Raw genomic sequence first — 53720 nt, 5'->3', positions numbered from 1 at the left:
CGAAGGAAACGAAAATGTCGCGCAGAGCCAAGGATCGGCTGCATCACATCCATGCCCGCGCCGGGATCCGGCAGGACGCGCTCGGCCGTGCGCTCGGCCCCGAACTGCGTGCCATCTGGGGTATCGCCGACGACGCCGAACCGGGCCGGGTGCGGGAGATCGTCCTCTTGCGACTGAACCGCGTCCTCGGCCAGTTCGCCGACCCGCTCATGCCCGAGATCGTCTGGACCGCCTACAACCTCGGCGTGGATCCGGAGGACGCCGACGCGGGTATGGTCGGCAGGCTCAAGGCCATGGTCCGCCGCGGCCGGGTCAAGGTTTCCGAACGCACCTGCACCCGCCGGTTCTACGAATTCCTCGCGGGAGTCAAAAACAGTCTCGACGGTTTTCAAGAGGACTTCACCGGGAAGGACTTCGAACTCGCCTCGAAGTGGCTGGCCGGGAATGTCCGGCCGGGACCCGACGAGCCCGCTCCCGACGCGATTCCCGACGGGTTGTCCACCGCCATCCGAGGGCTGCGCGATCCCGTGCCCTCGGTCATGCGGATGTTCCTGGACGGCCGGGTCCACGGCCCCTCGGACGGCTCCGGCGGCCCGCTCGTGGCCGGTCTCGGCGCCCACGGCGACTGGTTCTGCGTCTTCACCGACGAACGGCTGCTGGTGGCCTACCGCCAGGCCACCAGGGCGGGCTGGGCGAGAAGTGGCCGCTGGTCCGGGCGTGAGGTCGTGCGCGCCGCCGCGGGCCGGATCAGGCCGACCGGGGTCCTGGTCAATCCGAGTCCGGTGCGCGGTTCGGGGATCGACGCGGCCCTGCCGCTCCCGCCGGCGGAGATCGCGCGGCTCGCCCTCGACCGACGGCCGCCGCACGAGGACGCCGGACATGGCTGACTTCGAAGCCGTCCCCGCGCGGCTGACGCGGGCAGGACACCAGGTCAAGGACCTCGTGGAGATCTTCACGAGACAGCCCGCGCTGGGGTTCAGGGCCACGGCGAGCGAAGCCGGGGATCCCGTGCTCACAAAGGCGCTGGGGAGCTTCCAGCAGGCTTCGGCGCACAGCATCGCCGTGCTCGCCGAAGACGCGCGGAGACTCGGTGACCGGCTGGACGAGGCCGCGCGCCGCTACCTGCTGATCGAGGAAGAGGCGCTCGACAACGTCGGGATGATCGAACCCGCGGAAAGTAACGTTCCCCCGGCGGTCGCCGTCTTCGACACCAACGTCATCAAGGCCGTTCTCGGCTGACCGGACAGGACAGGTGATGGAGCCGGAACAGCCGGACGGCGCGAGTCCGCCGTGGACGGCGGGGACGATCAGCGTCCTCAGAAGCGAGGCGGAACGCGTGCGCGCGCTCTCCCGCTCCCTGGAGGACTTCGCGGTCGACCTGCGCCAGGTCGACCCCGGGGCTTGGTCCGGCCGGGCGCACGACGCGTTCGCCGGACGGCGTACCAAGCTGGCGGCCCGGTGCCGCGAGGTCGCGGAGACCCACGCGAGCGCGGCGCGGGCGTTGGACGACTACGTCGCCGTCCTGGAGCAGCTGACCAGGAGCGCGCAGTACGCGACGGACTCTTCGCTGGTGCAACGGCTGGCGAGCCAGCGAGGTGAAGCGGCCGCGCGGGCGTCGCTCGCCTTGACCGAGGCGAGCGACGAACTGTCCACCTTGCGCGAGACGCTCGACGACCTCGACCAGGCCCGTGCTCCGCGGCTCGCCCCGGCATCGCCGTCGCCGACCCCGAAGCCTGAGCCGGCCTTCGCTCCGCCGGAGTCCGGTCTGGTCCTGGGGCAGGTCCTGACGAACCGTGTCGAGTTCGACCGAGGACTCCAGCAACTCAGCGACGCGATGTTGCTTCACTGGTGTCGCGACTGACGTCTCACGGGACGGCGGGGGTTCCGCCCTCCCGGATCGGGAGGCCCGCCGAACGCCACGCCCGGAACCCGCCTTCGAGGTCGGTCGCGCCGGGCAGCCCGAGACGTTGCAGGTCGGCGGCGGCCAGACTCGACGAGTACCCCTCGTTGCACACCACGATCACCGTCGAGTCCGGTTTCACCTCCGGCAGCCGCCACTCGCTGTCCGGCGCGAGCCGCCATTCGAGGTGGATCCGCTCGACGACCACCGAGCCCGGGATCTCGCCCTCTTCCCACCGGTTGACATGCGGCCGGATGTCCACGATCAAGGCGCCGTCGCGTTGTAGCCGCTGGGCCCGCGCGGGCTCCGCCCGGTCCAGTCCGGACCGGGCGGCGGCCAGCAGTTCGTCGATGGCGGTCATGCGCCCAGTATCGGGGCCAGCGAGGGGATCTCGGCGGGAACGTCGGCGAGCGTGACGTATTCACGGGTCGCGACCAGCGGCGGCGAGTAGGCGTGGACGCTGGCGGCGGGTTCGGTGCCGATCCCGGTCACCTGGTGCGCGCGCCCCGCGCCGAAGCCGATGCCTTCGCCCGCGACGTGCGTGCGGCGCCGGACCGGGCCGCCGGGGTAGCGGTACTCCTCGCCGAGTTCGCCCTGCAGCACGGTGAACGAACCGGACGCGCCGCCGTGGTCGTGCGGTTTGGTCTGCTGGCCGGGCAGCCACGACAGCAGCCACAGCTCGACGCCGTCGGTCAGCGCGAGCCGCGCCCACCACCGGCGGTCCTCGTCGAACCGCAGCAGGCCGCGCAGGCCGGAGGTCAGCTCGGTGGTGACGGTGGAGGTCAGATCGGCCAGTTCCCGGGGTGTCCAGAGCAGCCGCTCGGGATGCAGCAGTTCAGGGAGCAGCGGGTCGATCAGCTGCGGGTGGATCTCGATGTCCTGGTGAGGCGAGAGGGACGTGGTCACCGTAAGGCTCCTCGTGAAAGGTTCGCGGGCTCGGAAGCAGGGGCCGAACACGGCGCGACACGGGGCCACGGCACACGAGAGAGGTGCCGGTGAAAGGGAAGACTCAGCCGTGTCGCGCGGTGGTACACCCGGACGAGGCGACGAGGAGCAGGTCGATCGTCCGACGGCGCCAGAAAGAGCCCCCGATGACGGGGAAGGCGGCGGACACGGACCTGATCACGCCTTCGATCGTGCCACAGCCGTGACCCGCGTGGTTATTCCAGGGAGCTCTGTCCCACTCCCTGGACCAGCCGCTTTCCGAAGACCGGCGGCCCGGTGCACACGCGCGCGCGTGTGCGGACACAATGGGCGCGTGAGCGAGCCGATCCAGCCCAGCGAACTTGACGACCTCGTGGTGAGGATGACCGGTGTCGGGGTCCGCCGAACAGGCAACGACCTCCTCGCCGACCTCGACTGGACCGTGGAACTGGACGAGCGCTGGGTGGTGCTCGGCCCGAACGGCGCGGGCAAGACCACCCTGCTCCGGCTGGCCGCGGCCGAACTCCACCCGACCTCGGGAACGGTCGACCTGCTCGGCGACCGGATCGGCAAGGTCAACATCTTCGAGCTGCGCCCGCGGATCGGGTTCACCTCGGCCGCGATCGCCCAGCGCGTGCCCGGCGAGGAACGCGTCCTCGACGTCGTGGTGAGCGCCGGATACGCCGTCGTCGGCCGCTGGCGTGAGGAATACGACAGCCTCGACACCGACCGCGCCCGGGAACTGCTGACCGCGCTCGGCATCCCGCATCTGGCGGACCGCACGTTCGGCACGTTGTCGGAGGGCGAGCGCAAGCGGACCCTGATCGCGCGGTCGCTGATGACCGACCCGGAGATGCTGCTGCTCGACGAACCCGCCGCCGGTCTCGACCTCGGCGGCCGTGAGGACCTGGTCGCGCGCCTGTCCGAACTGGCCCTCGACCCGGAGGCCCCGGCCATGGTGCTCGTCACCCACCACGTGGAAGAAATCCCGCCGGGGTTCACCCACGCGCTGCTCCTGCGCGACGGCCGCGCGGTCGCTTCCGGCCTCGTCGACGACGTCGTGACCAGCGACAACCTGTCCAAGACGTTCGACCAGGACCTTCTGCTCGAACGGTCCGGTGATCGCTTCTTCGCCCGTCGCCGCTGACCTGTCGTACTGACCGGTAGCCTGCACTCTGTCTTGGACGGTTAAGGAGGACGGCGTGGGAGAGTTCGTAAGCCTGGAGGTCGAAGGCGGGGTCGGCACGATCCGGCTGGACCGCCCGCCGGTCAACGCGCTGAACAACCAGGTGCAGGCCGAACTGGCCGAGGCGGCGCGTGAGGCGTCCGAGCGCGACGACGTGCGCGCCGTGATCCTCTACGGCGGCGAGAAGACCTTCGCGGGCGGCGCGGACATCAAGGAGATGGCCGAGCGCACCTACCCGGAGATCGCGAAGTTCGGCGCGGCGCTCACGGCGTCGCTGGCCACCATCGCGAACATCCCGAAGCCGGTCGTCGCGGCCATCACCGGCTACGCGCTGGGCGGCGGCCTCGAACTCGCGCTGACCGCCGACCGCCGGATCGCCGGCGACAACGTCAAGGTCGGCCAGCCGGAGATCCAGCTCGGCGTCATCCCCGGAGCGGGCGGCACGCAGCGCCTTGCGCGGCTCATCGGCCCGAGCAAGACCAAGGACCTCGTGTTCACCGGCCGGTTCGTCAAGGCCGAAGAGGCGCTGGCGCTGGGCATCCTCGACGAGGTCGTCGCGCCCGACGACGTCTACGCCGCCGCGCACAAGTGGGCCGCCCAGTTCGCCAACGGCCCGGCCGTGGCGCTGCGCGCCGCGAAGGCCGCGATCGACGGCGGTCTCGACACCGACCTCGCGAACGGACTCAAGCTCGAATCCCACCTGTTCGCCGCCCTGTGGGCGACCGAAGACCAGCGCAACGGCATGAAGTCGTTCATCGAGAACGGCCCTGGCAAGGCCACCTTCGAGGGGAAGTAGCGAAGTGACCCAGGTGAACGACCCCGCGCCGAACCCGCACGCCACCGCCGAAGAGGTCAAGGCCGCCTTCGGGGACCCCAAGCTCGCCAACGTGCTCTACCACGACTGGGAAGCCGGGACCTACGACGAGAAGTGGTCCATCTCGTACGACGAGCGCTGCATCTCCTACGCGACCGACGTGTTCAACGCCGTCGCCGGTGACGACGACGGCCAGCCGTACCCGACCGCGATGGAACTGGGCAGCGGCACCGGTTTCTTCCTGCTGAACCTGATGCAGGGCGGCGTGATCAAGAAGGGGTCGGTCACCGACCTCTCGCCCGGCATGGTCCAGGTCGCGCTGCGCAACGCCGAGAACCTCGGCCTCGACGTCGACGGCCGGGTCGCCGACGCCGAGCGCATCCCCTACGAGGACAACAGTTTCGATCTCGTCGTCGGACACGCCGTGCTGCACCACATCCCGGACGTCCGCGCGGCGTTCGCCGAGGTGCTGCGCGTGCTGAAGCCGGGCGGCCGGTTCGTGTTCGCGGGCGAGCCGACCAAGGTCGGTGACCTCTACGCCCGCAAGCTCGGCCAGTTCACCTGGTTCCTCACCACGAACCTGACCAAGCTGCCGGTGCTCAACGGCTGGCGTCGTCCGCAGGAGGAACTCGACGAGTCCTCGCGGGCGGCCGCGCTCGAAGCCGTGGTCGACATCCACACGTTCGACCCGTCCGACCTCGAGTCGATGGCACGGGGCGCCGGGGCGCAGGACGTCCGCGCGGTCACCGAAGAGTTCGCCGCCGCGCTGGCGGGCTGGCCGATCCGGACCTTCGAAGCCGCTGTGCCGCAGGAGAAACTGACTCTGCGCTGGCGTCTGTTCGCATACCGGCTCTGGCTGCGTCTGTCCGCTTTGGACAAGAAGCTGCTCGCCAAGGTGCTGCCGCGTGAGCTGTTCTACAACGTGATGATCACCGGTACCAAGCGATCCTAGGTTGCCGTATCAGTTCACCCTCGACGACGTCGCCTTCCTGCGCTCCGGCGCGGGAAGCGCGGCGATCGCCGAATGCTCGTCCCTGCCGCTGACCGACAAGACCCGTATCGCCGACGTCGCCGCCGTCCGCCGGATCGCTCCGGACCACGCGGCCGCGGTGCTGGAAACGGTGGTACTACGGCGGAAGTCGTCGTCCAAACTGGACTCGGCGGGTTCGTGGCTGTTCACCGGAGATGCCCTTCAGCAGGCGAGCGCCACCGCCGTCGCCCGGCACCGGGCCTCGCGGCTGGCAGGTCGCGACGTCCACGACGTGACGTGTTCCGTCGGCGCGGACCTCGTCGAGATCGCCCGCGTCGCCGCCCGGACGATAGGTTCGGATCTGGACGAGGTCCGGCTGGCGATGGCGCGGCACAACTGCGCCGAGGCCGGTGTTTCGCCGGTACTGATACGGGCGGACGCGGTGAAACCGGTCAGCCGGTCCTCCGTCGTCGTCGCCGATCCGGCTCGGCGTGACTCGGCAGGCCGGCGGGCCTGGAAGCCCGCTGATTTCCTGCCTCCGCTCGACGGCCTGGTCGAGGCCTACGCGGGGCGCGAACTCTCGGTCAAATGCGCGCCGGGCCTCGATTTCTCCATCGCGCCCTGGGCGGACGAGGTCGAACTGGTCTCTTTGGACGGTCAGGTCCGTGAGGCCTGCCTGTGGCGCGGCGTCGGATCCACCGTGTCGCGGCGCGCGACCGTGCTGCGTTCGGACGGTGCACAATGGTCGATCACCGACGCCGATTCCGACGATATCCCCGGTCGTGAGCCCGGTGAATGGATCATCGACCCCGACGGCGCCGTCGTCCGGGCGGGACTCGTGCGGCATTACGCCGCGCGGCACGGTTTGTGGCAGCTCGACGAGCGGATCGCGTACCTGACCGGAGACGTTCCGCCGCCCGGAATTCGGGCGTTCCGGGTGTTCGAGTACGGACCGTACAGTGAGAAGAATCTTCGCGTACTACTGAAAAAACACGATGTCGGGCGATTGGAGATCCTCGTCCGTGGTCTGGATATCGATCCGGATGCCTTGCGGCGCAAGCTAAAGCCGCGCGGCGGTGAAGAAGCGACTTTGGTACTGACCAGAATCGGCCGTTCTGGAGTAGCGTTCCTGTGCCGCGCACAGATCACGTGAGGAGTACTTCATGAGCAGGTTCACCGGGCTGCTGAAACTGGCCGCCGCCGCGGCCGCCGGAGCCGTCCTCGCCGGCGGCGCGTCCGCCGTCGCGAACCAGGACGACGCGGCCTGGCGCCGCGGCCATGAACCGGCCAACATCGGCCAGGTCAAACTCGACGTCAAGGCCTACTACGGCGACGTTGTCGGCCCCGACGGCAAGCACCAGTACTCCGAGAACAGCCGCTTCGTGTCCGACACCAAGCGCCAGGTCTCCGATGCGAAGCGCTACCTCCAGCGCAGGCTCGACCACGGCGTGAAGAACCCCGCTGTCGTGTTCGACGTCGACGACACCGCCGAGGTCACCTACGGCTGGGAGGCCGACAACGACTTCGGCTTCGACCCGGTGAAGCAGCAGGAGGCGATCGACAAGGGCACGTTCGTCGCGAACAAGCCGGTGCTGGAACTCGCGAACTGGGCGGCGCAGCGCGGCGTCAAGATCTACTTCCTGACCGGGCGCAACGAGTTCCAGGGCCCGCAGTCGCTGAAGAACCTCGCGAACGAGGGCTACCCGGCGCCCGCGGGCGCGTTCTTCAAGCCGAAGACCACCGCGCCCGACTACCTGCCGTGCGGCCTGACCTGCACCACCGTGCAGTACAAGGCGGGCACCCGGAAGCACATCGCCTCGACCGGCGCGACCATCCTCGCCAACTTCGGCGATCAGTTCAGTGACCTCGAAGGCGGTTACGCGGAGTCGCCGGTGAAGCTGCCGAACCCGATGTACTACCTCCCCTGACGGAATATCCGCGCGGGCGACGTTGCTGTCCCCGGTATCGGAAACCCTCTAGGGAGCTGATCCATGCCTGAGAAGAAGGTGCTGAAGCCCAGCGCGAACCACCCGATCACGGTGGCGCCGAACAAGGCGCGGGTGGTCGTCACGGTCGGCGGGAAGGTCGTGGCGGACAGCGCGAACGCGCTGACGCTGCAGGAGTCGAACTACCCGCCGGCGCAGTACATCCCACGCGCCGACGTCGACTTCGGTGTGCTGGAGCGGACGGAACATTCGACGTACTGCCCGTTCAAGGGCGACGCGTCGTACTACAGCATCCGTACCGGTGACGGCGTCGCCGAGAACGCCGTGTGGACCTACGAGGCGCCGCACGACGCGGTCGCCGAGATCAAGGACCACGTCGCCTTCTACCCGGCGAAGGTCGACGCGATCGAAGAGCGCTGACCGGCCCCCGCGTAGTGCTATGAACGACCCGTTACTGGCAAAATTTGCCAGTAACGGGTCGTTCATAGCACGCTGGGGTGAGGCGGAGGGGTTCTCCTGGATTGCGGGTAGCCGTTACGGAACGTGGTTGACCCGGTCGGCGTCGGCGGCGAGCGAGGTGTCGGGTTCGATCCGCCACGCCTCCAGGCCGGGTGTCTTGAGCAGCGCGTCGACCAGGGCCTCCTCGCCCGCGACGAGCGTCGAGTCGAAGTCGACCTCGGTCGCCACGCACCACGCGCGGTCGTCCGGCCAGAACAGGTTGGGGGACTGCGCCTCGAACCAGGCCGGTCGCGGCCGCCAGCCGAGTTCGGTCGCCGAGGTCAGCGGACCGGCGAACAGCAGGTAGTCACGGCCGGGATGCCGCAGGCGCGGCGCGTCGAGGTGTTCTCGCGAAAGCGTGGCCTCGTCCACCCAGGCGTAGCCCTCCCAGAGGCAGAACCAGGTGTCCGAAGTGGACGTATGGTCGGCGAGGACGGGCAGCAGGGCGGTGAGCGTATGCGACGGCAGATTGCCCCGGTCCGGCGGAGAGCCTCGCCAGAGTGATCCCGTGAGGTTCACCGGATCCGGGGAGCCCACGAGCGCGTGCCACTGCATGGCGCCGTGCGGACGCCGTCCCGTTTCGGCCGCGGCCTCGTGCCAGCCAGCCCAGCCTCCGCGGTCGCGTTCGGCCGGATGGCAGATGCGGGCGTAAGCGGGGTAGCCCCGCGGGACCGCGCGGGAGGCCGCGCCGAAAGCCCCGCCGAGTCGGGGAGAGATCCACTCGGCGGGGGACGGGTCGAGGGACGGCCGCATCACGGTGGGCAGTCTTCAGCAAGATCAAGTGGCGCGCATCTTGTCGGGGGTCCGGGGCATACTGCGAAGCGTGGGTGTTCCGCTGCGTCGTCGTTCGGGCCGTTCGGTGTACCGCGAAAGCAAACCGGGTCCAGGCGTCGGCGCCGTGGTCGAAAGCTCCTGGACGGGGCGCGTGGGCTGCGGCCGGTCTCTGCGGGTGTTCCCGGACGGCTGCGCGGATCTCGTCTGGGACGGGCGAGGCCTCGCCGTGGTCACGACGGTGAGCGGAGTGCTGCGGCACGACCTGCCCGCGTCGGAATGGACGGTGGGGCTGCGGCTGCGCTGCGGCGTCGGCGGTGCGGTGCTGGGGTTGCCGATGACGGAGCTGGAGACGGGAGCGACGCCGTTGCGCGAGCTGTGGGGCGCGAGCGCAGGCCGTGCGGAAGCCGAGCTGGCCGAGTCCCCGACGCCGGCCGAGGCACGGCGGGTGCTGGAGTCGTTGATCTTCGAGCGGTTGCGGCGAGGGGTGGAACTGGACGGGCTGTCGGTCGCGGCCGTCCGCGCACTGCGTTCGCCGGCAGCGGGCGCCGCCCAGGTCGCGGCGGACCTCGGTGTGAGCGAACGTGGGCTGCGGCGCCACGTACGGCACGAGGTCGGCGTCGGGCCGAAGGAGTTGCAGCGGGTACTTCGGTTCACCGGCTTCCTGAAGCGCGTCGGAGATGTGGCGCGTGCGCAGTCGTCCCTCGCCGACGTCGCGGCCGAGTCCGGATACGCGGATCAGTCCCACCTAGGGCGTGAGAGCCGACGGCTGGCCGGAGCCTCGCCCGGCGCGCTGGTGAAGTCCTGGGCCCGGCAGGTTGGCCGAAACGTTCCAGACTGAGCGGCCGGTCGCGGTGAAGATCGGGGAGTGCTTGAACCCTTTCGCGTCACCATCGACATCCGGACCGACGATCTCGACGTCAACGGCCACGTGCGAGGGCCCGCCTACCTCGCCTACGCCGACCATGCGCGCTGGGAATGCGTAGCGGCGGCCGGGGTGGATCCGCTGGTGCTCAAGGCCGAGAACCTCGGACCCGTCAACCTCGAAACGACGATTCGCTTCCGTCGCGAGCTTCGAGCCCGCGCCCGGATCGACGTCTTGACGCGGTTCGCCTGGGAGCCGGGCAAGGTGTCACGGGTCGTCCAGGAATTCCTGACCCCGGACGGTGCCGTGGTGGCGGAGGTCGAGAGTCTTTCCGGATTGCTGGACCTCGACCGGCGGCGGTTGGTCGCGGATCCCGCGCACTACTGGCGCAAATACGCGTCGCGGCCGGAAAATCTCGGTTTGACAAGGACTTCGTGATCTTTCGCCGCTTTCGGCCGAGAGCATACTGGCGACCATGGAGCCCTCATTCCTCGCCGAGCCGGCGCGAACCGCCGCCTACGACGACGACCTCGAATCGGATGGCTACGTCTACAACCTGACCAGGCTCTGGTCGTGGCGACCGGATGTGCTGACCTCGTTCCAGGAGTTGCGCGCCGGCCTGCTCGCCGACTCGACGCTCACCGCCCGAGAAGTCGCGACCGTCGTCGCCGCGACCGCCGCCGCACGCGGTGACTCCTACTGCGCCTTGGCCTGGGGGACCAAACTGGCCGGCCTGACCGACGACCACACCGCCGCGAAAGTGATCCAAGGCCAGGAGGCGGATCTTTCCGCACGCGAGGCCGCCCTCGCCCAGTGGAGCCGCGTGGTCGTCGGCGACCCCAACGCCACCTCGAAGTCCAATGTGGATGGTTTACGTACGGCAGGCTTCAGTGATCGCGAGATCTTCGAGGCGACCACCTTGATCGCGTTCCGTCTGGCCTTCTCCACGGTGAACGACGCGCTCGGCGTCCGGCCCGACCGGGAACTCGTCGCGAAGACGCCGCCCTTGGTCCGGGACGCGGTCAACTTCGGCCGTCCTGCTTAGCCTTCTTCTGGTAGAGGCTGGTGGGCCATTTCGCCGCGGGCGGATCGGCCACATGCTCGAACCCCGCGCGTTCGTAGAAGCCACGCAACGTCGGATTGTCGCTTGCCGTCGCCAGACGGATGAAGGATTTACCCGCTTCCGCTGCCCTCTCACCGACCCAGTCGACGATCAGCCGCCCGATCCCCGCGGCTTCGCGTGCCACCGCGAGACGGCCGAGGTAGTAGGCCGATTCCGGATTGATGCCCCAGAACACCGGATCCGCTTCGGCGACCACGCAGGTCGCGATCGGCTTGTCGTTCCTGGTGATCAGTAGCGCTTCGCCTGCTTCTATCGGGCGCCGAACGGATTCCGTGGGGAAACGCCGCGGCCACTGCTGGATTCCGCGTCCGGCCAGCCACGCGGCGGCCTCGGCGAGGAGGTCCAGCATCGTGTCCTCTTCGCCGGGCTCGGCCGGGCGGATGACGGTGTCCGAGGTGAGCGGCTCGGGACCGGTGATGATCGGCATGGCTCGATGATGCCGGAGAGCGGGTCGGCGGGTGGGTCGTGAGTGATAAGTGTCGTTCTAACCCCCTTTATCACTCACGACCCCGCCTGGAGCTGAGTCGGTACAGGGGTAGGGCGGCTGACGTTGCCGGGCAACGGCGTGCGGGCATGAGAGCTGGGGCGTGCCACGACCAGTCCTAGTAGGTGGTGAAGTCAGGTTGTCGGCCTATACCCGGAGGTGCATGGTGTTGCGTCTCGGTGTGCCGGTGGGGTCGAGGTAGGTGGGTGCGATGAATTCCGGGAGTCCGTCTTGGGCGAGCTGGACTTTCCATTCGCTTTTGTGGATCAGCCGGTGGTGTTTGGTGCAGAGCAGCACCAGGTTGTCGATCTTCGTCTCGCCGCGATGGCGCCAGAAAACGATGTGGTGTGCGGTGCAGCGTTGCACGGGCATGTCGCAGCCGGGGAACGCGCACCCACCGTCGCGGATCTTCAACGCGTGTTTCTGCGGTGTGGTGGTCGACCGGCTGGAGCGGCCCACATCAAGCGGTTGCCCGGCACCGGAGAGCACGACGGGCCGGATCCGGGCATCACACGCGAGGATTCGCACATCGGTGGCGGAGATGGGGCCGACCAAATCCAGGAGGCCGTCGCCGACTTCGTTCATGAGGTCGTCGTAGGCCATGGTGACCAGGATCTGGGTCGACTCCCCGGCTTGGCTGGGGATGTCGGGGCTGGCGGTCTTCATCCGCACATAGTCGGAGAACGCATCCCCATAGCGTTCACCCTGGGTACGAGGGTCCCGGACGCCGTCCACGGCCTTGTGCGGCTTCGCCAAAGGATCGAGGTCGGACTTCAACCGTGCGTAGATCTCCAGGTCGAGGGTTCCGGCGAACCCGAGGGTGCCGTCCCGGTGCTTGATGAACCGCAACTCAGGCCGAGCGTCCTTCGGATCCTCGTTACGAGGCTCTTTACCGTCGGGGTCCATCGTGTCCAGCATCCGACGCCCAGCCTTGACGATCTCCTTCGGCCCAGCACGACGAGCCAGATCGACCAGGATCTTCTCCCCCGCCCGCACATCCTCCTCAGGCACGAACGAGGGGACCTGGGCCAGGGCGCCGATGATCGCGTCGATCTGGCTGCCACCGATCGCGCCTTCGGCGGCGGCGTCGGCGGTCAACGGTGCCAGCGGGGGCACGATGTCGCCACCGAGAGCTACGCCGGGATGCAGGGCAAGAGCGCGATCGGCGCGGGCTGAGGCTTCCTTCTCCGACACGTGGAAGTCCTGCAGGATCAGGCCCATCAACGTCGAATGCCCATAACAACCGCGGATTCCGCGCGTGTTGAGTTCCGCGAAGATCGCGTACTGCTCCGCGTCCAACCGGCGTTTCAGGACTTCGATTTCCTGTTTGCGGGCATGCAGCGTCGCGGTATCGACACGCCACCACTCGGTGCACGCCGACGGGGGACTGTTTTCGCTGGCCACGACATCAACGATACCCGACAGTCGAACACCTGTGCTAGTAAAATATTTATGACACGAAATAACCCGACAGGGTCAAAATGATGCAAAGTCAAAGCTTTAAGCCGTGCTACGCCCGTCGAAGGTCGCTTCGCGTATTAAGTCTGCGAAGCGCGTCGGCGAGATGGTCGTAGGTGACGAAAGAGGGAGGTGCGCGGCCGGCGGCCCTTGTGCTAACGTCGTTCCTGAGCCCCGTATGGGCCTACGCATGGAGGTAGCGGCTACTTCAGCCACCGGAGATCGGCGCAGACCGTCTCTCGCATTCCGCATCCCCTCGTCAGTGGGATGACGCCTCTTTGTGGTGCGCACGTCGAAGCATAAGCGCCAAAGGCTCGGGGTGCTGTCTTCATGCCCTTTTCCGGTGATGGTTCCGCCCTCCTGTCGACTGTTCGACTGCTGAAAACGCGACGGGAAAGGAAAGCATTGACCGGCTTCAACGATCAGGTTGTCGAGGAATTCAGGCAGAACAAGGGAAAGCTCGGCGGAATGTTCGAGGGGTGGGAGTTGATCCTGCTCACCACCGCCGGTGCCAAGAGTGGCAAGCGGCGCACGAATCCGTTGGGGTACCTCGAAATCGACGGCAAGACCGTCGTCGTCGCCTCGAATATGGGGGCCTCCGGGCATCCGGGGTGGTACCACAACATCCGGCACGACCAGCGGGTGACGATCGAGACCGGCACCGAGACCTACGAGGCGGTCGCGGCCATTCCGTCTGGTGCGGAGCGGGACGCACTGTTCGCGAAGGTCGTCGCGAAGGACCCGGGATTCGCCGAGTATCAGGCGAAAACGACGCGGGAGCTGCCCGTCGTGATCCTGCATCGCCTCGACGACCGGGTGCGGGGGATGGGGGACTTCCTGGTGGAGGTCCACGAGTGGCTGCGCGACGAACTCAAGACACTGCGCAAGGGGGTCGACGACATCGTGGCCGGTCGCGCGGATTCGCTCACCATGGAGAAATCCCTGCGCGCACACTGTGTTTCGTTCTGCGAAGCGCTGACCAAGCATCATACCGGCGAAGACAGAGGGGCGTTTCCGATGCTGGCGCAACGGTTTCCCGCGCTCGCGCCGGCGTTGACGAAGCTCGGGGAGGACCACGTCGTCGTCGCGGCGTTGCAGAAGCGGATCCGTGAGCTCGTCGAGGGGTACGTCCACGGCGAGAGTGATCCGGTCCGGCTGCGCGACGACTTCGGCGCACTCGCGGACGAGCTCGAAGCACATTTCGCCTATGAGGAGAAAACCGTCGTGGCGGCACTCAACGTGACCGCACCGGCGCCGGGCTGACCGGGGACGGGTGCCCTGGCTTTCGCCGCCGGGGCACCCGCCGGAACTTTCGGCCGCCACCCGTCGTTGTACGAGATGGTCCAACGTTTTGGGTGTCGTGTTGTCCAAGCACGCTCGCGCAGAATTCGTCGCGGGCGTCGCCTTCGTGCGCCGCGTCGTGACAGAAGCTGAAACCAGCTCTGGCCATCGACAAGAAACGGTGACATGACCTCAGTTCTAAGAACCCCGGACACCGAAGAACGGCAGACTCCGCAGCCGATGTTGTCCGGGGAGCAGTCCCGCACTGAAAACCTGCTGGTGAAGTTGTTCGCGGTGGTGCCGTTGCTGGCGTTGGCCGCTGCTGTCCCGTTCGCGTGGGGGTGGGGTCTGGGGTGGGTGGACATCGCCATCGGTGCCGGCTTCTACTTCCTCACCGGCCTCGGTGTGACGGTGGGTTTCCATCGTTACTTCACCCACGGCTCCTTCAAGGCCAACCGCGCCCTGCGGATCGCGTTGGCGGTCACCGGGAGTATGGCGATGCAGGGCCCGGTGATCGGCTGGGTGGCTGACCACCGCCGCCACCACGCGTTCTCCGACCGTGACGGCGACCCTCACTCCCCGTGGCGGTTCGGTACCAGCCCGGCCGCGTTGGCCCGTGGTTTCTGGCACGCCCACATGGGTTGGCTCTTCGATCGGGAGAAGACGAACGCGCAGCGGTTCGCCCCGGACCTGCTCGCCGACCGTGATCTTGCCCGTATCGATCGGATGTTCCCGCTGCTCACCGTCGTCACGCTGCTCGCGCCCGCCGTGCTCGGCGGTGTGATCACGTTGTCGTGGTGGGGTGCGGTGACGGCGTTCTTCTGGGCGAGTCTGGTCCGTGTCGCGCTCCTGCATCACGTGACGTGGTCGGTGAACTCGTTGTGTCACATGATCGGTGACCGTCCGTTCGCTGCCCGCGACAAGTCGGCGAATTTTTGGCCGCTCGCTATCGCGTCGATGGGCGAGTCCTGGCACAACTCCCACCATGCTGATCCCACGGGTGCTCGGCATGGTGTCCGTCGCGGTCAGATCGATATGTCGGCGCGGTTGATCTGGTTGTTCGAGAAGGCGGGTTGGGCCACGGATGTCCGTTGGCCGAAGGCCGACCGCCTCGGCCGCAAACTCAACCCCGGGCACTCCCTGTCACCGCATCGGAGCACGCGAACCTGAGTCAGCGGACGGCGCCGCGCACGATGGCGTCGACCAGCTCACTACCGTCGGAGAACGCCGGGTCGTTGTGATCGGCCCCGGCGACTTCGACCGTCGTGGCACCGGACGCCTTCGCCACCTCTCGGCTTTGCTCGGCCGGGACGATCGAGTCCGCGGAGCCGTAGACGACGGACACAGGCGCCTTCACCCGCGCGACGTTGTCCCGGGTCGGGAACTCGTCCCTCAGCAGCCAGCGGACCGGCAGGAACGGGTAGTGCCGTTGCCCGACCGACGCGAGATCGACGAACGGCGAGCGCAGGACGAGCGCGGACGGTGGACGTTCGAGGGCCAGTGCGGTGACGACCGCCGAGCCGAGGCTTTCCCCGAAGTACACCTGCGGAACCGGCGCCTCGCGCAGCAGGAACTCGTGCGCGGCGAGGGCATCCAGCTTCAGCCCGTCCTCGGACGGGTCGCCGGGATTGCCACCGTAGCCGCGATAGTCGAGCAGCAGCACCGAAAGTCCGCGTGCGGTCAGCGCACGGGCGAGCGGGACGCGATACGAGCGGTTTCCCGCGTTGCCCGGCGCGACGAGCACGGCCGCTTTCGCGTCGGCGGCCGGGAAGTACCAGCTCGCGATGCTCAGGCCGTCCGACGTGGTGAGGGTGACGTCCCGTCCGCCGGGCAGGACCTCGGCGGCGTTCGGCAGCGGACCTCCTTCGGGGAGGTAGATCAGCTTGCGCTGGAAGGCGAACGCGCCACCGAAGACCACACCGACGAGGATGACGGCCACCGTCAGTCCGATCAACACCTTCCCGCGCATCCCTCCATCATGCGTCCTTCTTGCCGTGTTCGGTGATCGCACCGGTCACGACCGCGACGACGACGCACAGCGCGATGACGACTTCCGCCCACAGGAACGCCGTGTAGTCCAGTAACGAGCCGATCGGTGGCGAACCGGGCGCCAGGTTCCGGAATCCGGCGAGCGCGAACAGCGTCGCCGCCATGAACCCGAACGACGGCCAGACCAGGCCGCGCCGCCGCGTGACGAGGTGCCGCGTGCCGAAGAACACGGCGATGGCGAGGCCCCACATGGTGATCATCATGAAGACGGCGAAGACCAGCACACTGGTGGAGCGGCCGAACCGGACGTCGAGTCCGCCCTGACCGTCGGTGGCGCGATAGTCCTTGACGGAGAAGGAGAACAGACTGTCCACTTTGTCCAGGGTGAACAGCACCGGGGCGAGTTCCCCGTTGTGGAGGGCGGCGAACTCGATCCGGGCCTCGTAGCCGTCGAAGGGGTAGTCGGTGACGGCGCCGCCGGTCAGCGCGATCGGCAGGTCGAGACTGGAGATCCGCTGGTGCGCGGGGAAGACGTGGTCGCCGCGGAGGCTGGACGAGTTCAGCAGCCGCAGTTCCCCGGACGGGGCGACACCGTCGTCCTCGCCGTACCTGCCCAGCGGGATGACCAGCACACGCAGCACGGCCTCCCGCGCGGCCGCGTCGACCTTGAGCACGGACGCGGTGACCTCGATCCGGTCCGGGTCGTGCGTGCCGACCCAATGCCCGGTGTCACCGGCGGTCCGGTCGGCTGCGTGCAGCCACAGCCCGAGCCCGGCCGCGATCGCCACGGTCAGCACGGTGGCGATGGCCTTGAACACCGGATCGATCTTTCGCATGGCGGCCATCGTGGCAGCCCGCCGCCGGTCAGACCGCCGTTGTCATGCGGAGGAGTGAAGCACCGATCAGGGTTTCGTGGGCGGGAGACCGAACCGCTCGAACAGCTCGGGGTCGAGGAACGAGGTGATCTCGGAGATCTGCTCGTCGCGCAGCGACAGCACGTTGATCGACCAGGCGTGATGCACCGCGTCGGCCGATTCGCCGACGTAACAGGCGACGGCCGGCTGGCCGTTGGCGGTGATGATCTCGTTGCGCCAGCTCGGGCACCGGCCGATCGGGACCTCGACGGCGAAGTCGGCGACCGCCTCGATGCCGCGGTACCAGTGCGTGAGCGGCGGCATGGACCAGGTGACGTCTTCGGTCAGCAACGCCACGAGCGCGTCCGCGTCGCCGCGGTCCAGGGCCGAGGCGAAGTCCGCGGCGATCTCGCGGATCCGCGCGTCTTCGAGCTTCCGCAGCGTCTGCTGTTGGCTCGGCGACGGGACCTTCTCGGCCACGATCGCCCGTGCGCGTTGCAGCGCGCTGTTCACCGCCGCCACCGACGTGTCCATTGTGGACGCGATCTCGGCGGCGGAGAAGCCGAGGACGTCGAAGAGCAGCAGCGCCGCGCGCTGGTTGCCCGGCAGATGCTGCAACGCGGCGACGAACGCCAGCTCGACGGCCTCGCGTTGTTCGTACCGGGTGTCGGGTCCGGCCGGACGCTGGCCGAGGCCGGCGTCCGGATACGGGCCTAGCCAGGCGACCTCGGTCACCGGGGCGTGTTCCAGCACGGCGCGCTCACTCGACGGGCCGAGGTCGATCGGCAGGGCGCGTTTGCCGCGGGCGGCCGCGGTGTCGAGACAGGTGCGGGTCGCGACGGTGTAGAGCCAGGTGCGCATCGAGCTACGACCCTCGAAACGCTCCAGCCCCCGCCAGGCCCTCAGCAGCGCGTCCTGCAAGGCGTCGTCGGCGTCGTGGGTCGAGCCCAGCATGCGGTAGCAGTGGGCGTGCAACTCGCGGCGCAGCGGCTCGACCAGGCGATTGAACGCCGCGTCATCCCCGTTGCGGGCTTCGGCGACGTCGGGGTCCTCGGCTCGCAAAATATCTTCGCTCACAGTCGATGATTGTGCCCTTACTTGGCGCGAAGTGCGGTGACGGCGGGGGTGAACATCGTCGTCTTGATCGCGGACAGCGTGCCGCGGTCCTTTCCGGCGAGCGGGCGGACGAGGTCGGCGGCGTACTCGATCAGTGCGGATTTCTCGGCGACGGCGTCCACCAGCCCCAGATCCCGCGCGTCCGTGCCGCCGAATCGGCGTCCTGTGGTCATCGAGGCCATCGCGGCGGCCGGGGTGAGCTTGCCCTGGATCACCGCGGCCATCCCCGGCGTGAACGGGATGTTGATGTCGGCCTCGGGGAAGCAGAAGTACCCGCGGTCGGCGCGCATCACCCGGAAGTCGTGCGCCATCGCGAGCATCGCCCCGGCGCCGAAGGCGTGCCCGTTGACCGCGGCGACCGTGTGCACGCCGAGGGTGAGCATGCGGGCCAGCAGTTCGTGGACTTCGCCGACGTACTCCGCGGCCTGGGCGGGGTTGCTGGTGAGCCATTCGAGGTCGAGGCCGTTCGAGTAGAACTTCCCGGCGCCGACGGTGACCAGTACGGCCGGATCCGGATGCGCGACGACGGTGTCCAGCAGTGAATGGACGGTCTTCAGCCACGAGGGTGAGAAGCGGTTTTCGTCTTCTCCGAGGTCCAGCAGGAACACCGGCGCGTCGTAGCGCAGAGTCGGCATTGTCAGTCCTTTCGTGAGGGCGGGAGCAGGAGTACGGCGCGGACCGCTGTCGCGAGCCGTACACGTGAGTCTTCGGAGATCGGTTCACCCACGGTGAGAGCGCGGCGGAACAAGGCCGTCGGCAGGTCTACCACGCAGGTCGTGAGCACTTCCACAGCCTGGGCGTCGTGTCGGTCCCAAAGTCTCGCGGCGAGCCGGATCAGCAGCGCGACCAGGCGTTTGTCGAGTGCGAGGAGGGCGCCGGCGAGGTCGTCGGGGACCTGCGGGCCGAGTAGTTGTTCCTTCTTGACGGTGAGGAGCAGCCGGGCCGCGGCCGGCCTTCGCCCGGCGAACGCGGCGGGCGCGTCGGCCGCGGCCACCGTGGCTTCGACCGGATCTTCCTCTTGGTCGGTGAGTTCCGTCTGAAAGGCGAGGAAGTCGGTCGCGGCGCGCAGCCAGACACGGGCCAGGAGCGCGCCGAGCGAGCCGAAGGCGTGGTAGATCGTGCCGTTGGGGACGCCCGCGGCGACCGCGAGGGACCGGACGGTGACGCCTCGCGGGCCGACGTCGACGACGAGGCGCTCGGCAACGTCGAGCAGCCTTTCGAGGTCGTGGACGCGGGGCCGGGCCATGGCGCCGAGAGTAACAGAGCGCTTGCTCCAAAACCGAGGTGGACCCTGTGACCCGGTTCACGTGCGGAGCTGTCACATCGTTCAGGCGGGCGGGGTCAACCCGGCGTACCACCAAGAACCGAAGGAGAAACCGGAATGTCGACCGCTTACGTCATCGTCACCATCGTCGGAGCCCTGATGGCCGCTTTCTCGGCCGTCTCGATCTTCACTCGCGCCAAGTGGGTCGTGCAGCCGCTGGCCGACTACAGCGTTCCTCGCTCCTGGTGGAACCCGCTCGGGGTCGCCAAGGCCGCGGGCGCGATCGGCCTGATCGCCGGCCTCTGGATCCCCGTGCTGGGGGTCGCGGCCGGGATCGGCCTGGTGCTCTACTTCGCCGGCGCCGTGATCACCGTGCTCCGCGCGCACTGGCCGTCGCACGTCGCGTTCCCGCTGATGTACATGGCTCCCGTCGCCGCCTCCCTGGTGCTCTACTTCGCCGCCTGATGTCAGGCGTCCGGGCGCCACACCGCGAGTTCGGCACCGCCGGGCTCGCGGAAGTGGAACCGGCGTCCGCCGGGGAAGGAGAACGGCTCGACCGTGACGACACCGCCCGCGGCCTCGACGGACCCCCTCGCCCGCTCGAGGTCGTCGGTGCGGATCGTCACCAGCGGCGCGGCGGTCTGCTGCGCCGCGTCCTGCTGGAAGCCGAACGAGACCGTGCCGCCGCTCTGGACGTCGGAATACGCCGGGCCGTACGGCGTCGCCGACCACCCGAAGGCCTTTTCGAAGAACTTGCTCGAGTCCGCGGCCGAACTCGACGGGAACTCGACGAAGTCGATTTCGTACATGGGCCGGAACCTACCCCGGCCCACCGACAAGAACCGTCAGACGCTGCGCAGCACCGAGACCACGACGCCGAGCACGGCCGCGCGATCGCCGTCGATGACGTCGTAGGCGGGGTTGCGCGGTTCGAGGTACACGTGCCCGTCGCGGCGCCGGTACACCTTGACCGTCGCCTCTTCGTCGATCATCGCGGCGACGATCTGGCCCGAATGCGCCTCGTTCTGCTGCTTCACCACGACGATGTCGCCGTCGCAGATCGCCGCGTCGATCATCGAGTCACCGCGGACCCGCAGTCCGAAGACGTTGCCGCGGCCGGTGAGTTCACGCGGCAGGGTCATCACGTCGTCGACGTGCTCGACCGCCGAGATCGGCGTTCCCGCGGCGATGTCACCGACGACGGGTACCGGCACGGAGTCCTCTGTGGATTCCCGCGACGCCGTGCCGTGCAGGAACGCGCGTACGTCGATGGGCCGGGAGACCGAACTGCTGCGGCGGAGGAAACCCTTCTCCTCCAAGGCCGCCAGATGCTTCGACACCGACGACGTCGACCGCAGGCCGACCGCTTCGCCGATCTCGCGCGTACTCGGCGAGTATCCGTGCTCGACGACCCAATCGCGGATCGTCGCCAGGATCCGCTGCTGGCGATCCGGCAGGGAAGCGGCTTCCTCGAACACGTCAAGATCGTGGTAGGCGGTCATCATCGGAATGGTAGTTCGTGCAGGCGGCCGCGATCGCCGCGGTGTCCCAGTAGAAGGGCCGCACCTCGGTGATGCGCCCGTCTTCGACCGTGATCGTCTGCAGGATCGGGAAGTCCAGTTCGCGGCCGGTGGCCCGGGACCGGACGTGCACCCGGGTCAGGACCACCAGCGGGCTCGTCACGCTCAGGAAGCTCTGCTCCAGCATGTCGAAGACGTCCCAGGCGTCGCTCATGGCGACGAAGAAGCGCTCCATGTCTTCGTGCCCACGCCAGATTCCGCCGTAGGGCAAGGAATCCGCCTGATGCAGGACGACGTCGGGGGAGAAGAACGGCGCGAGCGGCGCGAAGGACGCCTCTCCCGGGCCGCCCGCGGCGAGGTACTCGGCTTCGGCCGCGTACATGCCTTTGAGTACGGACAGGGCGTCGATCGTGGGGGACATGCCGACCACTTTGGAGTGAGTTTCCCGTGAGCGCTGGCGGTTATCCGTCGTGGAGATCGGCCGGATGGTTTCGCGCCGCGACCGAAAGGCCGATCCCGCGACGCCTTCCGGACGGTTGACTCGATCGTATGAACACCAGCAGGAGAATCACGACGGTGGCGGTCATCGCCGCGACGGCGGCGGTCACGATGACCGGCTGCGGTCTCAAAGAAGGCCTGACCGAGAAGGCGAACGGCCACGTCAAGACGGTCGCCTACGCGACCGGCGCGGAAGGCAAACGGGATCAGGACGTCCGGCTGCCGGACTGGGTGTCGGACCGGGCGACTTCGGTCACCGAGGTCATCCGGACGACGGGTTCGGAACGGATCCTGCGGTTCACCGGCGGGGATCTGCCCGCGAACTGCGTGCCCGGAGCGGCCTCGACACAGCCGGCGACGCTGGCCGCCGAATGGTGGCCGCAAGGTCAGGAAAGCCGGACCGACAAGGTCTGCGGCGAATGGCACGTGCTCGTCAAGGACGGCGCCGTGTACGGCTTCAAACCGGAGACGCTGGTGAACACGAGGTCCTGAGTCCTATTCGGTGACCGCGTCGACGCAGGCGGCCAGATCGTGGAGCAGCCTGTCCTGCTGGGCCGCCGAAAACGGCGCCAGCATCCGGTTTTCGACCGTTCGCACCAGGCCGCTGGCGGTCTGGAGCTGGGCGCGTCCGGCGGGGGTCAGCGTGCTGGGGAGGGCGCGGCCCTGGGGTGCGGTCGCCGGGCGGGTGACCAGTCCGCGGTCCTGCAACCCGCGCAGCACCAGGTTCATCGACTGCCGGGTGACGAAGACCGCCCGCGCCAGTTCCGCGTTCGACAGGCCCGGTCGTTGAGAGAGCACTTCCAGGCAGGAGTACTGCGGGACGGTGAGATCGAGGGGCCGCAGCGCGGTCTCCATGGCCACGCGCAGTGCCGTCGCCGCTCGTTTCAGCGCGTACCCGACCGATCGATTCAACGGTCCGACCGTCTCGCCTTGACTCATGTCAGCATCATGACATACCTTCGAGATGTCAGCACGTTGACATACTTGGAGGACGACATGACCGTGACCGGACTCGATTTCCTTTCGCTGCAGGTCCGCGACCTCGACCGGGCGGCCGGGTTCTACGAGACCCACCTCGGCCTGCGCAGGCTGCCCGTTTCCCCGCCCCACGCGGTGGTGTTCGGCACCGAGCCGATCCCGTTCGCGGTCCGGGAACCCTTGCCCGGCATGGATCTGGACGCCATCTCGCCGGGGCCGGGCGCGGGGGTGGCGTTGTGGCTGCACGCCGACGACGCCCAGGCGCTGCACGACCGGTTGGCCGCCGCGGACGTCACCATCCTCACGGAGCCGTTCGACGGGCCTTTCGGCCGCACGTTCGCCTTCAGTGACCCGGATGGTTACGCGGTCACCGTCCACGACAAGGCCTGAGAGTCACTCGCCTGCCAGGGCAGCACGGGACCCACGGCGCAGGACCTGAACGGACCGGTGAGTTCGTGGGTGGCAAGTGTCGTTCTCACGCGACTTACCACCCACGACCCGCTCGCCCAACCGCTCTCCGGTGTTGCGAAAGGCACTTTCGCAACACCCGCCACGCGGCCGGGCGGCCACCCCCGAATGCGTCCTTTATGGACAGCCGAGAAGTACCAGGCTGTCATGACGATCCCCGTTCGTGTTCGACGTCGCCCACGAACCGTGGCTGCGCGGAGCCACCGGCCTGCTCGTGGGTCGCGTTCGCCGAAACCGGGGAAGCCTGGTCCGACGCGGTCGCGTACTTCGGCTGACAGGGCGTCTCAGGTCGGTGCCAGTGCGGTGTGCGACGTCTGCCAGCGGCCGCCGACACCATCATGGAATGACATTCCAATCGCACACCCCGGTCACCATCGTCGGCGCCGGCCTCGGCGGTCTCGTCCTCGCCCGCGTGCTGCACGTCCACGGAATCCCTGCCGCGGTCTACGAGGGCGAGTCCTCGCCGATGGCGCGGGCGCAGGGCGGGCTGCTCGACATCCACGACTACAACGGGCAGCTCGCCCTCGACGCGGCCGACCTGATGGAGGAGTTCCGCGGCCTCATCCTGGAAGGACATCAGGCGCTGCGGGTCCTCAGCGCGGACGGGACCGTCCTGTTCGAGAAAGGCGACGACGGCACGGGTGGCCGTCCCGAGGTGTACCGCGGCGAGCTGCGGCGGATGCTGCTCGACTCGCTCCCGGACGGGACCGTCCGGTGGGGCCGCCGGGCCGTCGGCGCCAGGACGCTCGACGACGGACGCCACGAGGTGACGTTCGCGGACGGCACCACCGTCGTCACCGATCTCCTGGTCGGCGCCGACGGCGCGTGGTCACGGATCCGGCCGCTGCTCACCTCCGGCACCCCTGGATACACCGGTACGTCCATCGTCGAGACCTATCTGTACGACTCCGACACCCGGCACGTCGCCGCGGCGAAGGCCGTCGGCGGGGGGTCGATGTTCGGGAACGGCTCCACCCCGGGCAAGGGCATCAACGCGCACCGCGAACGGGGCGGCACCCTGCACTCCTACGTGGAGGTCACCGAACCGCTGGAATGGTTCGCGGCCATCGACTTCACCGACACCGCAGCGGCCACCGCGCGGATCGCGCGCGAATTCGGCGGCTGGGCACCGGAACTCACCGCGCTGATCACCGAAACCGACATCGCGCCGATCCACCGTCCCTTCTACGCCCTGCCGGTCGAGCGGTGGGAACGAGTGCCGGGGACGACCCTCGTCGGCGACGCCGCCCACCTCGGCGCCCCGAACGGGGAAGGCGCCAACCTGGCCATGCTGGACGGCGCGGAGCTCGGCAAGGCCCTCGCCGCGCATCCCGGCGACGTCGAGGCCGCCCTCGTCGAATACGAGCAGGCGATGTTCGTCCGCTGGGAAACGCCCGCCGACGACGAGTTCCTTCTCGAGAGTCTGTTCGGCGACGACGTCCCTCGGCAACTGGCCGACCTGTTCGAAGCGGGCGAGCGGAAATAGCGACCGGGGCCGCCCTTTGTGCTGGCCGGGATCCCAGGAACCACGAGCGCTGAAAGGTCTCACCTTCATACGCGGAATTTCTCTGACCCGAAGCCCGGCCCTCCTTTCCGCCGAAGTGATCACTTCGGCGGAAAGGAGTGGACGTGCTGCCGCCCGAGCTTGTAGCTTGCGGTTGACCGTGACACCGCCCGAGGAGGTGAGACCCATGAACGCTGTAGCGATGTGGGTGCTCCCCCTTCAGTCACGGCCGGGCGATTGACGTAGTTGTCGCCGGGAGCGCCACGCCATCAAGGCACTCCCGAAAGGCAACACCTGTGGAATCCCCGAAATTCGACGTGATCATCGCCGGCTGCGGCCCGACCGGCGCGATGCTGGCCGCCGAACTGCGGCTGCACGATGTACGAGTACTCGTGCTGGAGAAGGAAACCGAGCCTGTCTCGTTCGCCCGTATCGTCGGCCTGCATGTGCGCAGCCTCGAACTGATGGCGATGCGCGGATTGCTGGATCGCGTTCTCGAACACGGCAGAAAGCGTCCGGCGGGCGGATTCTTCGCCGCCATCCCCCAACCGGCGCCCCAGGATCTCGACACCGCGCACGCCTATCTGCTGGGCATCCCGCAGCCGGTCATCGTCCAGCTCCTCGAGGAGCATGTCGTCCAGCTGGGCGCGGAGGTTCGTCGCGGTGTCGCGGTGACCGGTTTCGAGCAGGACGACGAGGGTGTGACCGTCGAGCTGGCCGATGGCGAAAAGCTGCGTACGCGCTATTTCGTCGGCTGTGACGGCGCGCGCAGTACGGTGCGCAAACTGCTCGGCGTCGGCTTCCCCGGCGAGCCCTCGCGGAACGAGACGCTGATGGGCGAGATGGAAGTGGGGGTGTCGCGGGAGGAGATCGCCGCCAAGATGGCCGAACTCGGCGGGACCCACAGGTCGTTCTGGCTCAGGCCCGTCGGCGAGAAGGTCTACAGCGTCGTGGTTCCCGCGGCTGGAGTCGGCGATCGCGCGGAGCCGCCCACCCTCGACGATTTCAAGCGAGAGCTGCGCACCATCGCCGGAACCGATTTCGGCGTGCACTCCCCACGCTGGTTGTCCCGCTTCGGGGACGCGACCCGGCTGGCCGAGCGGTATCGGGTCGGACGGGTGCTGCTGGCGGGCGACTCGGCGCATATCCATCCGCCGCTCGGCGGGCAGGGGCTCAACCTGGGCGTCCAGGACGCCTTCAACCTCGGCTGGAAACTCGCCGCACAGATCCGCGGCTGGGCACCGGAAAAGCTGCTGGACACCTACCAGTCCGAACGGCATCCGGTCGCCGAGAGCGTGCTGGACAACACCCGCGCCCAGATGGAGCTCTCGTCCGCCGAGCCGGGCCCGCAAGCCGTGCGGAGGCTGCTCACCGAACTGATGGCCTTCGACGACGTGAACCGCCGTCTGATCGAGAAGATCACCGCGATCGACATCCGCTACGACTTCGGCGAAGGCCCGGACCTGCTCGGCCGGCGTCTGCGCGACATCGACGTCGAGCAGGGGCGGCTCTACGGCTTGCTTCACCGCGGCCGTGGCCTGTTGCTGGACCGGACCGAACGCCTGACCGTCGGCGGCTGGGCGGACCGGGTCGACTATCTCGGGGACCCCACCGCCGCACTGGATGTCCCGGGCGTCCTGCTCCGGCCCGACGGCCATGTCGCGTGGATCGGTGACGACCAGCGGAGCCTGGACGACCGGCTTTCCCGCTGGTTCGGCTGATTCGGCGGCGCGGGCAGCGGGTGACCGGTCATCCGCTGCCCGCGGAATCGGTTCGGGCGTCGCTGATCGCGTTGGCGTGGTCGATCCGGGCCATATGTTCCTCGGCCCATCCGCGGAGCGCCGCCAGCGGGACCTCGAGCGACAGGCCCAGATCGGTGAGCCGGTAGTGCACGCGAGGCGGCACGGTGGGCTCCACCCGGCGGACGGCGAGGCCGTCGCGGACCAGGCTGTGCAAGGTCACCGACAGCATTTTCTGTGAGACGCCGGGAATCCGCCGGCGCAGTTCGGCGAACCGCACCTCGTGCGGGGCCGCCTCCGCGAGGACCTTGACCACCATCGACGTCCACTTCGTACCGATGCGGTCCAGCAGCCGGCGGGTCGGGCACCGCGGATCGAACAAGTCACCGCGCGCCGGTCGGGAGGTCACCTGGAGCTCACCACCTGTGGGGAAAGTGCCGTCTTGGCAGCACCAGCGAAGTTACCTAGCGTTTCCAAGTAACCGATGGTAACCACCTTGGAGGCGTCTTGCCCGCCACAACACCCGACATCGCGCTGCGGCGGATCGTCACCAACGGCATCGAAGCCAACGTGGCCGTCGCCGGCTCAGGGCCGGCGGTCCTGCTGCTGCACGGCTTTCCGCACACCTGGCGGGTGTGGACCGAGATCATCGGCCCACTGGCCGAGCACCACCGGGTCATCGCCCCGGATCTGCGCGGGCTCGGCGCCGGCACCCGTGCGGCGGAGGGCTACGACGCGGGCACGCTGGCCACCGACGCCGAAGGCATCCTCGACGCCCTCGGCGCACCCTCCGCGGCCGTGGTCGCCATCGACGCCGGCACCCCGGTCGCCTTCCTGCTCGCCCTGCGGCGGCCGGAGCTGGTGCGTCGACTCGTCGTGATGGAGTCGCTGCTGGGTTCCCTGCCCGGCGCCGAGGACTTCCTCGCCGGCGGCCCACCGTGGTGGTTCGGTTTCCACTCCGTGCCCGGTCTGGGCGAAACGGTCCTGATCGGACACGAGGCGGAGTACCTCGACTGGTTCCTCGCCGCGGGCACCCGCGGTCGCGGTGTATCGCAAGAGATCCGCGACGCCTTCGTCAGCGCCTACACCGGACACGACGCCCTGCGCTGCGCCTTCTCCTACTACCGCGCCATGCCGACGACCGCGCGTCAGATCGGCGAAGCCGTGGCAGATGGCCGGCTCACCATGCCTGCCATGGCGATCGGCGCCCATCCGGTCGGCCGCGCGCTGGAACGGCAGTTGCGCCCCGTCGCCGACGACCTCACCGGTCACTTCATCGAGGATTGCGGCCACATCATTCCGCTGGACCGGCCCCAGGAACTGCTCCGCCTGCTGACGCCCTTCCTCGCGGCCGACCGGTAATGGCCGGGCAGTGTCCGTTCACGTTCGCGATACAGGTCGGGAAGCATGTCGGGGCCAATCCCTGGTTCCGACACGCCCGTGCCGATCATCACACCTCTCCGAGTTGACTCTCACATGGATGTGAGACTTTAACGTGGCGCTCATGACGACACCGCAGCCAACCAGCCCGCACAGCAACCCGGTCACCGTCATCGGCCTCGGCCCCATGGGCACGGCCCTCGCCGAGGTGCTTCTGAAGCGGGGACATCCTCTGACGGTGTGGAACCGCACGCCAGGCAGAGCCGAGGATCTCGTCACCAGGGGGGCCCGCCGCGCGGAGACCGTCGCCGACGCGGTGTCCGCGAGCCCTGTCACGATCATCTGCCTCAAGGACTACGAGACCACGTACGGGATCTTCGACTCCGCCGATGACGCCCTGAAAGGCCGCGTCCTGGTGAACCTCAACTCCGGCACGCCGGCGGAGGCGCGCGGGGCACTCGACTGGGCGGCCGAGCGTGGGGCGGAGTACCTCGACGGTGCGATCATGGTGCCGCCGCCGCTCGTCGGACACCCCGAGTCCGTCTTCCTGTACAGCGGTTCGCGGGGCGTCTTCGACAAGGCCGGGGTGGCGCTGGCGAGCATGGGGGACCCGCGGTACCTCGGCGCCGATCCCAGCCTGGCGGTGCTGTACAACGCGGCACTGCTCGACATGATGTACGCGACCATGAACGGCTTCCTGCACGCCACCGCCCTGGTCGGCTCAGCGAACGTCTCGGCGGTGGAGTTCACCAAACTCGCGCTGGGCTGGTTCATGCCCTCCGTGGTGGACTCGACCCTGGCCGCGCAGGCGCCCGACCTGGACAAGGGCAACTACCCCGGTGACCTCGGCACGATGGAAATGAACCTGAACGCGCTCGAGCACATCACCCGGACATGCGTGGAACAAGGCGTCCACTCCGACCAGCCGCGGCTGATGGAGGAGATCGCCGAACGGGCGATCGCCGAGGGCTACAGCGGAAAGAACTATCTGGCCGTGTTCGAGATCTTCAAGAAGGCGACGCCGGCCTCGTGACCATCGAGTGCACGTGGAAACCACAAGCGGCTCAGGCCGTCGGGCGGCCCGCGCCGGCGTAGTCGTCGCCCTGCTTCCGGTAGGTGTGCACCTGCACCGCCTGTCCGGTCTGCGGGGCGTCGATCATCTGCTGGTTCCCGATGTAGAGCCCGACATGGTGGATCTTCGTATTCGGCTCGCCGTAGAAGATCAGGTCGCCGAGCTGGGGATCGGTCACCTTGTTCACGCTGTGGTACTGCGTGTGGGCGGTGCGCATGAGCTTGACGCCGGCACTGGCGTACGCGGCCGTCGTCAGGCCGGAGCAGTCGAATCCGGGGTCGCCGCCGCCGGTGCCGTTGCCGCCCCAGACGTAGGGGAGGCCGATCTTGTCGATGGCGAAGTTGACCGCGCTCAGCGCCGCCGCGTTCGGCGCCTGCGGGCTCTGGCCGACGGTGCCGTAGACGTTCACCGTCGCGAGCGTGCGGTGCATCAGCAGCGGTGCGGGCTGCAGCGTGCTCACCGCGTTCCACCAAGTCTGGCCCTGGCCGAGGTCGCGTCCTCCCGCGCAGAGGGCGCGGCCCGCGGTCAGGGTGGCGTCGTCGATGTTCTGCGGATCCGGTTTCTTGCCGCTCGCCGAAGCCTGGAACCGGCTCCAGGCCGACGGCGCCAGCTGCAGCGGGCCGCTCGCGTTCGGGACGGACACGACCTTGTTGTAGAAGTCGCGGACCTCGACCGTCGCCAGCGGCACCGTCATCACGCCGTCGGCGTTGAGGCCCGAGCCGGTGGCGCGGCCGTGGTCCGAGGCGATCTTCCCGAGCGCCGCCAGCGTCACCCAGGACAGGCGGCAGCCCGGCGTTTCCTTGCTCAGCGCCACGGTCGTCTTCGCGTACCCGGTCATCGCGCGCAGCGGGATGTCGAGCCAGCCGCTCGTCTTCGACACCCAGGCGTCGAACTCCTGCCCCTGCTGCTGTGGGACCTTCGGCTGTTCCTTCGGGACTTCGGCGGGCGCGGACGACGTCGGCGGCGCGGGCGGCACCGAAGACTGGACGGCGGCGGCTTCCGGCTTCCCGTCGCCCTTCGGCGCGAAGGTGATCGCGGCGACCAGGGCGGCGCCCGCCACGACGACGGCGGCGGCGATCACCGGAAGTCTGCGGCGGCGCGAGGTTTCCTGTTCCATCAGAGACCCCCGATGACGCGGCCGAGCACGAACTCGCGGAAGGCGTCGACATCGGTGGTCAGCGCGACGTCGATGGTGCGGCCCGGCACGGCCTGCGGATCGGTGCTTCGCAGCCTTCGCCTGTCGACCAGTGTCGCGCCGCGCGCGGGCCCGAAGCCGCACTCGACGTCCACCGGGTACGACTCGGTGTCGAGGATGCCCGGCCGGATCGCCTCGGCCACCGCGACCGCGTCGTGCATGACCATCCCGTCGAAGCCGAGGATGGGGCTGTAGTGCTTGACGTAGGTGGGCGTGAGCGCTTCGAGCGCCGCGCCGAGCGGGCCGGACGCGGCCAGTTTGCCGAGCCAGGCGGCGTCGACCGAGCACTGGTGGGTGATGTCCAGCGGGACCAGGACGGTCGGGATGTCCCCGTCGACCAGCACCCGGCGCGCGGCCTCCGGGTCGCTCCAGACGTTGAATTCGGCGGCGGTGGTGGAGTTCCCCTTGGTCACGCCGCCGCCCATGATGACGATGCGGCCGATCTTCTCGCGGATCTCCGGATGCGCGGCCAGCAGCAGCGCGATATTCGTGAGCGGGCCGATCGGGGCGATCGTCACCGGTTCGTCGGCGGCTTCGAGCAGATCCACCAGCAGGCGGACGGCGCCGCGTTCGTCGAGCGGGCGCTTCGCTTCGGGCAACGTCCCCGCGTGGCCGGAAAGCCCGTCCTGGCCGTGCACGAATCCGGCGGGTTCGGCGTTGTCGTAGACCAGCGGCCGCGCCGCACCGGCGGCGACGGGGACGTCGTCCCGGCCGAAAAGCTGCAGCAGGCGCCGGGCGTTGGAGGTGGTGTGGCTCAGCGGGACGTTGCCGAACACCGTGGTCACACCCAGCAGGTCGACGTCTTCGGATTGCGTGGCCAGAGCCAGCGCGAAGGCGTCGTCGACCCCCGGATCGGTGTCGATGATCAGCTTGGTGCCCATGCGCGTGCTCCCCTTTGCGGTCGGCGGCCTGATCACAGGTTACGGTCACCGGTATGACGTCCATGTGGGGTGCGCCCGCGTTGTCGAGGCTCCGCGCTTGGGGCCAGGCCCGTCGCGACCCGAGGCAGGCGAAGTTCCTGACGCGCGCCTCACTGCGCTGGGTGCTGCGAAACCGCGCGTACACGCCTTGGTACCTGGTCCGGTACTGGCGGCTGCTGAAGTTCCGGGTCGCGAATCCGCACATCGTCCTGCGCGGCATGGTGTTCCTCGGCAAGGACGTCGAGATCCACTGCCGTCCCGGCTACGGGCGCCTGGAGATCGGCCGCTGGGTGCACATCGGCGACGGCAACGCGATCCGCTGCCACGAGGGTTCGCTGCGCATCGGCGACAAAGCGGTGTTCGGACGCCAGAACGTGCTCAACGGCTACCTCGACATCGAACTCGGCGCGGCCACGCTCGTCGCGGACTGGGTCTACATCTGCGACTTCGACCATGTCACCACCGACATCACCGTCCCCATCAAGGACCAGGGGATCGTGAAGTCGCCGGTGCGCATCGGCCCGGACACCTGGATCGGCACCAAGGTGTCGGTGCTCAAGGGCACGCGCGTCGGCCGGGGTTGCGTCCTCGGCGCGCACGCCGTCGTGCGGGGCGACATCCCGGACTACTCGATCGCCGTCGGCTCGCCCGCCCGCGTCGTCCGGAACCGCCAGGACGACTACGCCGCCGACGCCGCGCGTCGCGAGGCTGTCGCGGACATGGCGCGTAAGGCGAACAAGGCACTTCAGAAAACCCTCGGCGTCGACTCCTGAGCGCGTGCCGTCTGCCTGATCACGCGTGCCGTCCGTCTGATCACATGAGTCGTCCGTCTGATCACGCGTGCCGTCCGTTTCGTACCACCGCACCGCCGTGATCAGGTGGACGGCACCCGTGATCGGGCGGACGGCAGGCGTGATCAGAGGGACGGCAGGCGTGATCGGCCAAACGGTTAGCCGCGGAGCTGCTCCCGGACCTCCATGAGCGCGAAGCCCAGGAGGTTCTGGCCGCGCCAGTAGTCGGGGCGTGTGGCGTTCTTGTCGTCGCGGGCGACGCCGCTACCCCAGACGAGGTCCATCTTCGAGGCCTCGACGATCACCTTGTCGCCCGTGCTCAGCAGGAACTCGAGCAGGTCGGCGTGCTGGCGGAACTTCTCCAGGTTGCCGTCGACGACGATGTCGAAGCGGTGCCGCTCCCACAGATCCGCGTCGAAACCGGAGACCTCGCGGCCGAGGATCTTGGCGGTCTTGGGGTCCGGCGCCTCACGGATCGTGCGCGCGGCCTCGTGATCGCCGAACAGTTCGGCCTTGCTCGCCATCATGTAGTGCTCGGCGGTCGGGTACCGCTCGCCGCCCGCGGTGAACGGCGCGAGCCACCATTGGCTCAGGCAGGCCGCGTTGACCCGGCCGCTCTTGAGCGGGGTGTGGCCGTAGAAGAGCTGGTACTCGGGCTCCGCGCCACTGTGGACCAGCTCGCGCAACGCATCGAGACTCCGGACTCCGTCGACCTTGCTCACCATGGCGACCAGTGGACCACAGACCCCCGACAACCCGTGCACTGGACTCGGACCACTCTCCGCCGTGGCCGGAGGCGGTCAGTACATTCAGCATTCGTGCAAGGGATCGAAACGGTGAGCGCCCGAACGGTCGAAGAGGCCGCGAAACGACTGGCCGGGGTGGTGACCCGCACGCCGCTCGAACCGAACGAGCGGCTCTCCACGCGGGTCGACGCCAGGGTCTGGCTCAAACGCGAAGATCTCCAGACCGTGCGTTCGTACAAGGTCCGCGGCGCCTACAACTTCATCGTCCAGCTCGACGCGGAGCGCCGGGAGCGCGGCGTCGTCTGCGCGAGCGCGGGCAATCACGCGCAAGGCGTCGCGTACGCGTGCCGACGTCTCGGCGCGACCGGCCGGGTCTACGTGCCGGGCACGACCCCCCGGCAGAAGCGCGAGCGGATCGCGACGCTGGGCGGCGCGCATATCGAGGTCATCGTCGTCGGCGAGACCTACGAAGACGCCTTCACCGCCGCGAAGCGGGACGCCGAGAGCACCGGCGCGACGCTGGTCCCCGCGTTCGACGCGCCCGAGACCGTCGCCGGACAGGGCACCGTCGCGATGGAGGTCGTCGCGCAACTCGGTTTCATCCCGGACGTCATGGTGGTGCCGGTCGGCGGCGGCGGACTGCTCGCGGGGATCGCCGCGTGGGCCGCGGAACGCGCGCCGGAGATGCGGATCGTCGGCGTCGAACCGGCGGGCGCGACCTGTATGGCGGCCGCACTGGCCGCCGGCGAGCCGGTGCGGCTCGAAGGTGTCGACACCTTCGTGGACGGTGCCGCGGTCGCGCTGGCCGGATCGGTGACGTATCCGCTGATCCGCGACGGCGGCGTCGAACTCACCGACGTCGCTGAAGGCGCGGTGTGCACGGAAATGCTCGCGATGTACCAGTCCGACGGCGTGATCGCCGAACCCGCGGGCGCGCTCGCGACCGCCGCGCTCGGCTCGACGGTGAAGATCGACCCGGGACAGATCGTGGTGTGCGTCATCTCCGGCGGCAACAACGACGTCAGCCGCTACGGCGAAGTGATCGAACGGTCCCTGATCCACGAAGGACTGAAGCACTACTTCCTGGTCGGATTCCCGCAGGAGCCCGGCGCGCTGCGACGGTTCCTCGACGAGGTCCTCGGCCCGGACGACGACATCACGCGATTCGAGTACGTGAAGCGCAACAGCCGGGAGACCGGCCCGGCGCTGATCGGCATCGAACTCGCGCGGGCCGGTGACCTCGAAGGGCTGCTGCACCGGCTGGAGGTCAGCCCGCTGCAGGTCGAACGCGTCGAACCGGGCAGCCCGCTCTTCCACTTCCTGGTGTGACCCCCGGCCCCTTCCGCATTCAGAGGACTGAATGCGGTACTTGCGCGTGCAACTACCGCATTCAGTCCTCTAAATGCGGGGTTCGCGGAACGCCCCGAGGTGTGCACGCGCCCAGTCGGCGAACGGCCGCGGCTCCCGCCCGATGAGGTCGTGGACGACGGAAGTCACCTCGGAGTCGTCGAACTCGCCGTCGGCGAAGAAGCGGAAGAAGGCGTCGACGTACTTCTCCGGCATCTCGGCGCTCATCGTCACGCGCGCTTCGTCGTCCGACAGCGGCTCCAGCCGCAGCTCCCGCCCCAGTAGTTCGCCGAGGACGCGCAGCCGGTCGGCGGGCCGGAGGGAGTCCGGTCCGGTGAGCAGGTAGGCGCGTCCTTCGTGGCCCGGCGTCGTCAGGGATTCCGCCGCGACGGCCGCGATGTCGTACGGGTCGATCGTCGCCACCGGCACGTTCGCGAACGGTTCGCGGACGACGTCACCTTCCTGAAGCTGCGGGATCCACCGCAGCGAGTTCGACATGAAGCCGCTCGCCCGCAGGAACGTCCAGGCCAGCTCGGATACGCGCACCGCCGCCTCGGCCGCCATGTGCATGCCGGCGACGGCGTTGCCGGCGTGCCCGCCGACGACCGACCGCGACGACAGCAGCGTGACCTGCTCGACGCCCGCGTCCCGCATCACCGCGAGCGCGCCGGGCATGTCCTCGTAGCCGCCGAGCAGGAAGACGGCGCGCACCCCGTCCAGCGCGGGTTTCAGGCTCGTCGGATCGTTGAGGTCGCCCGGCACGCCTTCGACGCCGTCGGGCAGCGAACGTGGAGTGCGGACCAGCGCTCTGACGGGATGCCCGCCGCGCGCCAGGATTCCGGTCAGTTCCGAGCCGACGTTCCCGCCGGCTCCGGTCACCAAGATCATTCTGTTCTCCCCAGTGCGGTGGCCGCCGTCACAGGCGGCGGCCGTCGCACTGAACCCTGCCAGGGAGATCTACCCGGCTCAAGGCGCCTTGGGCACCGCCGGGTACGGGACGAAGCTGCTGGTGTTCTCGTCCACGGTCAGCTGCTTGCCGATCGTCGGGAACGCGCGCTGCGAACAGGCCGGGCGTTCGCAGACTTTGCAACCCATGCCGATCGGGGTGGCCGCGGCGCGGTCGTCGAGGTCGAGCCCGGTCGAGTAGATCAGCCGTTTCGCGTGCCGTAGTTCGCAGCCGAGACCGACGGTGAACGTCTTGCCGGGACTGCCGTAGCCGCCGATGTTGCGCGACACCGCCCGCGCGACCCAGAAGTAGCTCTTGCCATCCGGCAGGGTCGCGATCTGGGTGAGGATCTTGCCCGGCTGGGTGAACGCTTCATAGATGTTCCACAGTGGACAGGCGCCGCCGACGCGGGAGAAGTGGAATCCGGCCGCGGACTGGCGTTTCGACATGTTCCCGGCCCGGTCGACGCGGACGAACGAGAACGGCACGCCGCGGTTCTTCGGCCGCTGCAACGTCGAGAGCCGGTGGCAGACGGTCTCGAAACCGACGCCGAAGTGGTCACACAGCCGCTCGATGTCGTAGCGGAAGCGTTCCGCGGTCGACAGGAACGGTCCATAGGGGAGGATCAGCGCGCCCGCGAAGTAGTTCGCCAGTCCGACTCGCGCCAGTGAACGCGCGGCCGGGCCGGAGAACGCCCAGGAATCGGCGAGTTCGGTGATCAGGTCGTCGTATTCGAGCAGGGCGATCTGCGAGGCCATCCGGAACGCCTGCTGCCCGACGCGCAGGCTCGGGGCCAGCCTCAGCACCCGCGGCCCCGGTTCGTACCGGTGCTGTTCGCCGTTGACCTCGTCGATGCCCTCACTGGTGACGTCGACGCCGTAGCGCTGGATCAGGGTCTCCTTCAACGCCGCGAGCACCTGGCCACGCTGCAGCGGGATGTCGTGCGCCATCCGTTCGGCGCGTTCGTCCAGCTCGGCGACGTAGTTCTCCCGTTCGTAGAAGAAGTCGCGGACCTCTTCGTGCGGCAGGGCGGTGGCCGCGCTGCCGTGCATGCCCAGCCCGTTCTCCGTGGTCAGCGCGGCGGTGTTCTCCACCGAGTTGCGGTAGCTGCGATGCAGTTTGACCAGGGCCTGGGCGATCGTCGGGAGATTCGTGGCGAGGTCGTTCAGCTCGCTGGTGGTGACGTCCACGCCGAGGACCTCGTCGAGCAGCGCTTCCTTCACATCCGCGACGAGCCGCGCGGTGTCGTTGTTCGCGAAGAACTCGGTGTCCACTCCGAACGCTTGGGTGATGCGAAGGAGCACTGGGACGGTCAAAGGTCGAGAGTTGTGCTCGATCTGATTGAGGTAACTGGGTGAGATCTCCAGCACACGGGCGAGATCCGCCTGGCTCATCGACCGGCTTTCGCGCAGATGCCGAAGCTTCGCTCCGGCGAAGGTTTTGTCCACTCAGGCCTCTCTGTCCGCAAGGTTTCCGGGCCTGAACGATTCAGTGAACGGTCAAGCACGTGGATTTTCGCTCAGCTTGCGAACCTGCGATTCGCAACCTTTGCAAGATGCTACGGAAGCTTCGCAGAAATTGGCAAATTGGAGGCCTGGATCGGATTTCCCCTGTCATGTCAGGGTCGGATCAGGAAAGGCGATCACTCGCAAACTTCGCAACACCGGGAGAATCCGATGACTCAGCACGCGCAGCAGCTGGAGCAGGCGGCCGCTGAACTGGCCAAGCAGTGGGAGACCGACCCCCGCTGGGCGGGCGTGAAGCGGTCGTACTCCGCGGCTGACGTGGTCAAGCTGCGCGGCAGTGTGGTCGAGGAGCACACGCTCGCCCGCCGCGGTGCCGAGAAGCTGTGGGACCTCCTGCACACCGAGGACTACGTCCACTCGCTGGGCGCCCTGACCGGTAACCAGGCGGTGCAGCAGGTCCGCGCCGGCCTGAAGGCCATCTACCTCTCCGGCTGGCAGGTCGCCGCCGACGCCAACCTCTCCGGCCAGACCTACCCGGACCAGAGCCTCTACCCGGCCAACTCGGTGCCCGCCGTCGTCCGCCGCATCAACAACGCGCTGGGCCGCGCCGACCAGATCAACTGGGCCGAGGGCAACACCGACACCGACTGGTACGCCCCGATCGTCGCCGACGCCGAGGCCGGCTTCGGTGGCCCGCTCAACGCCTTCGAGCTGATGAAGGGCATGATCGCCGCCGGTGCCGCGGGTGTGCACTGGGAAGACCAGCTCGCTTCGGAGAAGAAGTGTGGTCACCTCGGTGGCAAGGTGCTGATCCCGACCAAGCAGCACGAGCGCACGCTGAACGCCGCCCGCCTCGCCGCGGACGTGCTGAACGTGCCGTCGCTGATCGTCGCCCGCACCGACGCCCAGGCCGCGACGCTGATCACCAGCGACGTCGACGAGCGTGACCGCAAGTACGTCACCGGCGAGCGCACCGCCGAGGGCTTCTACAACGTCACCAACGGCATCGACCCCTGCATCGACCGCGGTCTGGCCTACGCCGAGTACGCCGACCTGCTGTGGATGGAGACCTCCAAGCCGGACCTCGAGGTCGCCCGCCAGTTCGCGGAGGCCATCAAGGCGAAGTACCCGGACCAGATGCTGGCCTACAACTGCTCGCCGTCGTTCAACTGGAAGAAGCACCTGGACGACGCGACGATCGCGAAGTTCCAGCGCGAACTCGGCCACATGGGCTACAAGTTCCAGTTCATCACGCTGGCCGGCTTCCACGCCCTGAACTACTCGATGTTCGACCTGGCGCACGGCTACGCCCGCGAAGGCATGACCGCGTACGTCGACCTGCAGGAGCGCGAGTTCGCTTCGGAGGACCGCGGTTACACCGCCACGAAGCACCAGCGTGAGGTCGGCACCGGCTGGTTCGACAACGTCGCGACCGCGCTGAACCCGGAGAGCTCGACCACCGCGCTCAAGGGTTCCACCGAGGCCGAGCAGTTCTGATCCCTCGCAAGTAGGTGCCGGTACAGCCGGTCGTGAGTGGCGATTCGTGTTCTAACCCGAATCGCCACTCACGACCCCGGCCCGGCCCGCCCATGACCCTTCCCTTCTATCTCTCTTTCGCGAAGCCCAGCGGAGGCACACCATGGTTGAGAAGCTGAACTACCGGATCGACGTCTGCGGACCCGCCGGTGACCGGTTCGACGAGATCCTCACCCCGGCCGCACTGGACTTCGTGGCCAAATTGGACAACGCGTTCGCCGGGCGTCGTCGCGAACTCCTCGACGCCCGCCGTCTGCGCCGCGAGGAGCTGCAGTCCGGTGAGAAGCCGCTGGGCTTCCTGCCCGAGACGCGCTCGATCCGCGACGACAGCAGCTGGTCGGTCGCCCCGGCCGCGCCCGGTCTCGAAGACCGTCGCGTCGAGATCACCGGCCCGACCGACCGCAAGATGACGGTCAACGCGCTCAACTCCGGTGCCAAGGTCTGGCTTGCCGACTTCGAGGACGCGACCTCGCCGACCTGGCACAACGTCGTCGACGGCCAGCTCAACCTGTTCGACGCCATCCGCCGCAACATCGACTTCACCACCACTGTGTCCAATGCCGCCTCCGCGGGAGGGAGTACGTCGGCGGGCGGCAAGCGCTACACGATCGGCGAAGAGCCCGCGACGATCGTCGCCCGTCCCCGTGGCTGGCACCTGGTGGAGAAGCACATCCGCATCGACGGCCGCCCGGTGTCGGCGAGCCTGGTCGACTTCGGCCTCTACTTCTTCCACAACGCGCGTCAGCTGCTGGCCCGCGGTAGCGGCCCGTACTTCTACCTGCCGAAGCTCGAAAACCACCTCGAAGCGCGTCTCTGGAACGACGTCTTCCTGCTGGCGCAACGAGAACTGGGCATCCCGCGCGGCACCATCCGGGCCACCGTGCTGATCGAGACGATCACCGCCGCGTTCGAGATGGAGGAGATCCTCTACGAACTGCGCGAGCACATCGCCGGGCTGAACGCCGGCCGCTGGGACTACATCTTCAGCGTCATCAAGAACTTCTCCTCGCACGGGGCGGATTTCGTGCTCCCGGACCGCGCGCAGGTGACGATGACCGTCCCGTTCATGCGGGCCTACACCGAACTGCTGGTGCGCACCTGCCACAAGCGCGGGGCGCACGCCATCGGCGGTATGGCCGCGTTCATCCCGAGCAAGGACCCGGAGATCAACGCGACCGCGCTCGAGAAGGTCCGCCAGGACAAGGAACGCGAGGCGAACGACGGCTTCGACGGTTCGTGGGTCGCGCACCCCGGCCTCGTCCCGGTCTGCCGCGAGGTGTTCGACGGCGTGCTCGGCGGCTGGCCGAACCAGCTCGGCAAGCTCCGTGAAGACGTCGTCGTCACCGCCGAGGACCTGCTCGACGTCGCCAGCGCCGGCGGCGAGGTCACCGAAGCCGGTGTCCGCGCCAACATCAACGTGGCGCTGCGCTACATCGACGCCTGGTTGCGCGGCACCGGTGCGGCGGCCATCCACAACCTGATGGAGGACGCCGCCACCGCCGAGATCGCGCGCTGCCAGATCTGGCAGTGGATCCGCAACGGCACGAAGCTCGAAGACGGCACCGCGCTCACCCACGAGCTCACCGTGTCCTATTTGGACGAAGAGCTGGCTTCGGTGCGGGCCGAACTGGGCGAGGACAACCGCCTCGGCGACGCCTACGAGATCTTCACCGAGACCGCGCTGGGCGAGAAGCTGCCGAGCTTCCTCACCACCGGTGCGTACGCGCGGTACCTGACCACGCACTGACGAAGGCTCCGGCCGCCCCTACCTGACGCGGGGCGGCCGGGTTCCACACCGGTTTGGGACGGTGTGGCCCACCGGGTCCGGTGGCGGAGGCTCCCCGCCGCCGGACCCGATTCACGCGCGCGCCCCTCCGGTGGCGCCTGTCGGGCGCGCGTCGTTCGCGGAGGCCCGTCCACCGTCACACCCCGGTGGGCGGGCCTCCGCGTTCCGCCGACGGCGAAAGCGGCGGTGGAACGGTGCGGGCCCGGTCATCATCACGGTATGACGATCCTCAAGTTCAGCGGCGAGGTCGCCGGGTTCTATCAGCGCTATCGCCGCGGCTATCCGGCCGAAGTCCTGGACGCGCTGGTGGCGGAATTCGGGCTCACCGCCGAGGACGTGGCACTGGATCTCGGCTGCGGCACCGGACAGTTGACCTTGCCGCTCGCCGGCCGGACGCGTGCGGTCGTCGGCATGGACCCCGAGCCGGACATGCTCGCCCAGGCCAGGAAAGCGGCCACCGGGATCACCAACGCGACTTGGCTCGTCGGCGCCGACACTGATGTCCCGGCCCTGGAAGCCTTGCTGGGCAAGGAGAAGCTCGGCGTGGTCACCATCGGGCAGGCCTTGCACTGGATGGACCGCGATACGTTGTTCCCCGCGCTGCGTTCCCTGGTCCGGCCCGGTGGCGGGGTCGCCGTGATCACCAACGGCGCGCCGATGTGGCAGCACGACAGCCCGTGGTCGAAGGCGTTGCGCGAATATCTGTCCGGCTGGCTGGGGAAGCCGCTCGTGCGCACCTTCGGGGCCGAGCAGGAGGAACAGGACCGCTATCGGGCGAGCCTGGAAGCGGCCGGTTTCACCGCGGGAGAGACCGTCGTCGAGTACGAGGACGAGATCGATTTCGACCATGTCATCGGCGCGGTCTATTCCGCGACGCCGGAGGATCTGCTGCCGAAACCCCATGAGCGCGCGGAATTCGAGAAGCGGCTCAGCGTGGCCGTCTCACCGCACGCGCCCTTCGTGGAGCCTGTCCGCGTGCGGATCTTGACCGCGCGAAGGGGATGAACCGGTCACGGACCGCGAATAGGTAGGGGTACCTAGTGATACCCCCGTTGTTTCCGCGCCGGGTCGCGCGGATGCTCGGGCCCGGGTGCACCTTCCGCCCGAATTCCCGAGGAGCCACCATGAAGAAGCAGTTGAGAACCCTCTTGGCCGCGACCTTCGCAGTCCTCGCCGTCGTCCTCGCCGCACCGGCCGTTTCCGTGTCGGCGACGGTCGCCGCGAGCCCGGACTGCGTCCGGCCCTGCCATTTCTGATCTTCGTCACCTAGTGCAGCCCCGGGGTCGCGCCCCTCGCGACCCGCGGGTGCCCACTCTCGTGGAGGGGGATCCGGGAACCCCGACATCCCGGATCCCTGTCCACCCCCCCGCGCCGCATTTAGTCCTCTGAATGCGAACGTCCGCTGAACGCGAAGGCGCGATCACGGCTCGAAGGCGTTGCCGGTCGCGATCTTCGGCCGGCCCAGTTCCACCGGCTCGCCGATCCGGGCCCGCCGGTAGACGGCGACGGTCGCTTCGGCGATCCGGCCCCAGTCGAAGTCCGCGGCCAGCCTGGACTGCGCTGTCAGCGCCCGCCGCGCCGCGGCCACCTCGTCGTCCAGTACCGCTTCCACCGCGTCCCCGAGCGCGTCGACGTCGCCGGGGCTGAAGGCCAGGCCGGTCTCGCCGTCGACGACGACCTCGCCGAGCCCGCCCGCGGTGGACGCGACCAGCGGGGCCTTCGCGGCGGCCGCCTCCAGCGCGACGATCCCGAACGGTTCGTACCGGCTGGGCAGGACGACGGCGTCGGCCGCGGCCAGGACGGCACGCAGCTCACGGTCGGACAGATGCCCGACGAAGTCCACGGCCCGCCGCACGCGCAGCTTCCGCGCCTGCTCGACCAGTTCCTCCAGATGCCTGCCCTTGCCGGCGACGACCACCCGCGTACCCGGCTTGCTGCGGCGGATCCGGGGGAGCGCGGCGAGCAGGTCCTGCACGCCCTTCTCCCATTCCAGCCGTCCGAAGTAGAGCAGCAGCGGCGCGCCGGACGGGCTGTAGACCTCGCGCGCGTGCGCCACCTCTTCTTCGGGGACCTGCCAGGTGCGTTCCTCGATGCCGTTGTGGATGACGGTGACCGCGTCGCCGTCCACTTCGAACAGATGCGCCACCTCGCGGCGCATGGCCTGCGAACAGGTGATCAGCGCGTCCGAGCGGTTCGCGAGCCACCACTCGACCGAGTGAACCTGCTGATTGAGGGGATGCGAGAGCCAGCCGGAGTGCCGTCCGGCCTCGGTGGCGTGGATGGTGCCGACCAGCGGCACCCGCGCGGCCTCGGCGATGGCGATCGCGGGGTGGGTGACCAGCCAGTCGTGCGCGTGGACGACGTCCGGCTGCCAGCCGCGCAGCAGGTCGGTCGCGGCGCGGACCATGGCGTGCCCCATCGCGAGCGTCCAGGCGACGAGGTCGCGTTCGAAGGTCACGTGCATCGGGTCCTCGGCGACCCGGATGATCCGCACGCCCTCGACCACGCGATCGGTCCGCGGATGGGTCTCGGCGTCGGTGCCCGCCGTGTGGCGGCACAGGACGACCACGTCGTGCCCCTGCCCGGCGAGGTGCCTGGCCAGGGCGTGGACGTGCCGTGCGAGTCCGCCGACGACCACAGGTGGGTACTCCCACGACAACATCAGCACGCGCATGGGTGGAGGTTACTCGTGAGTCGGTCGTCACCGGGACGGGGCGATCACCCTCGGCGATAGAGTCGATCATGGTCTTCGCGAGGGCGACAGGAACGGCGATCTTTGCCACCATCGGATTGATGACGTCCTCGGTGAACGCGGCCGAACCGGCCTTCAAGCCCGTCGAACCGGTGCTGTCGACCCCGTGGTCCGCGCAGGTCGGACCGGGCAACGCGCTGCCGGAGTACCCGCGCCCGCGGCTGGTCCGCGAACGCTGGCTGAACCTCAACGGCGTCTGGGAGTACGCGGGGAACCGTTCGCCCGGCCGGAACGGCTACGGCGAGCGGATCCTGGTGCCGTATCCGCCGGAATCGGCGCTGTCCGGTATCGGACGGCATGACGAAACCCTCTGGTATCGCAAGGTTTTCCAGGTCCCGTCCGGATGGGACGGTGAGCGCGTGGTGCTCCACTTCGGCGCTGTCGACCAGTCGGCGACGGTCTGGGTGAACAACCAGAAGGTCGCGGTCCACGAAGGCGGGTACACGGCCTTCAGCGCCGACATCACCGACGCGCTCAGGCCGTCCGGATCGCAGGAACTCACCGTCCGCGCGATCGATCGCACGGACGCCTCCACACACTCCGTCGGCAAGCAGCGGAACCATCCGAAGGGGATCTTCTACACCGCCGCGTCGGGTATCTGGCAGACGGTCTGGATGGAGCCGGTGCCGTCCGCGCGGGTCGAAGATCTCCAGCCGGTCCCGGACCTCACCGGGGTGACGGTTGTGCCGAAGGTCACAGGCGGCGCGCGGGTCGAGATGATCGTCAGCGAGCCCGGTGGTCGTGAGGTGACCCGTGTCGCAGGGGACGCCGGAAGCCCGTTGCGCGCGGAGGTGCCTTCGCCGCGCCTGTGGACGCCGGAGGACCCGTACCTCTACGACCTGAAGGTCCGGCTGCTCGACGAGGGCGGCAACGTGCTCGACACCGTCGAGTCCTACACCGGGCTGCGTACGATCGGGACGGTCACGGACGCCGAGGGCAGGCCGCGGATCGCGCTCAACGGCCGGATCACCTTCCTGCACGGCCCGCTCGACCAGGGCTACTGGCCGGACGGGATCTACACCGCGCCCACCGACGAGGCCCTGCGCTTCGACCTGGAGAAGACCAAGGAACTCGGCTTCAACTTCGTCCGCAAGCACGTCAAGGTGGAGCCGGAGCGCTGGTACCACTGGGCGGACAGGCTGGGGCTGCTCGTCTGGCAGGACATGCCGTCGCTCACCGTCTCCTTCGACGGTCCGCCCGGGCCCGCGCCGGACCCGGTACCGGAAGCGAAGGCGCGCTTCGAGGCCGAACTGACCGAGATGATCGAGCAGCTGCGCGGGGTCACCTCGATCGTCGGCTGGGTGCCGTTCAACGAAGGCTGGGGCGAGTTCGACACCGCCCGGATCGCAGGCCTGGTGAAGGACCTCGACCCGGCCCGGCTGGTGGTCGCCAACAGCGGGGTGAACTGCTGCTTCTCGCGGCCGGACAGCGGCGCGGGCGACGTCTACGACGACCACACCTACGTCGGGCCCGGGAAACCGGCGGTGAAGGACCACCGGGTGATCGTCGACGGCGAGTACGGCGGGCTGGGCCTGGTGCTCGACGAGCATCGCTGGCCCGGCAAACCACAGGCCTACGAAATGACGCCGACCTCGGCACAGCTGACCAAGCGCTATGCCGAGGTCGGCGAGACCCTGGAACGGCTCATCGCCACCACGGGTCTTTCCGGCGCGATCTACACGCAGACCACCGACGTCGAGAACGAGGTCAACGGACTGCTCACTTACGACCGGCGGGTGATGAAGGCGGATCTCGCGATCGTCGCCGCCCGCAACCGCGCGGTCATCGAGGCCGGTCAGTCGGGCTGAGCCCGGACCGGGCCCCCGGAATCCCGGACCCGGACGGGCACCCCGAGCAACTGCGAAGGCAGTCGCTCGGGGTCGAGCCCGGAGGTCACCCAGACATCGATGGTGGGCGCCCCCTCGGCCTCGCCTTGTCCGACGCCCACCACGCCGGGGACGTCATCGAGCCACCGCGACGCCGTGACCAGCGCGGCTTCGACGTCGGAAGCGTCCGTCCCGGCCATCTACGGATGCACCCGGATCCCGAGCGAGGCCTCGACGAGCGTGATGCGGTTGACCACGGTGACCACCGGCGAACCCGCGAACAGCAGGCCGACGGCGTTCTCGTTCAGGTCCGCGACGAGACTGCCCGAGTCGCCACCGGCCGACATGTCGGTGGTGAGCAGCTGCTGCGCGAAGCGGGCCACCCGGCCGCCGCCGTAGTTGACGTCGACGGTGGCGTTGATGTTCGTGATCCGTCCGGTCGTCCAGTTGGTCGTCCGGCCGGTCTTCTGCACGACCGTGCCGACCGCGGGCGCCACGTTGGTGCCCTTGAGGTCGCCGACCCAGAAGATCCGCCGGTCGAGGTCGTGGAACTGGCCTTCGGCGATGGCGGCGTCGACGAAGTTCAACGGGACGGCCTGGCCGGCCTGGATGAACTTGATCGGCACGAACCGGGTCAGCCTGGCGATGACGTCGGTGGGGACGACGCCGCCGTCGAACGGGCCGGGCTGCAGGATCGGGTCCCCGATGGCGGCCGCGTTCGAGTTCGCCAGGACGTGGTTGTTGGACAGGATGTAGTACCTGGCCGGTTTCCCGGGCAGTGCGGTGGCGTCGTAGACGGCCGTGCCGTAGGTGCCGGCGGTGATCTTGAAGTGGCCGACGCTCAGCCCGCCGAACGCCGGGCGGAACCGTTTGGCCAGCGTGAACGGGCCGACCTGCTCACGGGCGAGTTCGTCGGGACGGCTGAGCGTCGGGGACGGGGGCTCGTCGAGCATGGTGGGGGAGCCGTTCGCCTTCGGGGCCGCGATGCTGCGGCCCGCCTGCAGTACACCGACTTCCTGGACGTCGGTGGGCACGCCGGCCAGCGTCGCGGGAACGAGATCCTCCTCGCGGAGCATTTCGTGCGGCATCTTCGTATCGACCAGAACGGTGATCGCCTTTTCCTCGGTGTCGACTCCGTTCGACCACTTGGTGCCGAGCGCGACACCGACGACGTTCTGCCGGTCGAGCAGTGCGTCCTGTTCGGCCGCCTGCACGCTCGCGAGGGAGAGGTATTCGTCCGGGATCATATTGTTTTCGATCATGTCGGCCACACTTTTCCGGTTGTCGTCGTTGACTTGTCGAGAGGCGGGACGAAAGTGGCTTTCGCAACCTTTAGCCTCACTTAAGTGCGGGAGCCCCGACGAACGAGTCTTCCCCTGCGCGAGGGACCGCGCCATAGTGCAATCGGGTACACCGCTTCACCCATGAGTGCCGGTGTTTCCCTTGCGCGGCAAGGCTTTGTGATCGATCCACCGGTCATTGCCGAAGTAGGCGAGGCGTTTTAGGGACTTTGGTCCCTTCTGATGCGGAAAAGCAAAAGGGCGGGTTTCCCGGAGTGATCCGGAAAACCCGCCCGTGTACGAGAATTCAGGCGCCGACGGTGGCTTCGATCGCCTTGGTGATCTCGTCGTCCTCGGGTTCGGTGCGCGGGCGGAATCGTCCCACCACTTCACCGGACGGGGCGACGAGGAACTTCTCGAAGTTCCACTGCACGTCGCCTGCCGCGCCTTCCGCGTCGGCCGTCTTGGTCAGTTCGGCGTAGAGCGGGTGCCGGGTTTCCCCGTTGACGTCCAGCTTTTCGAACAGCGGGAACGAAACGCCGTACGTCGTCGAGCAGAAGGTCTGGATCTCCTCGGCGGTGCCCGGTTCCTGGCCCGCGAACTGGTTGCACGGGAAGCCGACGACGGAGAAACCCTTGTCCGCGTAGCGTTCCTGCAGCTTCTCCAGTCCGGTGTACTGGGGCGTCAGACCGCATTTCGACGCCACGTTCACCACCAGCAGCGCCTTGCCTTCGAGCGCGCCGAGGGTGGTGTCCTCGCCGCCGAGCGTCTTCAGCGGGATGTCGTGGATCCCCATGGTTCCCCTTTCGTCATTTCTTCAGCAGATCACGGGCGTCGACGTGGCCGAACGGGCCATCGTCGCGCCGGAACGCGGCCGCGGTCTCCCGGGCCCGCTCGTGCGCGCCTTCCCGGAGCAGCCCGGCGAGGGTGTCGAACCGTTCGGTGTGCACCCGTGCCCGCCGCCGCGCGTAGTCGGCGGCGGAATCCTTGGTGACCATGAACGCCCAGTCGCTCGAAAGCGCCAGCATCGCCTCGGAGACGGCCTGATCGCGGACGGCGTCGCGGGTCGTGGTGTCCATTCCGGCGACGAGGTCGAGCATCCGGTGCTGCAGCGCGGTGTTGTCCCGCACCATGTCGGCGACCTGCTCGCCGTCCCAGACCCGCCAGTCCTTGCCCGAACCCCACGACGACGCCGGGAGGTCGACCCGGCCGCCGAGGTGGCCGGCTTCGAGCGCGCCTTTGAGGGTGGTGACGCGGACCCCGGCCTCCGGCAGTGCGCGCAGGACGCCTTCGAGCCAGGCCGGTCCCTCGTGCCACCAGTGCCCGAACAGTTCCGTGTCGTACGCGGCGACGACGAGCGACTCGCGGCCGTGCTCGGCCTTGAGCGAACGAAGCCGTGCGACCACGGTGTCGACGAAGTCCTGGACGTGCCCGCCGAGCGCGCCCGCCGCCATCGCCGGGTCGTACGGCGCCTTGTCCGGCGGCTCGATGGTCTTGCCGGTCACCCGGGACGGCTTCAGGCCGACTTCGTGTGCCCACGTGTGGAAGTCGCGGTAGGCGGCATGGCCGGGGTATCCGGCTTTCGGCGACCAGACCCGGTACGTGACTTCGAGGTCCCGGCCGAAGCAGACGACGTCGGAATCGCCGACGGTGCGTGCGGCCGAGGTGTCGCCGTGCAGCGACGGGCCGTCGACCATGAAGCGCTGGACGCCCGCGGCGGCGTAACCCGCCTCCATGCCGGGGTTGTACCCGCATTCAGGCGCCCAAATGCCTTCGGGACGCCGCCCGATCCGCAGCGCGGTGTCGGCGAGGCCGCCGCGCAGCATGAAGTCGCGGACCGCCGGGTCGAGCAGCGGCTGGAACGGATGCGCGAGCGGGCCACCGAGCAGTTCGATCGTCCCGTTGTCCACAAAGGATCGGAGGATCGGTGAGAATCCATGCCGCCAGCGGGTTTCCAGTTCTTCGGAGGCCTTGACCGCGGTCTGGTACTCGCTGGCGGCGAGGTCGCGCAGCAGCGGGTCGCCGCCCCAGAGCGTCGAGGCGTGCCAGGCGCGCAGCTGCCAGTGGCCGAGCCAGTCGTGGAACGCGTCGATGCAGTAGGGGTCGTCGAGCTGCGCGGCGAGGATCGGCGTCATGCCGAGCGTGAGGACGTCTTCGCGGCCCTCGTCGGCGAAGCGGCGCAAGAGGTCGAACATCGGCAGATAGGAATGCGCCCAGGCCTGGTAGAGCCATTCCTCGCCGACCGGCCAGGATCCGTGATGCGGCAGCCACGGCAGGTGGCTGTGCACGACGAGGCAGAACGTGCCCTCGTACTCGCTCATGCCTTCACCGCCACGGCGACCAGGTCGAGGCTGTCGTCGAGGTCTTCGCCGTGGATGGCGAAATCCGCGGCCTGGATGCCTTCGACGTCGGCCAGCAGTTCGGGCGGCCAGATCGCCTGCCCGGGCAGCTGCCCCATGACGACGTCGAGCTGGGCGTCGATGATCGAGCCGCCGTACTTGGCGTCGAGCTTCGCGACCCCCTCGCCGTGATGGAGACCGTGCAGCGTCTCGACCCCGAACCCGGCGTCACGCAGCAGTTCGTCCAATTCGGACGGTGCGAGTTCCCTGGTGTGGAACGGGTTGAGCGGGGTGTCGCTGTCCGGAGTGAAGGTCAGCCGGTTGGGTGTGGTGACGATCAGGCGTCCGCCGGGCGCGAGTACGCGGCGGCATTCGGTGAGGAAGGCGCCCTGGTCCCAGAGGTGTTCGATCACCTGGAAGTTGGCGACGACGTCCACCGAGGCGTCCCGCAGCGGCAGGAACACCAGGTTCGCCCTGGCCACACCGATGCCGGGGTAGCGGCGGGCGACGTGCTCGGTGGTGGGGACGTCGTAGTCGAGGGCGAGCACCCGCCCGGCGACGGTGGCGATGAGCCCGGCGCCGTAGCCCTCGCCGCAGCCGGCCTCCAGGACGGTCTTGCCCGCACAAAGGGGCAGGAGCGCTTGATACGCCGCTTCGTGGCGGCGGTACCAATAGTTCTCCTCGGCGATGCCCGGCACGGTGCGCTCACCCGTGAGGTGCAGCGCTTCGGCCCTGGTGGCTGGGGTGGTCACGCCGCGACCCTACCGGCCGGTCACTTCCCGCTCCGCCGCAGTTAGTCCTCTGGACGCGGTCCTTGCGCGTGCAACTACCGCATCCAGAGGACTGACTGCGTGTCACGTTTCGCGGCGCTGCCCGGTCCAGTAGACATGCAACGGACCATCACCCGCGTACTGCTCGTCGTCTTCGGCCTGATCGAACTGCCGGTCGGGCTCTGGCCACTGCTCAGCCCTCGCGGCTTCTACGAGGACTTCCCCGGGTTCCGCACCGGCTGGGTGGCGATGGACGGCCCCTTCAACGAGCATCTGCTCCGCGACTTCGGCGGCCTCAATCTCGCGCTGACCGCCATCCTGATCGGCGCCGCCGTGATCGGGACGACCGCCGTGGCCAGGCTCGCGGCGGTCGCCGTCTTCCTCTTCGGGCTGCCGCATTTCCTCTACCACCTGGGCCACGTCTCGCATTTCGAGCCGGTGGACCAGGTGCTCATCGTCGCGATGACGGCGCTGGGCGCGGTGCTCCCGCTGGTACTGCTGCTGATCCCCGGGAGGAGGGCTACACCGGCGACACCGTGATGCCGATGGCGCCCGGGCCGAGGTGGGCGCCGAGGATCATGCTCGCGTCGACCAGGGTGCTGTCGACCATATGAGGCAGCCGTGCCCGCAGCCGTCCGCCGATCTCGAGGTCGCGTTCGTCCGGGCCGAAGCGGGTGATGGCGACCTCGACCTCCTTCTCGCCCGCGCATTCCACCGCGAGGTCGACGAGTTTGTTGATCGCCCGCCGCTGGCCCGGCACCCGGGTCAGCGGCGCGACCTCGCCGTTCTTCAACGTCAGCAGGGGTTTGATCGAGAAGGCGGAACCGAGGAACGCCTGAGCCGCGCCGATCCGGCCGCCGCGCCGGAGGAACTCCAGGGTGTCGACGTAGAGGATCTCGCGGCTGCCGCGGAACCGGCGTTCGGCCGCGTCGATGACGCGTGAGGCCTGCCCGCCCGCCGCGGCGACCTTGGCCGCCGACAGCGCCGCGAAACCAAGGCTCATCCCGGTGGTCCCGCTGTCGAGGACGTGGACCGGGATGTTCACCTGTTGGGCGGCTTCGCGGGCGGCGTTCACCGTCTCCGACATCCGTCCCGAGATGTGGACGCTGACGATCGCCGAGGCGCCCTTGCTCGCGGCCTCCTGGAACGTCCAGAAGAACGCGGCGACCTCCGGAGGCGCGGTCTTCACCGGTGTCCCGGCGCGCAGTTCGCCGATGACCTCGTCGCGGTCGTAGCGGTTCTCTTCGTCGAACTGGTCTCCGACCTGCAATTGCACCTGGACGACGCCGATTCCCCAGCGTTCGGCGACCGTCGGGGGAAGGCAGGCGGTCGAGTCCGTGATCACGGCGACAGGGCCGGGCATGGAACGCATGGTGCGGCAGGTTAACCGTTCGGCTCTACCGGGAGTACCCCCGAGTACGGCCGTTCGGGTTAGTCTGGCGGTTACACTCACTTCCGGGTGAAAAACCTGGACGATGGTCCCACTAAAACGTGCATCCAGGTGAATGAGGTCACCTCGCCGGGCCACGGCGTCGAAATGGCCCTAATCTACCGGCCAGTAGAGCTGTTGCCCCGTGGCCGACGCCGGCCACTAACGGGAGGTCGAAGTAGACCCATGACGAATATCGTTGTCCTGGTCAAGCAGGTACCGGACACCTACTCGGAGCGGAAGCTCTCCGGTGCCGACAACACTCTTGACCGCGAATCCGCCGACGCCGTGCTCGACGAGATCAACGAGAAGGCCGTCGAAGAAGCCCTGAAGATCAAGGAAGCCGGCGAGGGCGAGGTCACCGTCGTCTCGGTGGGTCCCGACCGCGCGACCGACGCGATCCGCAAGGCGCTGTCCATGGGCGCCGACAAGGCCATCCACGTCTCCGACGCCGCGCTCCACGGCTCCGACGCGATCGCCACCGCCAAGGTGCTGGCCGCCGCGATCGGCAAGGTCGAAGGCTACGACCTGGTCATCACCGGTAACGAGGCCTCCGACGGCCGCGGTGGCGCCGTGCCGGCGATCATCGCCGAGCTGCTCGGCCTGCCGCAGCTGACCCACGTGAACGAGCTGACCGTGGACGGCACCGCCATCAAGGCCGACCGCTACACCGAGGACGGTGTCACGCACCTCGAGGCGAACCTGCCCGCGCTGGTGAGTGTCGGCGAGAAGATCAACGAGCCGCGTTACCCCTCCTTCAAGGGGATCATGGCCGCGAAGAAGAAGCCGGTCGAGACGCTGACCATCGCGGACCTGGGCCTGGACGCGGGCGAGGTCGGCCTCGGCAATGCCTGGTCGTCGGTGCTCGAAGCTTCCCCGAAGCCGCCGCGCACCGCCGGTGAGCGCGTCGAGGACGAGGGTGACGGCGGCGCCAAGGTCGCCGCCTACCTGGTCGCGCAGAAGCTCGTCTGAGACAGGTCCGAGGAGGAATAGGGAAATGGCTGAAGTACTCGTCCTCGTCGACCACGTCGACGGTGAAGTCAAGAAGGTCACGCTCGAGCTGCTGACCGCCGCCCGCGAGCTCGGCGAGCCGTCCGCGGTCGTCGTCGGCCCGACCGGCACCGCCGCCAAGGCGAAGGAAGCCCTCGCCGCGCACGGCGCCGCCAAGGTGTACGTCGCCGAGGGCGACAACGCCACCGGCTTCCTGGTCACCCCCAAGGTGGACGTCCTCGCCGCGCTGGCGGAGCGGACCTCCCCGGCCGCCGTGCTCGTCGCGGCCAGCGCCGAAGGCAAGGAGGTGTCCGCTCGTGTCGCGGTCCGCCTCGGCTCCGGTCTGCTGTACGACGCCGTCGGCGTGAACAGCGACGGCTCGGTCGACCAGTCCATCTTCGGTGGCGCGTTCTCCGTGAAGTCCAAGGCCACGAAGGGTGTCCCGGTCATCTCGATCCGCCCGGGCGCGGTCGAGGCGACCCAGGCCGACGGTGCGGCCGCCGAGGAGACCGTCGAGGTCCCCGCCGGTGACCCGGCCAAGTCCGCCAAGATCACCGGTGTCGAGCCGATCGTCGGCGGCGACCGTCCGGAGCTGACCGAGGCCTCGGTCGTCGTCTCCGGTGGCCGCGGTGTCGGCTCGGCCGACAAGTTCGACGTCGTCGAGGCGCTCGCCGACTCGCTCGGTGCCGCCGTCGGCGCTTCCCGCGCCGCCGTCGACTCGGGCTACTACCCGGCGCAGTTCCAGGTCGGCCAGACCGGTAAGACGGTCTCGCCGCAGCTGTACATCGCGCTCGGTATCTCCGGTGCGATCCAGCACCGCGCCGGCATGCAGACCTCGAAGACCATCATCGCGGTCAACAAGGACGCCGAAGCGCCGATCTTCGAGATCGCCGACTTCGGTGTGGTGGGCGACCTGTTCAACGTCGCGCCGCAGCTGACCGACGAGGTCAAGAAGCGCAAGGGCTGAGTTTCGCCCAGATGGGGCCGTCCGGGATTCGTCCCGGGCGGCCCTTTTTCTGTTACCGGGAAGTGATGTTCCACCCTGAGAGAAGCCTGAGAACCCGCATTTAACTGAACGTGCACTATTCGGCCATCGGGCGCATTGTCGTTGGTACCCCCCGAGGGGTAGACCTTGCTTATGACGACGTCACAGCTCCTCGTCAGTACTGACCAGGCAGGTGTCGAACTCCCGGCCGACGCGCCGCGTTACTCCCTTCTCGTAGCCAACGGAAACGAAGAAGTCGTTGCCGCGCAACGCCTTCGTTACCAGGTGTTCGCCGAGGAAATGGGGGCGAAGCTCAATTCGCTCGAACCCGGCCTCGACGTCGACTACTTCGACGAGTTCTGCGATCACCTCGTGGTGCGGGACGACAACACCGGCGAGATCGTGGGCACGTACCGGATGCTGCCGCCCGATCGGGCGGTGAGAGCGGGAAAGCTTTACTCCGACAGCGAATTCGATCTCACGGCGCTGGATTCGCTGCGTCCCTCACTGGTCGAGACGGGCCGTTCTTGCGTGCATCCCGACCACCGCAGCGGTGCCGTGGTGAGCCTCGTCTGGGCGGGGATCGGGCGCTACATGCTGCTGGCGGGCCACCGGTACCTCGCGGGCTGCGCGTCCGTGCCGTTGACCGACGGCGGCGGTTACGCGGCCGGCGTCTGGGATGTCCTGCGCACCAAGCATTACGCGGACGAGTCGCTCCGGGTCACGCCGCTGAACCCGTGGCGGACCGAGGGCGTCGAGCGGACCGGGCGGGCGATCCTGCCGCCGTTGATCAAGGGGTACACGCGCCTGGGCGCGAAGACCTACGGCCCGCCCGCTCTCGACGAGGACTTCGGCGTCGCGGACTTCTTCGTCGTCCTGGATCTGCACAACGTCGACGAGCGGTACCTCAAGTTCTTCCTGGGAGTACAGGGATGACTCACGCCTGGATGCCGAAATCGCCGTGTGGCGACGGATGCCTGAGCGAGGGGGCGCCCACGGTGGCGTTTCCGCGGCGCGTCCTGCGGTTCGCCGCGGCGATCGGCGTCATCTTCGGCGCGTTCCTGACCGCGCCGCTGGTGCTCGTGCTGCGCGGCATGCCCCGGGAACGGTTGGTGCGCCTGCTGTTCGTCGGCATCCTGCGCTCGTTCGGGGTGCGGCTCGTGGTACTCGGCGCCGAACGTTTCCGGGCCGTACCCGGCCGCGGCGCGCTGGTGGTGAACAACCACATCTCGTGGCTGGACATCATCGCGGTCAACGCCATCCAGCCGATGCGAGCGCTGGCGAAGAAGGAGGTCGGCGCCTGGCCGGTGCTGGGGCTCCTGGTGCGCCGCGGCGGCAGCATCTTCCTGGACCGCGAGAACCTCCGCAGCCTGCCCGCGACCATGGACGAACTCGCCGACGCGATGCGCGGCGGATCACTCGTCAGCGTGACGCCGGAGGGAACCACCTGGTGCGGCCAGGGTTCGGGCCGCTTCCGCCCGGCGACGTTCCAGGCCGCGATCGACGGCGGTGTCCCGGTGCGACCGCTGGCCCTGCGCTTCCGGCTCGCCGACGGGCGGGAGACCACGCAGCCGGCGTTCATCGGTCCGGAGTCGCTCATCGCCTCGCTGCGGCGGGTCGCGGCCCTGCGCGGTCTGGTGCTGGAAGTCCACGTATGCCCGGAAATCGCGCCGGGTAAGGCATCGGATCGGCGGGAACTGGCGTCACTGGCGGAATCCGCGGTGCAGGCGGCCCTGGGACGGGTGCAGATCCCGGCGCAGACGCGACGGCGGCGCCCTGCTGCCTCCGCTCCCGCTTCTCCCGCTCCCGCCTCCGCTGCTCCCGCTCCTGTCGCGAAAGTGCCCTCTCGGTAACCACGCGCGCGCTATGAACGGCCCGTTACTTGCAAAATTTGCAAGTAACGGGCCGTTCATAGCACGCCAGGGTTGACGCGGGTGCCTGCGAAGCCGCGGCCTCGCGTGACCGTGACGGCAGCGAGCCAGCACGGTCCGCCGCGCGCACATGTTGCGAAAGG

60 protein-coding genes are annotated in these 53720 nt (G+C 68.5%); 33 read left to right on the top strand and 27 right to left on the bottom strand.

The annotated features are described in order from the left end of the window. Positions 1-14: 14 nt before the first annotated feature. Genes H5J31_RS22380 through H5J31_RS22370 form a run of 3 tightly spaced genes read left to right on the top strand, consistent with a single transcriptional unit; the run spans position 15 to position 1861 of the window. Positions 15-887 carry a hypothetical protein gene (locus H5J31_RS22380; protein WP_207898459.1) on the top strand — a complete coding sequence of 291 codons (873 nt, stop codon included), beginning with the start codon at positions 15-17 and terminating at the stop codon, positions 885-887. Continuing rightward, a complete protein-coding gene (locus H5J31_RS22375) occupies positions 880-1239 on the top strand; it encodes a hypothetical protein (protein ID WP_181774588.1) in 360 nt (119 codons plus the stop codon). Before H5J31_RS22380 ends, H5J31_RS22375 begins: the two co-directional genes overlap by 8 nt. A gap of 16 nt (positions 1240-1255) precedes the next feature. Beyond that, positions 1256-1861 carry a putative T7SS-secreted protein gene (locus H5J31_RS22370; RefSeq protein ID WP_181774587.1) on the top strand — a complete coding sequence of 202 codons (606 nt, stop codon included), beginning with the start codon at positions 1256-1258 and terminating at the stop codon, positions 1859-1861. A gap of 4 nt (positions 1862-1865) precedes the next feature. Here H5J31_RS22370 and H5J31_RS22365 read toward each other — a convergent pair whose 3' ends face one another. Further along, positions 1866-2261: a rhodanese-like domain-containing protein gene (locus tag H5J31_RS22365; protein ID WP_181774586.1), complete on the bottom strand. Its 396-nt coding sequence runs from the start codon at positions 2259-2261 to the stop codon at positions 1866-1868. Next, positions 2258-2806 carry a cysteine dioxygenase gene (locus tag H5J31_RS22360; protein WP_181774585.1) on the bottom strand — a complete coding sequence of 183 codons (549 nt, stop codon included), beginning with the start codon at positions 2804-2806 and terminating at the stop codon, positions 2258-2260. Before H5J31_RS22360 ends, H5J31_RS22365 begins: the two co-directional genes overlap by 4 nt. Positions 2807-3158: 352 nt before the next feature. Between H5J31_RS22360 and H5J31_RS22355 the strand changes: the two genes are divergently transcribed. From H5J31_RS22355 to H5J31_RS22330, 6 genes are all read left to right on the top strand, one after another. Then, the gene (locus H5J31_RS22355) at positions 3159-3971 is read left to right on the top strand and encodes an ABC transporter ATP-binding protein (protein WP_181774584.1); all 813 of its coding nucleotides are present in this window, start codon (positions 3159-3161) and stop codon (positions 3969-3971) included. Between the two features lie 55 nt (positions 3972-4026). Beyond that, positions 4027-4806, top strand: a complete 780-nt coding sequence (locus H5J31_RS22350; RefSeq protein ID WP_181774583.1) for an enoyl-CoA hydratase/isomerase family protein — start codon at positions 4027-4029, stop codon at positions 4804-4806. Between the two features lie 4 nt (positions 4807-4810). Further along, on the top strand, positions 4811-5776 hold the full coding sequence (locus H5J31_RS22345) for a methyltransferase domain-containing protein (protein WP_181774582.1): 966 nt from the start codon (positions 4811-4813) through the stop codon (positions 5774-5776). A 1-nt stretch (position 5777) separates the two neighbouring features. Beyond that, a complete protein-coding gene (locus tag H5J31_RS22340; RefSeq protein WP_181774581.1) occupies positions 5778-6947 on the top strand; it encodes a class I SAM-dependent methyltransferase in 1170 nt (389 codons plus the stop codon). Positions 6948-6957: 10 nt separating this feature from the next. After that, on the top strand, positions 6958-7722 hold the full coding sequence (locus H5J31_RS22335; RefSeq protein ID WP_181774580.1) for an HAD family acid phosphatase: 765 nt from the start codon (positions 6958-6960) through the stop codon (positions 7720-7722). 63 nt (positions 7723-7785) lie between these two features. Then, complete coding sequence (locus H5J31_RS22330) at positions 7786-8160, top strand: DUF427 domain-containing protein (RefSeq protein WP_181774579.1); 375 nt, start codon at positions 7786-7788, stop codon at positions 8158-8160. A gap of 114 nt (positions 8161-8274) precedes the next feature. Here the strand turns inward: H5J31_RS22330 and H5J31_RS22325 are convergent, their stop codons facing one another. Further along, a complete protein-coding gene (locus tag H5J31_RS22325; RefSeq protein ID WP_207898474.1) occupies positions 8275-8991 on the bottom strand; it encodes a hypothetical protein in 717 nt (238 codons plus the stop codon). A gap of 70 nt (positions 8992-9061) precedes the next feature. Between H5J31_RS22325 and H5J31_RS22320 the strand changes: the two genes are divergently transcribed. From H5J31_RS22320 to H5J31_RS22310, 3 genes are read left to right on the top strand one after another with little or no spacing between them, the layout of a single operon-like run. Further along, positions 9062-9850: an AraC family transcriptional regulator gene (locus H5J31_RS22320; protein WP_181774577.1), complete on the top strand. Its 789-nt coding sequence runs from the start codon at positions 9062-9064 to the stop codon at positions 9848-9850. Between the two features lie 27 nt (positions 9851-9877). Then, positions 9878-10312: an acyl-CoA thioesterase gene (locus H5J31_RS22315; RefSeq protein ID WP_181774576.1), complete on the top strand. Its 435-nt coding sequence runs from the start codon at positions 9878-9880 to the stop codon at positions 10310-10312. Between the two features lie 37 nt (positions 10313-10349). After that, positions 10350-10919: a carboxymuconolactone decarboxylase family protein gene (locus H5J31_RS22310; RefSeq protein WP_181774575.1), complete on the top strand. Its 570-nt coding sequence runs from the start codon at positions 10350-10352 to the stop codon at positions 10917-10919. Here the strand turns inward: H5J31_RS22310 and H5J31_RS22305 are convergent. Beyond that, positions 10897-11424, bottom strand: coding sequence for a GNAT family N-acetyltransferase (locus H5J31_RS22305; RefSeq protein WP_181774574.1), 528 nt, complete (start codon positions 11422-11424; stop codon positions 10897-10899). The two genes, H5J31_RS22310 and H5J31_RS22305, sit on opposite strands and share 23 nt — an antisense overlap. Positions 11425-11628: 204 nt before the next feature. Continuing rightward, entirely contained in the window at positions 11629-12885 is a 1257-nt protein-coding gene (locus H5J31_RS22300; protein ID WP_181774573.1) for an HNH endonuclease signature motif containing protein, read from the bottom strand. Between the two features lie 459 nt (positions 12886-13344). Here H5J31_RS22300 and H5J31_RS22295 point away from each other — a divergent pair, with 459 nt between their 5' ends. Both H5J31_RS22295 and H5J31_RS22290 read left to right on the top strand, forming a co-directional pair. After that, positions 13345-14202, top strand: a complete 858-nt coding sequence (locus tag H5J31_RS22295) for a nitroreductase/quinone reductase family protein (RefSeq protein WP_181774572.1) — start codon at positions 13345-13347, stop codon at positions 14200-14202. Positions 14203-14406: 204 nt separating this feature from the next. Continuing rightward, the gene (locus H5J31_RS22290; RefSeq protein WP_181774571.1) at positions 14407-15390 is read left to right on the top strand and encodes an acyl-CoA desaturase; all 984 of its coding nucleotides are present in this window, start codon (positions 14407-14409) and stop codon (positions 15388-15390) included. Position 15391: 1 nt separating this feature from the next. Here the strand turns inward: H5J31_RS22290 and H5J31_RS22285 are convergent, their stop codons facing one another. The 5 genes from H5J31_RS22285 to H5J31_RS22265 all read right to left on the bottom strand — a co-directional run bounded on the left by H5J31_RS22285 (position 15392) and on the right by H5J31_RS22265 (position 19425). Then, positions 15392-16189: an alpha/beta hydrolase gene (locus H5J31_RS22285; RefSeq protein ID WP_181774570.1), complete on the bottom strand. Its 798-nt coding sequence runs from the start codon at positions 16187-16189 to the stop codon at positions 15392-15394. 7 nt (positions 16190-16196) lie between these two features. After that, a complete protein-coding gene (locus tag H5J31_RS22280) occupies positions 16197-17045 on the bottom strand; it encodes a DUF4436 family protein (RefSeq protein ID WP_236005331.1) in 849 nt (282 codons plus the stop codon). Between the two features lie 66 nt (positions 17046-17111). After that, positions 17112-18140, bottom strand: coding sequence for a sigma-70 family RNA polymerase sigma factor (locus H5J31_RS22275; RefSeq protein ID WP_181774568.1), 1029 nt, complete (start codon positions 18138-18140; stop codon positions 17112-17114). A 17-nt stretch (positions 18141-18157) separates the two neighbouring features. After that, positions 18158-18814 (bottom strand): enoyl-CoA hydratase/isomerase family protein, encoded by a 657-nt coding sequence (locus H5J31_RS22270; protein ID WP_181774567.1) that lies wholly within the window; start codon positions 18812-18814, stop codon positions 18158-18160. 2 nt (positions 18815-18816) lie between these two features. After that, positions 18817-19425, bottom strand: coding sequence for a TetR/AcrR family transcriptional regulator (locus H5J31_RS22265; RefSeq protein ID WP_181774566.1), 609 nt, complete (start codon positions 19423-19425; stop codon positions 18817-18819). Positions 19426-19560: 135 nt separating this feature from the next. On the opposite strand from H5J31_RS22265, the gene H5J31_RS22260 reads away from it, so the two are divergent. Further along, on the top strand, positions 19561-19908 hold the full coding sequence (locus tag H5J31_RS22260) for a DoxX family protein (protein WP_181774565.1): 348 nt from the start codon (positions 19561-19563) through the stop codon (positions 19906-19908). A 2-nt stretch (positions 19909-19910) separates the two neighbouring features. Here H5J31_RS22260 and H5J31_RS22255 read toward each other — a convergent pair whose 3' ends face one another. From H5J31_RS22255 to H5J31_RS22245, 3 genes are read right to left on the bottom strand one after another with little or no spacing between them, the layout of a single operon-like run. Further along, positions 19911-20252 (bottom strand): VOC family protein, encoded by a 342-nt coding sequence (locus H5J31_RS22255; protein ID WP_181774564.1) that lies wholly within the window; start codon positions 20250-20252, stop codon positions 19911-19913. Between the two features lie 36 nt (positions 20253-20288). Next, the gene (lexA, locus tag H5J31_RS22250) at positions 20289-20945 is read right to left on the bottom strand and encodes a transcriptional repressor LexA (protein ID WP_181774563.1); all 657 of its coding nucleotides are present in this window, start codon (positions 20943-20945) and stop codon (positions 20289-20291) included. Beyond that, positions 20923-21384 (bottom strand): nuclear transport factor 2 family protein, encoded by a 462-nt coding sequence (locus tag H5J31_RS22245; RefSeq protein ID WP_236005330.1) that lies wholly within the window; start codon positions 21382-21384, stop codon positions 20923-20925. The genes lexA and H5J31_RS22245 overlap by 23 nt, the downstream gene beginning before the upstream one ends. A gap of 128 nt (positions 21385-21512) precedes the next feature. On the opposite strand from H5J31_RS22245, the gene H5J31_RS22240 reads away from it, so the two are divergent. Continuing rightward, positions 21513-21953 (top strand): hypothetical protein, encoded by a 441-nt coding sequence (locus H5J31_RS22240; protein WP_181774562.1) that lies wholly within the window; start codon positions 21513-21515, stop codon positions 21951-21953. Between the two features lie 3 nt (positions 21954-21956). Here H5J31_RS22240 and H5J31_RS22235 read toward each other — a convergent pair whose 3' ends face one another. Then, positions 21957-22400, bottom strand: coding sequence for a MarR family winged helix-turn-helix transcriptional regulator (locus H5J31_RS22235; protein WP_181774561.1), 444 nt, complete (start codon positions 22398-22400; stop codon positions 21957-21959). A gap of 57 nt (positions 22401-22457) precedes the next feature. Between H5J31_RS22235 and H5J31_RS22230 the strand changes: the two genes are divergently transcribed. The 3 genes from H5J31_RS22230 to rox all read left to right on the top strand — a co-directional run bounded on the left by H5J31_RS22230 (position 22458) and on the right by rox (position 26132). Continuing rightward, entirely contained in the window at positions 22458-22829 is a 372-nt protein-coding gene (locus H5J31_RS22230) for a VOC family protein (protein ID WP_181774560.1), read from the top strand. Between the two features lie 421 nt (positions 22830-23250). Continuing rightward, positions 23251-24393, top strand: coding sequence for an FAD-dependent oxidoreductase (locus tag H5J31_RS22225; protein ID WP_181774559.1), 1143 nt, complete (start codon positions 23251-23253; stop codon positions 24391-24393). Between the two features lie 314 nt (positions 24394-24707). After that, a complete protein-coding gene (gene rox / locus H5J31_RS22220; protein ID WP_181774558.1) occupies positions 24708-26132 on the top strand; it encodes a rifampin monooxygenase in 1425 nt (474 codons plus the stop codon). Between the two features lie 28 nt (positions 26133-26160). Here rox and H5J31_RS22215 read toward each other — a convergent pair whose 3' ends face one another. Continuing rightward, the gene (locus H5J31_RS22215) at positions 26161-26559 is read right to left on the bottom strand and encodes a winged helix-turn-helix transcriptional regulator (protein ID WP_181774557.1); all 399 of its coding nucleotides are present in this window, start codon (positions 26557-26559) and stop codon (positions 26161-26163) included. 98 nt (positions 26560-26657) lie between these two features. Between H5J31_RS22215 and H5J31_RS22210 the strand changes: the two genes are divergently transcribed. Both H5J31_RS22210 and H5J31_RS22205 read left to right on the top strand, forming a co-directional pair. Beyond that, positions 26658-27512 carry an alpha/beta fold hydrolase gene (locus H5J31_RS22210; RefSeq protein ID WP_181774556.1) on the top strand — a complete coding sequence of 285 codons (855 nt, stop codon included), beginning with the start codon at positions 26658-26660 and terminating at the stop codon, positions 27510-27512. A 142-nt stretch (positions 27513-27654) separates the two neighbouring features. Continuing rightward, entirely contained in the window at positions 27655-28563 is a 909-nt protein-coding gene (locus H5J31_RS22205; RefSeq protein WP_181774555.1) for an NAD(P)-dependent oxidoreductase, read from the top strand. A gap of 31 nt (positions 28564-28594) precedes the next feature. Here the strand turns inward: H5J31_RS22205 and H5J31_RS22200 are convergent, their stop codons facing one another. Together H5J31_RS22200 and H5J31_RS22195 are read right to left on the bottom strand one after the other, a co-directional pair. After that, positions 28595-29719: a C40 family peptidase gene (locus H5J31_RS22200; protein ID WP_181774554.1), complete on the bottom strand. Its 1125-nt coding sequence runs from the start codon at positions 29717-29719 to the stop codon at positions 28595-28597. Further along, the gene (locus H5J31_RS22195) at positions 29719-30678 is read right to left on the bottom strand and encodes a nucleoside hydrolase (RefSeq protein ID WP_181774553.1); all 960 of its coding nucleotides are present in this window, start codon (positions 30676-30678) and stop codon (positions 29719-29721) included. The genes H5J31_RS22200 and H5J31_RS22195 overlap by 1 nt, the downstream gene beginning before the upstream one ends. 53 nt (positions 30679-30731) lie before the next feature. Between H5J31_RS22195 and H5J31_RS22190 the strand changes: the two genes are divergently transcribed. Next, positions 30732-31490 (top strand): acyltransferase, encoded by a 759-nt coding sequence (locus tag H5J31_RS22190; RefSeq protein ID WP_181774552.1) that lies wholly within the window; start codon positions 30732-30734, stop codon positions 31488-31490. Positions 31491-31666: 176 nt separating this feature from the next. Here the strand turns inward: H5J31_RS22190 and H5J31_RS22185 are convergent, their stop codons facing one another. After that, the gene (locus tag H5J31_RS22185) at positions 31667-32233 is read right to left on the bottom strand and encodes an NADAR family protein (protein WP_181774551.1); all 567 of its coding nucleotides are present in this window, start codon (positions 32231-32233) and stop codon (positions 31667-31669) included. Positions 32234-32326: 93 nt separating this feature from the next. Between H5J31_RS22185 and ilvA the strand changes: the two genes are divergently transcribed. After that, on the top strand, positions 32327-33583 hold the full coding sequence (gene ilvA / locus H5J31_RS22180) for a threonine ammonia-lyase IlvA (RefSeq protein ID WP_181774550.1): 1257 nt from the start codon (positions 32327-32329) through the stop codon (positions 33581-33583). A 69-nt stretch (positions 33584-33652) separates the two neighbouring features. Here the strand turns inward: ilvA and H5J31_RS22175 are convergent, their stop codons facing one another. Together H5J31_RS22175 and H5J31_RS22170 are read right to left on the bottom strand one after the other, a co-directional pair. After that, positions 33653-34489, bottom strand: a complete 837-nt coding sequence (locus H5J31_RS22175) for an NAD(P)H-binding protein (RefSeq protein ID WP_181774549.1) — start codon at positions 34487-34489, stop codon at positions 33653-33655. Between the two features lie 78 nt (positions 34490-34567). Continuing rightward, a complete protein-coding gene (locus tag H5J31_RS22170; RefSeq protein ID WP_181774548.1) occupies positions 34568-35995 on the bottom strand; it encodes a short-chain fatty acyl-CoA regulator family protein in 1428 nt (475 codons plus the stop codon). A gap of 228 nt (positions 35996-36223) precedes the next feature. Here H5J31_RS22170 and aceA point away from each other — a divergent pair, with 228 nt between their 5' ends. The 4 genes from aceA to H5J31_RS40250 all read left to right on the top strand — a co-directional run bounded on the left by aceA (position 36224) and on the right by H5J31_RS40250 (position 40591). After that, positions 36224-37510 (top strand): isocitrate lyase, encoded by a 1287-nt coding sequence (aceA, locus tag H5J31_RS22165; protein WP_181774547.1) that lies wholly within the window; start codon positions 36224-36226, stop codon positions 37508-37510. Positions 37511-37652: 142 nt separating this feature from the next. After that, the gene (gene aceB / locus H5J31_RS22160; protein ID WP_181774546.1) at positions 37653-39296 is read left to right on the top strand and encodes a malate synthase A; all 1644 of its coding nucleotides are present in this window, start codon (positions 37653-37655) and stop codon (positions 39294-39296) included. Between the two features lie 258 nt (positions 39297-39554). Next, entirely contained in the window at positions 39555-40340 is a 786-nt protein-coding gene (locus H5J31_RS22155; RefSeq protein WP_181774545.1) for a class I SAM-dependent methyltransferase, read from the top strand. Between the two features lie 119 nt (positions 40341-40459). Continuing rightward, positions 40460-40591, top strand: coding sequence for a hypothetical protein (locus H5J31_RS40250; RefSeq protein WP_268880393.1), 132 nt, complete (start codon positions 40460-40462; stop codon positions 40589-40591). Between the two features lie 164 nt (positions 40592-40755). Here H5J31_RS40250 and H5J31_RS22150 read toward each other — a convergent pair whose 3' ends face one another. Then, positions 40756-42009, bottom strand: coding sequence for a glycosyltransferase family 4 protein (locus tag H5J31_RS22150; protein WP_181774544.1), 1254 nt, complete (start codon positions 42007-42009; stop codon positions 40756-40758). Between the two features lie 119 nt (positions 42010-42128). On the opposite strand from H5J31_RS22150, the gene H5J31_RS22145 reads away from it, so the two are divergent. Beyond that, the gene (locus H5J31_RS22145; RefSeq protein ID WP_181774543.1) at positions 42129-43895 is read left to right on the top strand and encodes a glycoside hydrolase family 2 protein; all 1767 of its coding nucleotides are present in this window, start codon (positions 42129-42131) and stop codon (positions 43893-43895) included. Here the strand turns inward: H5J31_RS22145 and H5J31_RS22140 are convergent. From H5J31_RS22140 to H5J31_RS22120, 5 genes are all read right to left on the bottom strand, one after another. Then, positions 43883-44113, bottom strand: coding sequence for a hypothetical protein (locus tag H5J31_RS22140; RefSeq protein ID WP_181774542.1), 231 nt, complete (start codon positions 44111-44113; stop codon positions 43883-43885). The genes H5J31_RS22145 and H5J31_RS22140 overlap by 13 nt on opposite strands. After that, on the bottom strand, positions 44114-45175 hold the full coding sequence (locus H5J31_RS22135; protein WP_181774541.1) for a chymotrypsin family serine protease: 1062 nt from the start codon (positions 45173-45175) through the stop codon (positions 44114-44116). Between the two features lie 325 nt (positions 45176-45500). Continuing rightward, positions 45501-45989, bottom strand: a complete 489-nt coding sequence (locus tag H5J31_RS22130) for a glutathione peroxidase (RefSeq protein ID WP_181774540.1) — start codon at positions 45987-45989, stop codon at positions 45501-45503. A gap of 13 nt (positions 45990-46002) precedes the next feature. Further along, positions 46003-47514, bottom strand: a complete 1512-nt coding sequence (locus H5J31_RS22125) for a 1,4-alpha-glucan branching protein domain-containing protein (protein WP_181774539.1) — start codon at positions 47512-47514, stop codon at positions 46003-46005. After that, entirely contained in the window at positions 47511-48284 is a 774-nt protein-coding gene (locus tag H5J31_RS22120; RefSeq protein WP_181774538.1) for a class I SAM-dependent methyltransferase, read from the bottom strand. Before H5J31_RS22120 ends, H5J31_RS22125 begins: the two co-directional genes overlap by 4 nt. A 135-nt stretch (positions 48285-48419) precedes the next feature. Between H5J31_RS22120 and H5J31_RS22115 the strand changes: the two genes are divergently transcribed. After that, positions 48420-48842, top strand: coding sequence for a hypothetical protein (locus tag H5J31_RS22115; RefSeq protein ID WP_181774606.1), 423 nt, complete (start codon positions 48420-48422; stop codon positions 48840-48842). Here H5J31_RS22115 and H5J31_RS22110 read toward each other — a convergent pair. Beyond that, a complete protein-coding gene (locus H5J31_RS22110) occupies positions 48823-49674 on the bottom strand; it encodes a DegV family protein (RefSeq protein WP_181774537.1) in 852 nt (283 codons plus the stop codon). The two genes, H5J31_RS22115 and H5J31_RS22110, sit on opposite strands and share 20 nt — an antisense overlap. 243 nt (positions 49675-49917) lie before the next feature. Between H5J31_RS22110 and H5J31_RS22105 the strand changes: the two genes are divergently transcribed. The 4 genes from H5J31_RS22105 to H5J31_RS22090 all read left to right on the top strand — a co-directional run bounded on the left by H5J31_RS22105 (position 49918) and on the right by H5J31_RS22090 (position 53559). Beyond that, complete coding sequence (locus H5J31_RS22105; RefSeq protein WP_181774536.1) at positions 49918-50703, top strand: electron transfer flavoprotein subunit beta/FixA family protein; 786 nt, start codon at positions 49918-49920, stop codon at positions 50701-50703. 25 nt (positions 50704-50728) lie between these two features. Then, positions 50729-51688, top strand: a complete 960-nt coding sequence (locus H5J31_RS22100; protein ID WP_181774535.1) for an electron transfer flavoprotein subunit alpha/FixB family protein — start codon at positions 50729-50731, stop codon at positions 51686-51688. 171 nt (positions 51689-51859) lie between these two features. Further along, on the top strand, positions 51860-52642 hold the full coding sequence (locus H5J31_RS22095) for a GNAT family N-acetyltransferase (RefSeq protein WP_181774534.1): 783 nt from the start codon (positions 51860-51862) through the stop codon (positions 52640-52642). Then, positions 52639-53559, top strand: coding sequence for a lysophospholipid acyltransferase family protein (locus H5J31_RS22090; RefSeq protein WP_181774533.1), 921 nt, complete (start codon positions 52639-52641; stop codon positions 53557-53559). The genes H5J31_RS22095 and H5J31_RS22090 overlap by 4 nt, the downstream gene beginning before the upstream one ends. The last annotated feature ends 161 nt before the right edge of the window (positions 53560-53720 follow it).

The organism is Amycolatopsis pittospori (genome assembly GCF_013870525.1).
GTDB lineage: Bacteria > Actinomycetota > Actinomycetes > Mycobacteriales > Pseudonocardiaceae > Amycolatopsis > Amycolatopsis pittospori.
Note: the sequence above shows the minus strand (reverse complement) of the source record. Positions and strands in the feature narration are given on the sequence as shown.

What these genes read in the sequence shown, in the direction of transcription:
- H5J31_RS22380 (WP_207898459.1), top strand. Translation starts at nt 15, where the DNA reads ATGTCGCGCAGAGCCAAGGATCGGCTGCATCACATCCATGCCCGCGCC.
- H5J31_RS22375 (WP_181774588.1), top strand. Translation starts at nt 880, where the DNA reads ATGGCTGACTTCGAAGCCGTCCCCGCGCGGCTGACGCGGGCAGGACAC.
- H5J31_RS22370 (WP_181774587.1), top strand. Translation starts at nt 1,256, where the DNA reads ATGGAGCCGGAACAGCCGGACGGCGCGAGTCCGCCGTGGACGGCGGGG.
- H5J31_RS22365 (WP_181774586.1), bottom strand. Translation starts at nt 2,261, where the DNA reads ATGACCGCCATCGACGAACTGCTGGCCGCCGCCCGGTCCGGACTGGAC.
- H5J31_RS22335 (WP_181774580.1), top strand. Translation starts at nt 6,958, where the DNA reads ATGAGCAGGTTCACCGGGCTGCTGAAACTGGCCGCCGCCGCGGCCGCC.
- H5J31_RS22330 (WP_181774579.1), top strand. Translation starts at nt 7,786, where the DNA reads ATGCCTGAGAAGAAGGTGCTGAAGCCCAGCGCGAACCACCCGATCACG.
- H5J31_RS22325 (WP_207898474.1), bottom strand. Translation starts at nt 8,991, where the DNA reads ATGCGGCCGTCCCTCGACCCGTCCCCCGCCGAGTGGATCTCTCCCCGA.
- H5J31_RS22310 (WP_181774575.1), top strand. Translation starts at nt 10,350, where the DNA reads ATGGAGCCCTCATTCCTCGCCGAGCCGGCGCGAACCGCCGCCTACGAC.
- H5J31_RS22305 (WP_181774574.1), bottom strand. Translation starts at nt 11,424, where the DNA reads ATGCCGATCATCACCGGTCCCGAGCCGCTCACCTCGGACACCGTCATC.
- H5J31_RS22290 (WP_181774571.1), top strand. Translation starts at nt 14,407, where the DNA reads ATGACCTCAGTTCTAAGAACCCCGGACACCGAAGAACGGCAGACTCCG.
- H5J31_RS22285 (WP_181774570.1), bottom strand. Translation starts at nt 16,189, where the DNA reads ATGCGCGGGAAGGTGTTGATCGGACTGACGGTGGCCGTCATCCTCGTC.
- H5J31_RS22280 (WP_236005331.1), bottom strand. Translation starts at nt 17,045, where the DNA reads ATGCGAAAGATCGATCCGGTGTTCAAGGCCATCGCCACCGTGCTGACC.
- H5J31_RS22270 (WP_181774567.1), bottom strand. Translation starts at nt 18,814, where the DNA reads ATGCCGACTCTGCGCTACGACGCGCCGGTGTTCCTGCTGGACCTCGGA.
- H5J31_RS22265 (WP_181774566.1), bottom strand. Translation starts at nt 19,425, where the DNA reads ATGGCCCGGCCCCGCGTCCACGACCTCGAAAGGCTGCTCGACGTTGCC.
- H5J31_RS22260 (WP_181774565.1), top strand. Translation starts at nt 19,561, where the DNA reads ATGTCGACCGCTTACGTCATCGTCACCATCGTCGGAGCCCTGATGGCC.
- H5J31_RS22255 (WP_181774564.1), bottom strand. Translation starts at nt 20,252, where the DNA reads ATGTACGAAATCGACTTCGTCGAGTTCCCGTCGAGTTCGGCCGCGGAC.
- lexA (WP_181774563.1), bottom strand. Translation starts at nt 20,945, where the DNA reads ATGACCGCCTACCACGATCTTGACGTGTTCGAGGAAGCCGCTTCCCTG.
- H5J31_RS22245 (WP_236005330.1), bottom strand. Translation starts at nt 21,384, where the DNA reads ATGTCCCCCACGATCGACGCCCTGTCCGTACTCAAAGGCATGTACGCG.
- H5J31_RS22240 (WP_181774562.1), top strand. Translation starts at nt 21,513, where the DNA reads ATGAACACCAGCAGGAGAATCACGACGGTGGCGGTCATCGCCGCGACG.
- H5J31_RS22235 (WP_181774561.1), bottom strand. Translation starts at nt 22,400, where the DNA reads ATGAGTCAAGGCGAGACGGTCGGACCGTTGAATCGATCGGTCGGGTAC.
- H5J31_RS22230 (WP_181774560.1), top strand. Translation starts at nt 22,458, where the DNA reads ATGACCGTGACCGGACTCGATTTCCTTTCGCTGCAGGTCCGCGACCTC.
- H5J31_RS22225 (WP_181774559.1), top strand. Translation starts at nt 23,251, where the DNA reads ATGACATTCCAATCGCACACCCCGGTCACCATCGTCGGCGCCGGCCTC.
- H5J31_RS22205 (WP_181774555.1), top strand. Translation starts at nt 27,655, where the DNA reads ATGACGACACCGCAGCCAACCAGCCCGCACAGCAACCCGGTCACCGTC.
- H5J31_RS22200 (WP_181774554.1), bottom strand. Translation starts at nt 29,719, where the DNA reads ATGGAACAGGAAACCTCGCGCCGCCGCAGACTTCCGGTGATCGCCGCC.
- H5J31_RS22195 (WP_181774553.1), bottom strand. Translation starts at nt 30,678, where the DNA reads ATGGGCACCAAGCTGATCATCGACACCGATCCGGGGGTCGACGACGCC.
- H5J31_RS22190 (WP_181774552.1), top strand. Translation starts at nt 30,732, where the DNA reads ATGACGTCCATGTGGGGTGCGCCCGCGTTGTCGAGGCTCCGCGCTTGG.
- H5J31_RS22185 (WP_181774551.1), bottom strand. Translation starts at nt 32,233, where the DNA reads ATGGTGAGCAAGGTCGACGGAGTCCGGAGTCTCGATGCGTTGCGCGAG.
- H5J31_RS22175 (WP_181774549.1), bottom strand. Translation starts at nt 34,489, where the DNA reads ATGATCTTGGTGACCGGAGCCGGCGGGAACGTCGGCTCGGAACTGACC.
- aceA (WP_181774547.1), top strand. Translation starts at nt 36,224, where the DNA reads ATGACTCAGCACGCGCAGCAGCTGGAGCAGGCGGCCGCTGAACTGGCC.
- aceB (WP_181774546.1), top strand. Translation starts at nt 37,653, where the DNA reads ATGGTTGAGAAGCTGAACTACCGGATCGACGTCTGCGGACCCGCCGGT.
- H5J31_RS22155 (WP_181774545.1), top strand. Translation starts at nt 39,555, where the DNA reads ATGACGATCCTCAAGTTCAGCGGCGAGGTCGCCGGGTTCTATCAGCGC.
- H5J31_RS40250 (WP_268880393.1), top strand. Translation starts at nt 40,460, where the DNA reads ATGAAGAAGCAGTTGAGAACCCTCTTGGCCGCGACCTTCGCAGTCCTC.
- H5J31_RS22150 (WP_181774544.1), bottom strand. Translation starts at nt 42,009, where the DNA reads ATGCGCGTGCTGATGTTGTCGTGGGAGTACCCACCTGTGGTCGTCGGC.
- H5J31_RS22145 (WP_181774543.1), top strand. Translation starts at nt 42,129, where the DNA reads ATGACGTCCTCGGTGAACGCGGCCGAACCGGCCTTCAAGCCCGTCGAA.
- H5J31_RS22140 (WP_181774542.1), bottom strand. Translation starts at nt 44,113, where the DNA reads ATGGCCGGGACGGACGCTTCCGACGTCGAAGCCGCGCTGGTCACGGCG.
- H5J31_RS22135 (WP_181774541.1), bottom strand. Translation starts at nt 45,175, where the DNA reads ATGATCGAAAACAATATGATCCCGGACGAATACCTCTCCCTCGCGAGC.
- H5J31_RS22130 (WP_181774540.1), bottom strand. Translation starts at nt 45,989, where the DNA reads ATGGGGATCCACGACATCCCGCTGAAGACGCTCGGCGGCGAGGACACC.
- H5J31_RS22125 (WP_181774539.1), bottom strand. Translation starts at nt 47,514, where the DNA reads ATGAGCGAGTACGAGGGCACGTTCTGCCTCGTCGTGCACAGCCACCTG.
- H5J31_RS22115 (WP_181774606.1), top strand. Translation starts at nt 48,420, where the DNA reads ATGCAACGGACCATCACCCGCGTACTGCTCGTCGTCTTCGGCCTGATC.
- H5J31_RS22110 (WP_181774537.1), bottom strand. Translation starts at nt 49,674, where the DNA reads ATGCGTTCCATGCCCGGCCCTGTCGCCGTGATCACGGACTCGACCGCC.
- H5J31_RS22105 (WP_181774536.1), top strand. Translation starts at nt 49,918, where the DNA reads ATGACGAATATCGTTGTCCTGGTCAAGCAGGTACCGGACACCTACTCG.
- H5J31_RS22100 (WP_181774535.1), top strand. Translation starts at nt 50,729, where the DNA reads ATGGCTGAAGTACTCGTCCTCGTCGACCACGTCGACGGTGAAGTCAAG.
- H5J31_RS22095 (WP_181774534.1), top strand. Translation starts at nt 51,860, where the DNA reads ATGACGACGTCACAGCTCCTCGTCAGTACTGACCAGGCAGGTGTCGAA.
- H5J31_RS22090 (WP_181774533.1), top strand. Translation starts at nt 52,639, where the DNA reads ATGACTCACGCCTGGATGCCGAAATCGCCGTGTGGCGACGGATGCCTG.